The following is a 57671-nucleotide window of genomic DNA, read 5'->3' as shown; positions in this document are numbered from 1 at the left end:
TAACGGAATATGGAAAAAGCCCATCAAGCCAGCTGTAATAATCAAAGGGACAATATTTGGCAACAATGAAATAAACATGATGCCAAAGCTCCTGAACTGAGCCAAACGCAATAACGAAATGAGTATAATGGCCAGCGCAATGCTTTCTACCAAATGCTTTAGCAGGTAATCGGTTCCCTTAGAGAAAATAATGCTCGAACCCGTAAGCTCTACGTTGAAACGCTTTGGTGGCAGTATGGAATCGATCCTTGGTTTCAGCTCCAGCAATAAGGCATCCAAACGTTTAGAACCAACATCGGCCATTTGAAAGCTGATACGGGCCGTTTGCTTGTTCTTGTCAACAAAATTGGTGAGCATATCCATATTGCCCTTGTTCTTGCCATTGCCCGAATTGGCCGCATAAATCAGGATAAAGTTCTTTTCGATATCGCTTGGCAAGCGGTAAAATGCGGAATCGCCATTATAAAAGGCCTGTGAGGCATATTTAAGTCCGGTATTTAAAGAAATAGAACGCGAAAATTCGGGATAGGCCGCTACCATGCGTTCCATCTCGTCTATTTTGTTGAGCGATGAAATGCTCAATACGCCGTTTTTCCGTTTAGTGTCTACGCTGATTTCCAAAGGCAGAATCCCTTCAAAATTCTTCTCGAAAAACTTGAGGTCCGTTAAAATCTGCGAGTTCTTGGGCAGGTCGTCTACCACGTAACCATTCACATTGATCCTATATACGCCAATTAAAGAAATGATGCTTAAAACAATAGTCAGGATGTAAATCAGGCTTCTTTTGTGTTGCACCAAGGTATCTGTTTTGGCCAATAAACGGTCTAAGAAATTCGGTTCGTGGGTTGCATTTGCTTTTCCCTTTGGGATAGGCAGGTAGCTGAAGATTACAGGGATTAAGCAAAGACAAATGAGCCAGGTAAACATCACGTTAAGTGCGGCTACGCTGCCAAACTGCATCAAGAGCTCGCTTCCGGTAAAGTATAAAACACCAAAACCTATGGCAGCGGTTACATTGGCAATCAAAGTGGTTACGGCAATCCTTTCTATCGTAACCGCCCATGCTTTTTGCTTGTCGCCATGCTTTTTGAGTTCGTTATGGTATTTATTGAGGAGCAGGATACTGTTCGGGATACCGATAATTACCATCAATGGCGGAATTAATCCGGTTAAAATGGTAATCTCATAGCCAAATAGCACCAAGGTGCCGATGCTCCAGATTACGCCCATGATTACAACCAATATCGGGAAGAATACGGCATAAAAGCTCCTAAAGAAAATCAATAAAATCAGTGCCGAAACCAAGATAGAAAGGCCTAAGAAAAGCACAAATTCGTTAGAGACCAGTTTGCTGGTAGCTGTTCTGATGTAAGGCAATCCTGATAAGTGGACTTGTATGCCTGTGCTTTTGCTGAAAGCTTCGGCCTTCGCTTCAATCTCTTTGAGAACAGGGTTTCGGGCAGCAGAATTTAATATTTTTTGGTCGAAGGTAATGGCCATCAAAGTGGCATTGGTCTTCTTATTCAGTAGTAGACCATCGTAAAAAGGCATGCCTTGCAATCGGGCTTTTAGCGAATCCATTTCGGCATCGCTTTTAACCAAGCCGCCTGGAATAGGCTCTACCGCAAATTTCTGGTTAATGGTGTCTTTTCTTAATTCAAAGAGCTTGCCTATGGATAAGGCGCCTTTAATGCCTTTGAGGTGCTGGATGTCTGTAGAAAGCTGTGCCCATTTATTATAGTTTTCCTTTTTATAGATATCCGCACTTTGGATACCGAGCACCATAATGCTGCCGTCTTCTCCAAACTGCTTTTTAAAGGCGTTATACTTGATAAAAACGGAATCGGTAAGTGGCAAAATCTTGCTCCCTGCATAAGAAAGCTTGAGGTTGCGGGCATGCCAAGCCATAAAAACTGTTGCGGCTATAAAAAAAAGGGTAAGGAAGATTCGGTTTTGAAGTATAGCTCTGGAGAGTTTAGCCCACATAATCAACTGCTTTTTAAAAAAGTAAAGAAACTAATAAAAATGGCGTATTGCAAAAACCAAGCCTATTTTTTATGCTACATTAACATGAAACATGAGTAATTGTTTGTTAGCCGATTAAACGGTGCTTAGCATATGCTAAATTTGATGTAATTTAGAAGCAGATGAACAGATTGCTAAAGAGTTTTGGGTATGCCTTTAAAGGATTGGCTTATGCTTTTCGTAGCCAGCTGAATTTTAAAATCCATTGTTTGGCTACGGTTGTGGTAATCGGGCTTGGCCTTTTTGTAGGACTAAATCGTACCGAGTGGCTGTGGATTTCAATGGCCATTGCCTTGGTGCTGTCGAGCGAGTTGATCAATACGGCGATTGAGACCTTGGTTGATCTGGTTTCGCCAGAATGGAATGCCAAAGCCGGAAAGGTTAAAGACCTGGCGGCCGCTGCGGTATTGGTTATGGCTTTGTTGGCGGTAGCCATTGCCTTGTTTATCTTTGTGCCCAAGCTGAGCTGAAATGTTGCATAAAATTAGAGGTGTCGTATTAAAAACCACGCTTTACAGCGAGAGCAGTGTAATTGCCCAGGTGTTTACCGATAAATTTGGCATCCAGTCTTACCTGATTAATGGGGTGAAAAAACCAAAGGCCAAAATACCCATGAATGTATTGCAACCGCTGCACCTGCTTGATATGGTGGTTTATCATAAGGCAAATACACAGCTCCAGCGCGTGGCGGAAGCTCGGCCTTCACCTGTTTTTCGCTCGATTCCTTATCATGTGATCAAAAATACAATCATCCAGTTTTTGAACGAGGTGTTGTATAAAAGCATCCGCCAGCAACATACCGACGAAAACCTGTTCGATTTTATTTACAATGCCGTAAGTTGGTTTGATGAACTTGAAGAACCCAGTGCGAATTTTCACCTGGCATTTTTGCTAAAGCTTTCCAAATTTTTAGGTTTTGCGCCACATAGCCAAACAAGAAGCGATCAAAAATACTTCGACCTGCAGGAAGGCGAGTTCACTTCTTTGATCCCGGTGCATCCAAATTTTATTGCAAAAACAGAGGCCGATTATTTTTTGGCGCTTTTTACTACGCCATTTGAAAAAATAAATGAAATTAAATTAAATAATGCCGTTAGGAGGTTCTTGCTTGATAAAATATTGATTTTCTATGCGTTACATACGGCTTCATTTGGACAGATTAAGTCGCATCAGGTGCTGGAGGAAGTACTTTCTTAAAAATTTTTAATTTTTTTTTGGAAAACTATAATAACGCGCTATATTTGCAATCCCAAAACGAAGGAAACTTTGCTTAAGGGAAATAAAAAAGGGAGCTTAGCTCAGCTGGTTCAGAGCACCTCGTTTACACCGAGGGGGTCGGGGGTTCGAACCCCTCAGCTCCCACCAAAAGCCTCACAGAAATGTGGGGCTTTTTTAGTTTATAGCGATTTTCTTTGTTCAGCTAAGCTCAAGCCCAGTGCTTTTTAATTCCTCTGGATACTTTTATATTTAAACATGCATTATGTTTATATCTTATTCAGTGCATCCCTAAACAAATATTATATTGGCTTCACATCAAATCTTGAGGAGCGGTTAAAAAAGCACAATTCCAATCATATAGGATTTACTGGAGGTATTGGCGATTGGCAGATTGTTTGGCAAGAAGTCCATTTGGGTAAATTGACGGCTATGAGAAGAGAGCGCCAGATTAAGAAATGGAAAAGCAGAAAAATGATTGAAAAGTTAATTGCTGAAAGCTAGCTCAGCTGGTTCAAGCATCCCGACTTCACGTCGGGAGGGTCGGGGGTTCGAACCCCTCAGCTCCCACCAAAAGAAAGCCTCACAGAAATGTGGGGCTTTTTTGTTTATAGCGATTTTCTTTGTTCAGCTAAATTCAAGCCCAGTGCTTTTTAATTCCTCTGGATACTTCTATATTTAAACATGCATTATGTTTATATCTTATTCAGTGCATCCCTAAACAAATATTATATTGGCTTCACATCAAATCTTGAGGAGCGGTTAAAAAAGCACAATTCCAATCATATAGGATTTACTGGGCGTATTGGCGATTGGCAGATTGTTTGGCAAGAAGTGCATTTGGATAAATTGACGGCTATGAGAAGAGAGCGCCAGATTAAGAAATGGAAAAGCAGAAAAATGATTGAAAAGTTAATTGCTGAAAGCTAGCTCAGCTGGTTCAAGCATCCCGACTTCACGTCGGGAGGATCGGGGGTTCGAACCCCTCAGCTCCCACCAAAAGCCTTACAGAAATGTGAGGCTTTTTTAGTTTAACGCGACTTCCTCTTCGTACGCAGGCATCTCAACGAAATAGATTCTGAATAAAGCCATAGATGACGATCAATCCTAGTTCTAATAAAGATTTCTATATTTAGCCATTGATCAACAAGCCCATAAAAATGACCAAGTTTATCGAGCCTTATAATCCCGAATGGAAAACCGAATTTGAAAGCATTCGTCGCGTAATCAAAGCAGCAATTGGCAATCTAGAAATTGATATTCGACATGTTGGAAGTACCTCGATACCAGGACTAACCGCCAAACCCATTTTAGATATCGATCTCGTTTTAACAGATAAAAGTTTGTTGGGCGAGGTCACTTCAAGGCTTGAAAAATTGGGCTATCAAGCGATGGGGGAGCAAGGAATTATTGGCCGATTTGCTTTTAAGCAAATTGCTGAGTTTATACCATTAACCGATCTAAAACGAAAATGGCAAACCCATCACCTTTACGTTTGCTATGCAGATAGTTTGGCATTAAAAAACCATTTGTTGTTTCAGCAAGCGCTTTTAGCGGATGAAAACTTAATCAAGACATATTCGCAACTGAAAGAATCAATAACGGAAGATACCCAAATTACCATAGAAGAATATTGGAAGAAGAAAACAGGTTTTATCCTGTCGGTTTTAGAAAAGATGGGGTTGAGCAAAGAAGAACTTAAAGAAATAACAGATGCCAACAGCTAAAGTGCAAGAGTTTAAAATTAGGTATCAAACAGAAAGCCTTTACATTATTATTTAGGAGCTTGCAAAATAAATACTTGTTTTATATTTGTCTATGGCCCTCATCAATCCCACCATCGATTCGTTTTATAACCAGAGCTCCGAAGAAACACGTTTACAGTTAGGCCTTGGTCCTTTAGAATTTGCACGGAACAAAGAACTCATTTCCAAGTACCTTAAAAAAAACAAATTAGCCATTGCCGATGTAGGCGGTGGTCCAGGTCATTATGCCGCATGGCTAAGTGCTTTGGGCCATGAAGTTACTTTGATAGATCCGGTACAAAAGCACATCCAGCAGGCTGAAAAAAGAGCCAAGAAATCTAAAAATCAATTTAAGTCGCTATTGGGCGAAGCCAAAAAATTGCCTTTTGCCGATAATAGCCAAGATGTGGTCATTTTGCATGGGCCATTGTACCATATCCAGGAAGAAAAAGAACGTTTACAGGCCATTAACGAAGCCAAACGCGTGCTGAAAACCGGAGGTGTTGTGTTGGGTTTTGCCATTACATTTGCCGCTTCTACTATGGCAGCCTTTCAAAGTGGTATGTTCCATCAGCCTGCTATTTTCGAAATGTGCATGGGCGAGTTGTCAAGCGGCATGCACCATCCGCCAAAAGCTTTTCCAGGCATGTTGGCCGAAGCCTACTTTCACCGCCCCTCAGGTTTGATCAGTGAGTTTGAAGCCTGTAGGCTAAAGGTGCTCAATCTGGTTGCCGTAGAAGGGGTGGTTTGGATGGACAAATCCTTTTTCGAGAGCTGGGCAACTGCCGAAAAGCGGAAAAGGCTGATGAAACTCCTGGCGCAGACCGAATCAGATCAGGAACTGCTGTGTTTGAGTCCGCACATGATGCTGGCTGCGCAGAAAATAGAAGCAAACCCTCAATAAGAAATGGAAAGGCCAAAGCTAGCTTTAACCCTAACGCCATTAGACAAAGCCATTAGTTTATTGGGCTGGCTATTGCTTGTTGCTTTATGGGTACTTACATTGTTCCATTATGCAAAACTGCCAGCAATTATTCCTACGCATTACAATGCCTTAGGTAAAATAGATGCCTATGGCAGCAAGGACACGATCTTTATTTTACCTGTTATCGGAACGGTTCTCTTTGTAGGATTGACGATTCTCAACCGCTTTCCTCATATATTTAATTATCCGACCGAAATTACTATAGCTAATGCCGAGAAACAATATATCATCGCTACGCGCATGATCCGGGTGCTCAGGCTAATGCTTGTGTTGATCTTTTTGCTCATTCAATTCAAAACGGTACAAGCTAGCGCTACAGGTTTGGGCGTTTGGTTCCTGCCCCTAACGCTGGCTTTGATCTTTATCCCTGTAGGCTATTTTGTAGTTAAAGCATTTAGGCAGAAGTAAATCTAGCAAAGCTGCCTAGTGTGAATAATACACTCTTATTGCCTAATAATTAAAAAAAACTTTCTATTTTTAGTGATGTGAACCCTCATGATTCGCCAGTCCACTGAACTATTAACAAAATCATGATCGTTTCATTGCCGATGAAAAACTACTTTAAACAAATGAGAAACAAACTATTGCCCTTGCTATGCCTGCTATCTATCGGCATGCAAGCTTTTGCGCAAGAAACCCAACAACCTTACCGACAGCAAATAGAAGGCACTAAGCTTTCTTTCGAAATGCAGCCCATCCCGGGAGGGAGCTTTGCTATGGGCAGTAAAAACGGCGCCAAAGACGAAGCCCCAATACATCAGGTTAAACTCGATCCGTTTTGGATTAGCAAATTCGAAGTAACATGGGATATTTATGAACCTTTCCTTTATAAGGATTACGAAGTAAGCAATAGCGTTGGTGCCGTTCCAGCCCAAGTTGATGCGGTAACGCGACCAACCAAACCTTATTTAGACATGACTTTTGGCATGGGCAAGCAAGGAAAACCTGCCTTGGCAATGACCCAATACAATGCCATCCAGTTTTGCAAGTGGCTGTATGCCCGAACCGGTGTGTTTTATCGCCTGCCTACCGAGGCAGAGTGGGAATACGCTTGCAGGGCAGGGAGCAAAGACGATTATTTTTTTGGCAGCGATCAAAAAAAACTTGGAGAATATGCCTGGTTTAGCGGGAATAGCGAAAAAAAGACCCATGAGGTAGGCCAGAAAAAAGCCAATGCATGGGGCTTGTACGATATGCATGGCAATGTGGCCGAATGGACCTATGACCAATATCAGCCTGATTTTTATGCTGGTTTGAGCAAAGCCGAAGCCAAAAATCCGGTAGCTGTAGCCGATAAATTATATCCTTTGGTTATTCGAGGCGGTTCGTATGAGGATGATGCCAAAGCCTTGAGATCGGCGACAAGAAGAGCTTCAGAGCCAGCATGGAAGCAGATAGATCCTCAAATTCCGAAAAGCAATTGGTGGTTTCCAGAAGCGCCATTTATCGGAATTCGATTAGTTAGGCCAGTAAATCCACCAAGCAAGGAAGAAATTGAAGCCTATTACAACAAAGCACCAATAGCAGATTATTAACCTAAATAAACCTATAAACCCTATGACTAATAACAATAAAACACAAAACGAGCGAAGAGAATTTCTAAAGGCTTCGGCGTTGGTAGCTGGTGGCGTAATGCTAAGTGGCTATACATGGGCCGGCGCGCCTTCATCAGTTGACGATACCATTAAAATTGCCCTTATTGGCTGTGGCGATCGTGGTACAGGTGCCGCTTTCCAGGCACTCAGCACAAAGTTTAACCTAAAGCTGGTGGCTATGGCCGATGCTTTCCAAGACCGTTTAGACAATAGTTATAAAGTACTTTCAGATAAGTTTAAAGAGAAGGTAGATGTACCCAAAGAACGTCAGTTTGTTGGCTTTGATGGCTATAAACAAGCCATTGCCTTAGCTGATGTGGTACTGTTGGTTACCCCTCCAGGATTTAGGCCGATCCATTTCGAAGAAGCCATTAACCAAGGCAAGCATGTATTCATGGAGAAACCTGTTGCGGTAGATTCGCCAGGGATCAGAAGAGTTTTGGCCGCTGCAGAACAGGCCAAGCAAAAGAAATTAAACGTAGTAGTTGGATTGCAGCGTCGTTACCAAACCAATTACCGCGAAACGCTTAAAAGAATTCAGGATGGAGCCATTGGCGACATCGTTTCTGGTCAGGTATATTGGAACAGCGGCGGCGTTTGGGTAAAACAGCGTCAGCCCAACCAAACCGAAATGGAATACCAGATGCGCAACTGGTATTATTTCAACTGGTTATGTGGCGATCATATTGTTGAACAGCATGTACACAACATAGACATTGCCAACTGGGTTAAAAATGCTTATCCGGTTTCGGTGCAGGGAACTGGCAGCAGGGCCTGGAGAACAGGTAAAAACTATGGAGAGATTTATGACAACCACGCCGTAGAATTAACCTATGCAGATGGCTCTGTCATTTACAGCCAATGCCGTCACTTTGAAGGAATCAGTAACCGTGTGGACGAAACTTTCCAAGGTACCAAAGGCCGTGTTTATCTTTCGGCTGGCAATAACGGGATTTTGTGGGATCATAAAGGCAAAGAGATTTTTAGCCATCCAACCAAAGGTAATGCCAATCCGTACCAAACCGAACACGACGAGTTGTTTGCGGCCATTTCTAAAAACGAATATAAATTCTGGGATGCAGAGAGAGCGGCGAAAAGTTGCTTTACTTCTATCATCGGCCGTTATGCCACTTACTCTGGCGAGGTGATTAAATGGGATGAAGCTTTAAAAGCAGAAAACAGCCTGTTGCCAAGCCAATTTGCATGGGATGCCCAGCCTAAGGTGCTGCCAGATGCAAACGGACTTTACCCTATTCCAACGCCGGGTAAAACAAAAGTACTTTCTTAATGAAATTTTTGCTGCTGCCCCTAACTTGTTTAGGGGCATTTTTTATTTTTGCGTTTCCCAAGCCTACCCTTCGCGAGTTCAAAATTACTGGAGAAGCACAGGGCACAACCTATGCCGTAAGCTATTATGCCGCTGATAGCGTAGTGAGCAAACAGCAACTAGATAGCATTTTAAAGGTGATAGATCTTTCAATGTCTTTGTACAAGCCCAATTCAAAGATCAGTCAGTTTAATCAAGCGGCTAATGGCCTCCAACTAGATGCCCATTTTCTGAAAGTGGTAAAAAGATCTTTTGAAATCTATAATGATACCCAAGGTATTTTTGATATTACGGTTGAACCTTTTGTAAACTACTGGACCAAAGCCAGACACGAACCAAACAGTGCCGATTCTGCAAGCATCAAGCAGTTGTTGCCTAACATAGGGATGGATAAGCTGGAACTAAAAGGCAACTACTTGGCCAAACAAAAAGCGGGCATTCATTTAGATGTAAACGGAATTGCGCAAGGCTATTCAGTAGATGTAGTAGCCGACTTTCTAGCTAACCATCAAATTGCCACCTATGTAGTAGAAATAGGGGGCGAGATCAGGCTAAAAGGTCCTAAGCCCGATGGCAAACCCATGCGCATAGGCATTGAAGGTCCAGACAGTAACAATCTAAATACGCCCACCATTAAGCATGTTTTAGCGGCCAATCAAGGGGCAATCACCACTTCGGGCAATTACCGCAGGTATTTGGAAACCAAAAGAATGTCGTATTTGATCAATCCAAAAACTGGCTTTCCGCTAAACGGCGAAATCGTCAGCGTAACTGTATATGCCAAAGACGCCATCACCGCTGATGGATATGACAATGCCCTTATGGCCATGAAAGTAGGTGAAGCACTCGATTTTGTAAATAAACACGAAGCTTTAGAAGCTTATTTCATCTATAAAACCCCAGACGGGAAACTTGCAGATACCGCAAGCACAGGGTTTAAAAAAATGCTAGTCAATTAGATTTCCCCTCCCTTGGAGGGGTGCCCGAAGGGTGGGGTGGTTATGCATTTAATCTAAAATCGATCTATTCGACACCCCGGTCTGCGACCACCCCTCTAAAAGAGGGGAATTATACTTTATCCTAAAAAATAAAAAAGCCCGACAATTTAATGCCGGGCCTTTACTTAACCTCTATTCTAATTGGTGTTCTTCACAACACTTTGTTTGATTATTTTGTCAGAGTTGCAGCTTCGTTTTTCCAGTTGCCAAAAGCCTTGGTCGCCATGGCTTTTGCAGTTGCTACGTCAATGTCGCCAGCAATGGTAATGAAAGTATGCGCAGGATTGAAATGATCAGCATAAAAAGCCTTTACTTCATCTAAGCTAACATTGGCTAAATCAGCATTATCTTCGATGCCCTCAAAAGCCTGTTTGCTCAGCTCGGGATTGGTTATGTTTGCCGAAACAAATTGTAAAGCTTCTTCAAATTCGGCAACATTGGTTGCTGTATTGGCTTCTGCTAGGGCAAGACTTACCTTAGGTGCATTTTCGTTGCTGTTTGTAGTATTGTTTTGGAAGGTATTTGCTTTGCTGTTTAAAAAGCTGTCGAACACTTTGGCCGCATTGTGTTTTGCCATGGGGCGTGGGTGTTCAATAGTTAAACGAGAATAGATTTTGCCCATTCCGGCATTTTGTGCCACAATAACGGTTACCCCGTTTTTAAGTTTGAAAGATACTGGAGCTTTCATGCTTTGGGCAAAAACTGTATTAAAGGTAAAAAGACTAAGGATGAAGATTGCGGTTTTGATAGTGAATTTCATGATGTTGTAATTTATAGATTGATTAACTGCTGTTTAAATTATTTTCTTTTAATTAACAGTACAAAGGTAGGTCGAGTAGCCTATCCCACTGAAGAGCCAATAGTTAGAAAGGCAATAATGTTCGACGAATCGCCTTGATTGAGCTTTGAAATAAAATTGAATGTTTATCCAAAGAATGCTATTCTTTGCTTTGATGTACAGTGGGTTACAGAGTTTTATTCACGAATAGTCAATCATTAAAAACCTCTATTTAAGGATTAAAAGGGTTTTTTCTCGGCTAAAATTGTAAAAAAAACAAAGCCCGCATCTGAAGCTGAGCTACAGGTGCGGGCTATTTAATTGGGTTAATTAAATTTCTTTTAAAATAACGGGTTATTTAGCTAATGCAGCTGTTTCCGTTTTCCAGTTGCCAAAAGCTTTGTTCACCATCAGCTTGGCAGCAGCGGAATCAATATCACCAGCAATGGTAATAAAAGTATCGCTTGCCTTAAAGTGTTTGGCATAAAAGCTTTTTACATCGTTTAAGGTAATGGCTTCCAAATCGGCTTTGTTGCCTTTAAGCTGTGCCTTCATTTCTTCAAAGGCTTGCTGGCTTAACTCTGGGTTTAAAATATTGTCGGCCACAAATTGTAGGGTCGGTCCAAAGTCGGCAATATTGGTCGTGGTGTTGGCTTCGTCAACAGATAAGCTCACCTGTGGTACAATCGTATTGTCTTTGTCAACATTTTGATTAAAAGCGTTTGCTTTTCCATTTAAAAAGCTTTCGAAAATCTGTGCTACGTTTCTTTGTGCCTCCGTGCTCGTGTTTTCGATGGTTAGGCGAGCGTAAACTTTGCCGAGGCCAACATTTTGCGCTACGATAACGGTTAGCCCGTTTTTAAGTTTGAAGCTTACAGGCTCTTTCATGCGCTGTGCGAAGGCCGCATTAAAAGCAAATAAGCTAAGGATGAGAATAGAGATCTTTGCTGTAAATTTCATGGAGTATAAATTGTGCTAAGTAATTTTAAAATTTTACGGTCATAAAGGTAGCTTATATCTCTATATGTCTGAACAAAAAATAGTTAGATGGGCGTAAATAATCGACGAATGAGTTCAAAATGTCGTTAAAAACATATAAAAAGGCTGTTTTTAAAATGAACAGATTGAACAAAATTATAGTGATAGGCCTTGAACATATTAATTATTTTAGTGTAGCGTGTAGGGATAAACTATGTTATGATGAACTGCCTAATAATTGATGATAATGAAATTGCCCGGCTAACCCTGCGCCAGCTGGCCATGCTCGATCCATCGTTGAACATTGTTAACGAATGCAGCGATGCGGCAATAGCCTATGGTGCAATTCAGGCCAGCCAGATAGATCTTTTGTTGCTGGATATCGAGATGCCCGGCATGAGTGGAATCGAATTGGCCAAAAGCCTTGTTCAAAAGCAAACCATGATCATTTTTACCACCTCAAAAAAGGATTATGCCGCTGAGGCCTTTGAACTGAACGTGGTCGATTTTATCATCAAACCCATCGCTCCTGCTAGGTTTTTGCAGGCCATCGAAAAAGCAAAAGATACGTTTAAAAATAAAAGCGCCAAGGGCAAAGAACCGATTGACGAATTTATGTTTATCAGGGACTCGAATACGGTGAGGCGCATCAAAATTGATGACATCCTTTACCTCGAAGCCAAAGGCGATTATGTTAAAGTTACCGTTAAGGATAAAACCTATACCGTACATTCATCGCTAAAAGGCATCGAAGACAAGCTGCCTGCCCACGTATTTTTAAGGGTGCACCGATCTTATATCATCAATGTTGGTAAAATAGATACCATTGAAGGTGGCACCTTGATCATTGGCCAAAATTTGGTTCCGGTATCGGATGCCTATAAAAACCTGCTCAACAAACGAATGCAAATTATATAATGGAACTGGAACAGCAAGAAAAATATCGCCTGTTAGACCTGAGTTATATTAAAGAAATAGGCAAAGGCGACTTGGAATATGAACGTAATGTAGCTAAGCTTTTTTTAACCATTGTTCCCGAAAATCTTTCCAGTTTAGAAAGAGACATGGAAGACGGCAATTATGCCAATGCAAAAAGTACCTTGCACCATATGCAGTCGAGCATCTCTATAATGGGTTTTTATCCTAAATTGGAGAAGTACATGGAGCCTACCGTATATTCAAATATTCAGCCTAAGCAGTTTCAAAAAAACGTGCAAATGATCCTCGCCATCTGCAAAGAAGCACTCGTAGAGGCCAATCGTTTCCTCCATTCGCTCGAATAACGTTAAATGTTGTTATTTTTCTAGGTCTGAATTGTTCAAACACCTATTTTTATTGAATGGTAATTGCTATAGAGAATGAACATATCAAAGCAACTTTTGCTACAAAGGGGGCGGAGCTGCAGCGTGTAACCGGCGTTCATAGTGGAACAGAGTATTTATGGAGCGGCGATGCCCAATATTGGGGCAAGTTTAGTCCGGTACTTTTTCCTGTCGTTGGCGCACTTAAAGACAATACCTATTTTTATGAGGGCCAATCTTATACCTTGCCCAGACATGGCTTTGCACGCGATATGGAATTCGATTACCTGCTGGCAAATGAACATGAAATTCTTTTTACATTAAGGCATAGCGAAGAGACCCTTAAAATATATCCTTTTGAATTTCGGCTGAACCTGCGCTACAGAATTTACGGAGCCAGCCTCTGCTGTACCTACGAAGTGCATAATCCAGCTACCAAAGAACTGCTCTTTTCGGTAGGTGGGCATCCCGCTTTTGCCGCACCTTTAAACGGCGAGGGCTGCTATAGCGATTATTATTTAGAGTTCAACAAAGACGAAGAACTGGTTTACCACCATATCGTTGATAACCTGATCTCCGACCAGACTTCAACCCTTCCGCTTAAAGATGGAAAGCTACATTTGAAACACGATCTCTTTTACGATGATGCCTTGGTGTTTAAGCAGCTTAAAAGCGATGAAATATCCCTAATGAACAACAGGAATTACAATGGCCTTAGTTTCAAATTCGAAGGCTTCCCGTTTTTCGGTGTTTGGGCAGCTAAAGATGCCAATTTTGTATGTCTGGAACCTTGGTGTGGCATAGCCGATGCCATGTATAGCGGGCAGCAGCTTGCAGACAAGGAAGGGATAGAACGCCTCCGCACCCAAGGCAATTGGGAACGCACCTGGAAGGTCACTTTCTTTTAAAGTACTGTTGTTAAAAAATTAATCTCATTCTTTTTTGATTCAGCTTGGGAGCGCGTACATTTGGGCACCTATTCCTATTTATACCTATGGATTCAAGAAGAGATTTTATTAAAAAGGCAAGTCTATTGTCTGGGGCTCTTGGCCTGTCTAACGTTATTCCCATGTCTATTCAGAAGGCAATGGCCATTAATGCCGATCCGGGAACGACCTTTTATGATGCCGAACACGTTGTTTTTTTGATGCAGGAGAACCGTTCTTTCGACCACATGTTCGGGAAAATGCGTGGCGTACGTGGCTTTAACGATCCGCATGCCAAAACCCTGCCCAACCAGAATAAAGTGTGGCTCCAAAACGACGAAAAGGGAAATACTTATGCGCCTTTTCATGTAGATATCAATAAAACCAAAATTACCTGGCAAGGTGGCTTGCCCCATTCTTGGTCAGACCAAGTAGCAGCTAGAAATAAAGGCAAGTACGATAAATGGGTACCTGTAAAATCACTCATGACCATGGGTTATTACCAGAGGGAAGACATTCCTTTTTATTATGCCATGGCCGATGCCTTTACCGTGTGCGATCACAATTTCTGTTCGTCGCTAACAGGCACTACGCCTAACCGTTTGTTCTTTTGGACCGGCACCATCCGTCCGGAGCAAAAAGCGGCGGCGGTTCCTGTGGTAAATAATTCGCAGGCCGAATCCCAAGACAATGTATTTGTAGATTGGGAAACTTTTCCTGAATTGCTGGAAGAGCATGGCGTAGATTGGAAAGTATACCAAAATGAATTGTGGACCCCAAAACTGCAAGGTGAAAATATCGACGATTGGTGTGGCAATTACGGTGATAATCCACTTGAATACGTGAAACGCCACCATGTGAAACTCTCGGCTTATTTCCGTAAAAATGGAGATCATACCAGTAATCCGCCATTAAGCGTAGCTCAGGTACTGGAAGCCTACAATAAGCTTTCGCAAAAGGAAAAGAACCTGATTGATAAGGCTTTTGCAACCAATATTGCCAATCCAGATTACCTTAAATTGGCACCCTTTACCTTTACCAATGATCAGGGTCAGCAAGAAACTTTAAATATTCCCAAAGAAGATATTTTTGAGCAGTTTAGAAAAGACGTCGATGGCGGAAAACTGCCTACTGTTTCGTGGCTGGTGGCACCACAGCGTTTCTCAGACCATACGAGTTCGCCGCTTTATGGCGTTTGGTATGTTTCTGAAGCCATTGATATCCTCACCAAAAACCCGGAGGTTTGGAAGAAAACGATCTTCATCTTAACCTATGATGAAAATGACGGCTATTTCGACCATTTGGCCCCTTTTGTGGCACCAAAACCTAACGATGCCTCTACAGGTAAAGTAAGCGAGGGTTTGGATACTTCGGTAGATTACGAATTTAAAAAAGACAGTCCGATTGGTTTGGGCTACCGTGTGCCTATGGTCGTGGCATCGCCGTGGAGCAAAGGCGGTTATGTAAATTCTCAGGTTTTCGACCACACTTCTTCTTTAATGTTTCTCGAGAAATTTTTGGGGCATAAAACCGGAAAGAAAATCAAGAGCAGTACCATTAGTCCATGGCGCAGGGCCATTTGTGGCGATTTAACTTCTGTGTTTAGACCTTATCATGGAGAGAACCTCAATGTGCCATCGCGCCTAAAGCGAGAAAAGGTAATTACGGGAATCCAAAATGCCAAATCAAAGCCTGCCCAAGTAACGCCAACACCGCTTCCTGTAGCAGAAGTCTCGAAAATCAACAGCATGTTGCCATTCGTTAAAGGAGCTTCGCCATATGCGCCGGTACAAGAAAAAGGAACACGTTTGGCTTGTGCCTTGCCTTACCAGTCATTTGTAGATGGAAAGTTAAGTGCTAATAAAGACGAGATTGTGATCGATTTTATGGCCGATAAGACAGCCTTTGGCCAGGAAACAGAAAACAGCGGGGCGCCATTTAATGTGTACACTAAAAATAGTTACAAGGGAGATGCCGGCAGAACCTGGGCTTATGGCGTAAAAGCTGGCGACCAGTTAAGCGATACCTGGAAAATCAGCGAATTTGAAAACGGCGTTTATGACCTTTGCGTAAATGGCCCGAATGGCTTTTATAGGAGATTTAAGGGCACGGCACAAGATCCCGGCTTGATCGTTTCTTGTAGGCATGAGCTAGGCGGACTGATGAAAAAAGCAACTGGAAATTTGCAGCTGCTATTAGAAAATAAAGGTGACAAGGCAATAGAAGTGCATATTACTGACGAGGCCTATAAAATTGCCAATATGATTGTGCAGTTGCCTGCCAACAGCCAAAAAGAAGTAGCTATTAACCTAAAAAAAAGCAATGGTTGGTATGGGTTTACAATTTCAGTTAAAGGCGATCAGCAATTTGTAAGGAACTATGCCGGTCACGTAGAAACCGGAAAAGAGTCGATTAGCGATCCTTTAATGGGAGGGTTGCTTTAGAGTCAGAAGTCAGAAGTCCGAAGTCTGAAGTCAGGGGTCCGAAGTCTAATTTTCTAGCAAAAATTATCGTCATTGCGATCCCGAACACGCTTCGGGAGAAGCAATCTCCGTTGATCAATTTCCTCCGCGCATCATCCCGGACTTGATCCGGGATCTATTTCGAGCGAGATGCTGGATCGGTGTCCAGCATGACGAATTGATGGAATGCACGCAATCAATCGATACCTTATGCTCTTTGTACATTTCTTCTATTCTTTGCAGTTAAAGCCTGATTCGTTAATTTTGGCTATGCAGCCTGTTTTAAGACCCATCCAGCAAAGCGACGACGCCGATTTAGCCAAACTCATTAAAAGTGTACTGGCCGAATTTAAGGCCAACAAGCCCGGTACCGCTTATTTTGACGAAAGTACCAACCATTTATCAACCCTATTTGCAAACCCTAACTCGGCCTATTGGGTATGGGAGGAGGAAGGAAAAATTATTGGTGCTGGAGGTATTTATCCAACCGAAGGCTTGCCCACTGGTACTTGCGAATTGGTGAAGCTTTACCTTTATCCCGAAGCGAGGGGTAGGGGTTTGGGTAAAATCCTGATGCAAAAATGCTTTGAAGAAGCCAAGTCTTTGGGCTATCAAAATATTTACCTCGAAACCATGCCCGAATTAAATCAGGCGGTAAATATGTACCATGCCCTAGGCTTTAAAAGCCTGAGCTGTGCCCTCGGTAATTCTGGCCATTTTGGCTGTGATATCTGGATGGTGAGGGAGCTCTAGCTAAAGAGTCGTCATGCCGGACCTGATCCGGCATCTATTGCCGCAAAATTTCTGTAAAGAGCTTACCGCATAGGCACATCGTTTTATCTAAAGGTTTTCAGTTTGCAATTCGCAGTTTTCAATTACAAATAATGCTTATACGAAACTATGTTTCTATGTGGTGTAATTATATAAAGAGATTCTGAAACAAGTTCAGGCTGATGTACTGCGGGTTAATCCAGCAACAAATCATCTTCATCATCAGTTAAGCTCAACTGGATGTTATCGGTACCCGAAATGCCTTCTATTGAACCGCGGATATGCGCTGCATTCAACAATACCTTTTCCAATTGTTTTTCGCGGGCCTTCCATAGTTTTTCCATGGCATCGCGCTCGCGTTGGATCGATAGTTTCATGCTCATAAAACCCTCACGGATGGCTTTCCATTGTTCAGAAAATTCGTTGCTTGTTAAATAGTCGTACAACATGTGCATTTTGTCGCCTTTGTTTTCTTGAGATTTGGCAGCGCTAAATAGTTTCACGATTCCGTCTCTCAAAATATAGGAGACTGCTTTTACCTCATCGAAAGAGCAGATCCAAACCCCATCTTTTTCGCCAAAACAATCCATGCCTTTCGGGTAGGTTTGCGTAACAATTACGGCTACGTCAATGCCCATGCTCCGCATATCTTTTTTCAGTTTCTCAATCCATTCCATCGAGAAGTCTTTGGTGCGTTTGCTTTCGTAAATGATCCTTCCGCAGTCCTGTCCAAATTGGTTGCGCACATTGTGCACACAGTCGGCACCGCGAACGCCTTTGCCAACTTCTTCAATGGTATCGAAAGGGAAGGTGCTGCGCAACAGTTCTTCTAAAATCAGTTCCTGTACTTCGCCCTGCAGTTGCATAGAGCCTTGTTCGGCCTTGCGCTTCATTTCTTCGGCCAGCTTTTTCTGGTCGTCCAGCTGTTTTTCCAGTTCCTTCACCCTCAGCTGATGTTCGGTTTCTTTCAGGCTGTTTTTTTCCAGTTCCTGCTTGCGCACTTGTGCCACCAATTCTTCACGCTGTTCTTGTAGCCTGCGTTGGATATTCAGTTCTATTTCGGCTTCGCGATTTTTGATTTCCTGTTCCTTTTTTAAGAACTCTACTTCTTTATGTCGCGCCAGCTTCAACTTCTCTTCGTTTTCTTTGTTGGTCTCGTCCAGCATTTTCAGTTTGTTCTCAAAATCGGCGCTAATGGTTTTGCGCAGATTTTCAGCTACCGATGCCTGCAAACTTGCCTTCTCTTGTGCCAGTTTCTGTTCAAATGCCTGTTCCTGTTGTTTCTTTTGCAGTTCAAAAAGTTCCAGCTTTTTCTGGTATTCCTCATCTTTTTTACGCAGATGAATGGTCATTTTCTCTTTTAGATCTTGCTTGTACTCTTCTGCCATCACCTCTTCTATTTGAAAAGTATGACTACAATTCGGACATTTTATTTCTGTTGACATGCTTCGTGTTTTTGCCGTATCCGGATTTCGAACGGATTCAAAAATACGGAAATTATAAATAGGATTTAACTGGCTATTGTCTAAATTTGGGAACAAGATATCCTATATGTGGTACCAGGATCTTCAATTCTATAATCAACAGCGGGGTTTATCTCCAAGCCAAACGGAAGCTGTTTTAGCTGCTCCTATTTCGGCAGAGGAAATCGTTTTGTTGAAACAAGGCTTACAGAAAATGGGTATTACTACAGTTTTCCCTGCAGATTGGGTAGTTCCTCCTTTCGTTTTACCAGAAGAGTTCAGGCAGCTGTTGCGTTATTCAAATGGTGGCGGGATTATTCATGGCGAGAGGGAATTCGGTTATTTTTCATTGGCAGAAATACGCGAGTATTACCTCCATTATCACTTCCCTCAATACACGCCTTATTTTCTGCCCATTGCTTTTAACGGAGGGGGCATATTTTATGCGTATGATTATCGGCAGCAGCCACAGCCGATAATTGCCGTCGCGTCAGGTAATCTGGCAGCAGACGATATTGCGGTACTGGGCTTTTCCCTGAAAGAAGTACTGGCATCTCCCTTTGATATAGCAGATGAGCTTTATCCTGCATCATTTGGTTCGGGGCAACAGGATGACGAACAGCTATTCAAAAAGCAGGAGCTCCAGAGACAGCTCAAACAATTACAGCGGCAAAAAGAAGAAGGATTGATTTCTTTAAAAGACTATCTGCTTACTAAAAAAGAGCTGGAAACAGTGTTGAAGCAACTTGGTTGATTTTTTGGTATGAAGGATCGTTTTCCCCTTAAGGTCTTGCTGATGCTCTTTGTATTCGGATCTCGAGCGGATTCAAAAATACGGAAATTATAGATAGGATTTTACTTGCTATTGTCTAAATTTGGGAACAATCCAGCCCTATGTTCCGCCAAATATTTAATGCCTACAAAACGTCCTTTACGGGTTTAAGCCGAGAGACCTGGCTCCTAAGCCTGGTTATTTTGGTTAACCGATGCGGTTATATGGCGGTGCCTTTTATGGGCCTTTATGTAACCCAGTCTTTGCACAGGCCAGCTTCTGATGCGGGCATTATTATTTCCATTTTTGGCGTAGGTTCTATTTTGGGCGCAACGGCGGGAGGCAAGCTGACCGATATGTTTGGCTTTAGGCCGGTGCAGATTTTGTCGTCGCTAATTGGTGGCTCTTTTTTCTTGCTGTTTGCTCAGATCAGGCATTTTGAAACGCTCTGCGTATTGGCATTGGTGATCAGCTTTTTTGCCGAAGCCTTTCGTCCGGCAAACTTTACGGCTATTGCAGCCTATGCCGCACCTGGAAAAGAAACCCGCTCTTATTCGCTCAACCGCCTGGCTACCAATATTGGTTGGGCCTTTGGCGTAAGTATGGGCGGTATTATCGCTTCTTTCGATTACCCTTTGCTGTTTATGGTAGATGGAGTAGTGAGTATCCTAGTTGCCATCAGTATCTTTTTCTTTTTGCCAACGGTAAAAGGCTTTAGAAAAGCAGTACAGGAAAAAATGAAAGGAGTGGTTGTGCGCAAGCCTTGGCAGGATGTATTGTTCATTAAATTTATCTTGCTGACTACCATTTTTGCTACCTGTTTCTTTTTGATGTTTCGGGTAGTGCCTGTTTTTTATAAAGAAGTTTGGCATTTAAACGAATCACGGATCGGTTTGATTTTGGGCCTCAATGGAATCATCATTGCCCTGCTCGAAATGGTAATGATCAGCAAGATAGAAAACAAGCGCTCGCCTGTATTTTATATCGTAACCGGCGTGTTGATAGTGGGTTGCTCTTTTGCCGTACTCATGCTGCCTAAATTTCTGCCCGTGGTGCTGGCTTTGCTCAGTATTGTATGCTTTACGTTTGGCGAAATGTTTGCGCTGCCTTTCATCAATACTTTTGTGATTAAGCGGAGCAACGAATTTAATCGCGGGCAATATGCTGCGGGCTATACCATCAGCTGGTCGGCGGCGCAGGTAATTGGACCAACCAGTGGTTTTTACCTGGCAGAGAAATTTGGCTATAATCCCCTTTGGATTGGTATTACCGTGCTGTTGTTGTGCTGTGCCTATGGCTACAGCCGCTTAAAAATTAGGGAAGAAGAGCCTCAGGCCGTAAGCCATTCGGCACCGTAAAAAATCTTTAAAAAAGTGTGTGTTGCAACAAACAATCCATTTAATTATTTGTTGTTGCAACATGAAGAAACGGATACACATTTTAGAAGATGATAAAGATATAGGCTACATCATCGAATTTTTGCTCAAAGACGAAGGTTACGACTTGCAACTCTCTTCAACTTTTAAAGAAATGAAGAGTAAACTGAAGGATTCTATTCCAGATCTTTTTATTCTCGATGTGATGTTGCCTGATGGCAATGGCATAGAAATCTGCCACGATTTGAAGAACGACGAATTTACCAAACACATTCCGGTTATCGTAATGTCGGCGAATGTAAGGAGCAAGCAAATGAGCGAAATGGCTTCGCCCGACGATTACATCAGCAAACCATTCGATTTGGATGATATTGAAAACAGGATCAAAAAACTGATCGCTTAAATTATTCCAGAACTTACTGTATAACTGCCATAGCAATTGGTTTATTTTTAGCCAATGAGCCGCGCGCGTTCTGCAGTAAGTTCTTTTTTGCATCCTATCGTCCATCCCCATCTCTCTTCCTAGTGGAGCCCAGTGGCCTGTTGCCTATTGTAAAGAAAATAAGGTTTTAACTGTTCCCACAAGTTGGCATTGCCTGATTGGTTTTGGAGCGCCAAATGGTGGTGCTATTCAAGTTATCCCCGATAGCAGCGCCGGCCTTAAAATGTGTATGGTTGGAGTTAGGTTTATTAATGAGATTTGTCATCAGAACGGAGTGAAGGATCTGTTCTCGAGATAGATTCCTCGTTGTACTCGGAATGACAAATGGAGAGCAATTAACTAAATCCGCCTATTGGCCAGTACTACAATGAAGGAATGAGTCGATGAACCTACGGTGCTCTACGCTCAGCACCATACGCTAATTTGTGCTTCTCACACATTCCACAGCTCAAGATAATTTGCTATTTTGCCCGCCTAAATTTACACATGGCCGAAGAAAGTATTTATTACGTCAGCAAGGTATTTGAAAAAGTTCCTTTCCCCTTAATTGGTACCCGCGATACCCAATTTGACGATTGCACCTTCAAGAACTGCGATTTAACCGAGGTCAATTTTAAGGGATGCAATTTCATCAACTGTACTTTCGAAAACTGTAACCTGAGCATGGCCAAGTTTGGACATATCGGTATAGACAAGGTACAATTTAGTCATTGCAAAATGGTGGGCGCTGATTTTTCCAATGCCAAAGATTTCCTGTTCAATGCCAATTTCGACAATTGTATTTTAGACTATGTTGCTTTCATGAGGAAGAAAAATCGCAAGAGCCGTTTTGAGAAATGCTCTTTAAAAGGAACCGATTTTTCTGAAGCAGATTTAACCGGCGCCAAATTCGACCGTTGCGATTTTAGTGGTGCCGTGTTTATGCGAACCGTATTAAATGAGGCCAATTTTGTAACTTCCTACAACTTTACCATTGATCCGGAGAAAAACCCGATGCGCAAAGCCAGGTTCGCCACTAATGGGTTGGCAGGCCTGCTCGTTAATTACGGCATCATTGTTGAAGAAAGCTGACAAAACTTAAATAATAAAAGACACATCAACTCGTTTTCCACCTTTAATACCATTTATAATGAATAAAAACTTTTTAAGAAAAATCCTATCGCTATCCTTAATAGCATCCATCCCTTTCATAGCCAATGCCCAACAAAAGGAAAACTGGCAAAACCTCGACCTCAAAACAGACAGTATTTTTGGTATCAGTACCGAAAAAGCCTACAAAGAATTGTTGAAAGGCAAAAAATCTACTCCGGTAATTGTTGCGGTGTTAGATGGTGGGGTTGACCTGAACCACGAAGATTTAAAAAGAGTAATCTGGACCAACAAAAAAGAAATCGCCGGCAACGGAAAAGACGATGACAAAAACGGTTATGCCGATGATGTACATGGCTGGAATTTCTTGGGTGGTGCAAAAGGTTCTGTCGAGCATGAAGCTTTAGAGCTGACCCGTTTGGTGCGTAGAGACATGGCGCGTTTCGGCAATGTTACCGCGGCTACAGTAGCTCCACAAGATAAAGAAGCCTATGAAACTTTTATCAAGAACAGAACAGAACTGGAAAAAGGCTTGGCTACGGCAAAAAGCAACTTGGCCGGAATTAGCGGTTTCAAAAATGCCTTGGATGCCGTAGTGAAAAAAATTGGCATGGAAAATCCAACAGTAGAAGATTTCAAGAACTTTAATGCGCAGACCCAAATTGAAGGACGTATTAAAGAAGCGATTATCGATAACCTGAAAGACAGCGATTTCAAAACCTTTTATGATAGCCAGATTGCCGAAGGCTATAAATATTATTATGGTCAGGTGAACTATAACTACAATTTAGAATACGATCCGCGCTCAATTGTTGGCGATGACCCTAACAACAGCAAAGAACGTTTCTATGGCAATAGCGATATCAAAGGTCCTGATGCTTTGCACGGTTCGCACGTTGCGGGGATTATCGGAGCCGACCGTACCAATACCATCGGTATCAAAGGCGTGGCCGATAATGTATTGATCATGGGTGTACGCAATACGCCAGATGGCGACGAGCGCGACAAAGATGTGGCCAATGCCATCCGCTATGCAGCAGATAATGGCGCCAAAATTATCAATATGAGCTTTGGCAAGTCTTATTCATGGGATAAGGCCGTAGTTGACGAAGCCGTAAAATATGCGGTAAGCAAAGACGTATTGTTGATCCATGCAGCGGGTAACGATAACCAGAATGTGGATGTAGAAAACAATTTCCCGACCAACAAATACCTAGATGGCGGCGTAGCCAGCTCATGGCTTACCGTAGGTGCTTCTGGCCCATTAGATGGCGATCAGCTGAAAGCCCCTTTCTCTAACTATGGCAAAACTTCGGTTGATGTTTTTGCACCTGGTGTTCGTATCAAATCTACCGTTCCAGATGACAACAAATATTTGGAAGAAGATGGTACCAGTATGGCTGCGCCAGTAGTAAGTGGCTTGGCTGCATTGATCCGTTCCTACTATCCAAAACTAACTGCGGTTCAGGTAAAAGAAATCATCATGAAATCGGTAGTAAAAGTAAACCATAATGTAAGCAACATGAATGGTGCCGATACGGTAAGCGTCCCTTTTTCAGATTTATGCGTAACTGGCGGTATCGTAAATGCCTACAATGCTTTAAAATTGGCAGCTACTTATAAATAAGCTCAGCTAAAATATTTTAGAAGCCCCGATAATTTATTTTATCGGGGCTTTTTTTGCGCCGTACTTCATAAAAAAGATAGCTTAAAAAAGATTTAGATCAGGGATAGGTTATGGAAAAGAAAGACTATGGGCATCTATCCCAAAATAATAGTTACAAAATGTTAAATTTCTTTGTTCCGATTTTTTATCTCTTTATATTAGAGACAACACAACACAAATGAAAAGTTATGAAACGCTCTACCCAAAACCGCTCTCCTGGCATTGGTCGAATTTTTATTGACCATATCCCAAACTAAGTTTAAATCATCCCCATAATTTCTACTAATACATTGTCTATGATCAGCTGTTACATCATTGGGGAGCTATCCACATGTAAAATTATCAAAGGATTTGTAGAAGATTCTCATCTGTTATCGCTCAAGGGCATCGCAAGTGACCTACATGGAAGTTCAACGACTATCGGTTCTATCAGGCCGGATATCATTTTTGTAGATGCTTCTTTAATCGAAAAAAACAAAGCGGCCTTAACCTCGATCAGTCAGTTTACAGCCGTCATATTTATTTCTTCCACGCCAGAAGAAGCCTACAAAGCTTTTGAGGTATTGGGCTTTGATTACCTGTTGTTGCCGCTCACACTAGAGCGATTTGAAATGAGCATCAACAAATTCATCAACCTTTCCCTGGTTCATAAAAGACCGGGTCGCATTACCGAATCGTTCTTTATCCGTACAGATGCCAAAGGGCAAAAGGAACTGCTGGTTAAATGCAATGAAATCTGTTATATAGAAGCCTTTAAAAACTACGTGATCTTACATATGGTAGACGGTAGGGAACTCTCTTGCCACAATACCATGAAAGAGGTGGAAGACAGCCTGTTGGCCAGCCACTTTATCCGGGTGCACAAATCCTTTATGATCAACTATGAAAAGGTAACCGCCATAGAAGGAAATACGGTATTTTTGAATGGAAACGAAAAGAACAAAATACTGATCGGAAGCACTTATAGAAAGGCATTTTTCGATTTTAAAAGCCAAAAAGTAATCAAAAAGCAGAAAAATTATTTTCAGTCATTAGATTATTCTACTTTAGTAAGCCTTTTGGCTTTTTATACCGGATTACTGAATTGCTTCGATCTAACAGACTTTATTAACCTGTCTTATTTTAATTTGTAGCTGAATGAACAGATTACTTTCGCTTTTATGTTTGGCTGTGCTGTTTTGCCCTGCTTGTAAAGAGTTTATAGAACCTTCATTAGATAAGGAGAAAATAGCCTTGTTGGCGCCTTCAGATAATATTGAAACCACGAGTTACCAGCAAACTTTTTGGTGGCAAACACATGAAGATGCGTTGCAGTATCGATTGCAGATCGTATCGCCCAGGTTTGATAATATCGAAAAACTGGTGCTCGATACCGTAGTAAGAACAGATAAGTTTACCTATACCCTAGATCCGGGAAAATACCAATGGCGGGTAAGGGCCGAAAACGGAAGCAGTCAAACGCCTTATGTTACACAAAGTTTTACGGTATTTCCTGCTTCGCTCAAAGATCAGGCTGTGCAACTGGTGGCGCCCGCAAATGCGCTGTATGTGGCAAGTGCCGATGTTAAATACGATTGGCTAAAGTTGTTTGGCACCACACAGTACCGTTTGCAGGTCGACAAGAATAACTTTGCCGACGAAAATAACCTCACTTTAAATGTTCTTACAGATAACCTTACCTATACCAGTACCTTGCCTGCAGAGGCTAATTACCAGTGGCGGGTAAGGGCCGAAAATACAACAGAAAATTCCAAATGGTCAGTAGTTAGAAGCTTGGTCTATGACGTTACTGCTCCTGCCAAAGTGGTTTTGACGGCTCCAGGAAATAAGCAAACAGTAACAAAACCTGTAAGGCTAACTTGGGACGCATTAACAGATGCCGATAAATACGAAATCTATGTGTACAAGGCCGATGGAACGGTCATCTATAACAACTCTTATCCTCAGCTGCTAAGCACCAATAGCCATACCTTTAATTTGGGTAATTCTGGCGAAACGGTGGCCTGGAAAGTAAGGGCAGTAGATAAGGCAGGGAACAAAGGCGTATTTAGCGAACTCTTCACTTTTACCTTGCAGTAATGAAAAGCAAAAAGTTCACTTATGTACTCATGGCATGCGTGGCTGCGGTTTGGGGAATTATCTTCTACCGGATCTATATTGCTATTAACGAAGAGGAAGCGCCAATAGCGTCTGGGCCGGCTGTTAAGGCTGCCTACTTTAAAATGGTTAACCATGAAGAAGATCGGGTGGCATTGGATCTCAATTACCGCAATCCTTTTTCGGGTGGATCAGCATTATTTATAGAGGAAAAAGAAACAGTTGTAGCACCAGTTAAAACCATGCCGCAAGCGCCTTTTATGCCTAAGCCACAGGTAAATTGGGCCGGGGTACTTTACAGTGGATACATTAATAATCCGACAACTAAACAGAAGCTTGCTATTTTAGCTGTAAATGGCAAAGAGCTGATGCTTTCTGAAGGCCAGAGTAGCAATGGACTAAAACTGCTTAAGCATGCTGGAGATTCGGTGAAAGTACAATACCAAGGCGAGACCAAATACATTAGAATAAAATAAGATCATGCAACGCTATCTATTTATACTGCTATTCCTGGGGCTAAGTATCCAATTAAAGGCACAGCGCTACCAAAGCCTGCTCGAAACAGCTGTTTATAAGCATACCATTAATTATACCGACCATAAAGTGGTTTTTCAGGCACAGCCTGAGGGCAAGGAGTTGAGGTTTACCGACACAGACAAGAAGTATTATTGGTTTAGCAACAACCAGATCAAAACTACCCAGGGAGGTTTTAGTGGCAAGCTGTTGCATGGCTTGTATAGCGACTTTTACCTGAACAACAATTTAAAAGAGCAGGGCTATTTCCGTTTGGGCCTCAAAGAAGGCGAATGGAAAAGCTGGAGCGAAGAAGGTGTGTTAGTAGAAAGTGCCATGTACAATGATGGTGAGGCCAATGGTCGTTTTTACAAGTATGATAAGCAGGGACAGCTCTTGGAAGAGGGAAGCTACAAGCATGGTAAAGTTAATGGCAAGTTGAAGAAGTATGTGAGCGCCGATAGCGTTGTGGTAAGCCATTATAAAGATGGGATGCTGCAACCCTTAAAAACAAAGTCAAGCTGGTTGGGTAGGCTCTTTAAAAAGAAAGCGACTGCTCCCAAAAGTCCTGCTGTGCCGCCTGTTAAGAAATAAGAATGTCTTCATGATTGAGCTCATTCCCAAAAATCATGAAGGATAACGCTAACAAAAAATAAATCATGAAGAATAAAATCTTATTAGCCCTCTCGCTATTGGCTGGCCCGGTGGCTGTGGCTCAGAATACTTTCCCTACCAATGGGAACGTAGGTATTGGAACCTTGAGTCCCTTACAAAAACTCACGATTAAATCAGGAGGTGCATTAACTGGAAGTTCTTCAACTGATTATGATTTTAGTATTACTGATGGAGCTGATTTTCAACTTCAACTTCTAGGCCTTGTTAATACGGTTGGGAACTATGGTTTGCTTCAGGTAATAAAAGGAGGGGTTGGACCTGGCAATTTGGTATTACAAAGCCAAGGAGGCAATGTGGGTATTGGAACAACAACACCAAGGGCCAAATTAGATGTGATGGGGAATATGTTGTTGCAATCGGCATTAAATAATTCATCACCAAGACCTTCATTAACCACTCAGCCTCTAGGAGGAGAGATAAGATCTTATAGTCAACTTGGATATGGCGCTGATGATGGATTGTTAAGACTGAGTGCTGGGGCTGGAAATGCAGCAAATGTTATGTCATATATTGATATCAGTTCATACTCTACTATTCCGGACATGAACCAAAATATCGTTTTCGGTACAGCAGGTGAAGAAAAAATGCGTATTAGTCAAAATGGTAATATAGGTATAGGCACAGCTTCACCTCAAACCGGACTTCAACTGGGTAACAAGGGCCCTGATATCGAAAAAAAACAAATTAGTATACCCGGAGTATATAATTTTGAAACGGTTAAATTGGGGCAAATTGGAAATGGTAATAGTGCGCTCGAGTTTGTGAACCATTTGGATGTAACCACTGCATATGGCATAAGATTAACTACAAATGTCGACAACGGAAGTTCTGGGCTTCAATTTCAATATGCAGGTTCAGCATCAAATTATGAAACTTTGAATTACCAAACAGGGATGTTTTTGGGACTTACTGGCAACGTAGGTATCGGTACCATCACACCCAACGAAAAGCTTTCTGTAAACGGAAAGATCCGTGCCAAGGAAATCAAGGTAGAAGCCACCAACTGGCCTGACTATGTTTTTGCCGAAGGCTATAAGGTCGGAACGTTGCAAGAATTGGAACGTTACATTAAAGCCAATAAGCACCTGCCCGATATGCCGAGCGCCAAAGAGGCTGAGGCCAACGGCCTAGAATTGGGCGAAATAGTAAAGCTTCAACAAAAGAAGATAGAAGAACTGACTCTTCATTTGATTGAGAAGGATAAGGAACTGCAAAGCTCGAACAAGAGACTGAAAAATGTTGAAGCCAAACAGCAAGAACTGGAAATCCTGTTGAAAAGACTAGCTGGAAATAAATAAACTAGATATGAAAGTTAAAATCTTATTAGCCCTCTCGCTATTGGCTGGACCAATGGCTATGGCGCAAATTACTACTGATCCTACAACCGGTAACGTAGGTATTGGAACAACAACCCCACAAGCTAAATTAGATGTAAATGGAGCGGCAATTATTAATGGGCCGGGTGCTACTTTAACTTTGAAAAAAAGTACAAATAATATTCCTGGAATAGTTTTTCAAGGGTTGAATCAGTTTTCTGTACTTGAAGGTGGTGATGATTACTTGAGCGCCTATGTTGGTGGGTTGAAGCGTTTTTCCATCTTATCAAATGGCTACGTAGGTATTGGTACGGCAAACCCATCAGAAAAGTTTGGGGTTTATGGTATAATCAATTCAGCACCGGGCGTATTGGCTTTAGAAACTTCAAGAAATGACGCTGCCTTTGTAGAAGTGGGCTCAATAAGAGCAAAAAATTCAGATGGTGAAGTAGCGAGAATCGGTTTGTTAAGAGGAAGTGGAACTTATACCGGTGCAATGAACTTTATGGTTAGGCCAACAAACGATGGCCCACTGAAAGAGGCCATTAGAATTGATCAAGATGGCAATATTGGTATCGGAACTACAACACCTACTACCAAGCTTGAGCTTAGTACAAGTACAGATTACGATCAGCTTAGTCTTGTGAAAAATACTATTGAAGGAGATAAGGGCGCAGGAATTCTTTTTAAAAATCTTGTTAATAATGGAACCCTTAGAGAAATAGCAGGAATTCAAGCTAAGTTATTAGATGGAGGAACTGGAACAGTAACGAGTTCTTTAAGCCTGTATACTACGAGTAACGAAACAAAAATTGAAGCCTTAACAATAAGGCATCAAGGTAACGTAGGCATCGGAACTACAACACCCAACGAAAAGCTTTCGGTGAACGGAAAAATCCGTGCCAAAGAAATCAAGGTAGAAGCCACCAACTGGCCCGACTATGTTTTTGAAGAGGGTTACAAGGTTGGAAAGTTGGAAGAATTGGAACGTTACATCAAGGCTAATAAACATTTGCCCGATATGCCAAGCGCCAAAGAGGCTGAAGCTAACGGCATAGAACTGGGCGAGATGAACAAGTTGCTGTTAAAGAAAGTAGAAGAACTCACTCTACATTTGATTGAAAAGGATAAGGAACTACAAAGCTCAAACAAGAGACTGCAAAATGTTGAAGCCAAACAGCAGGAATTAGAGGCTTTATTAAAAAGACTAACCGGAAATAAATAATCTAAATATGAAAAACAAAATCTTATTAGCCCTCTCGCTATTGGCTGGCCCAGTGGCTATGGCTCAGAATACTTTCCCTACCAATGGGAACGTAGGTATTGGAACATTAACGCCAGTGATGCCTCTTGATGTTAATGGTAGTGTTAACATAGGTAATTTAATAGATAGAAATTATTTAAGAATATCTTCAAATCTCTTTCCAGAAATTAGGTATAATACTCCTACCGATAATGAGATAATAAGACTGGGTGTTTGTGTTGGTGACCAGGCATTCCCAGTAAATGATGGTGATTTTTACATATATACCAGTCAAGAGAATTCAATGCCTTTAGTAGTAAAGAAAAATGGAAATGTAAATCTGGTTCCCTGGGGAGGTATGGCGGGTATTGGGATTCGAAATCCGCAGTATAAATTAAATGTGGCTCAGGATATAACCATGAATGATGATATAAATGTAGCACAGTTTGGTATTTCTGGAAGCACTGATGATGCTAAACGTCTGATATTTGGATATGATGTGAATGGGGCGGGCTTTGGTTATATAAAATCAGGTTGGTATCAACACCAGTGGACAAATCTTTCTCTTCAGCCAAATGGTGGCAATGTTGGCATCGGAACCACCACCCCCAACGAAAAACTTTCTGTAAACGGTAAGATCCGTGCCAAAGAAATAAAAGTAGAAACTGCGAATTGGCCTGACTATGTTTTTGAAGAGGGCTACAATGTTGGAAAGTTGGAAGAATTGGAACGTTACATCAAAGCCAACAAACATCTGCCTGATATGCCAAGTGCCAAAGAGGCGGAAACGAATGGAGTAGAGTTGGGAGAGATGAATAAGAGGTTGTTGAAGAAAGTAGAAGAATTAACGCTATACCTTTTAGAAAAAGACAAGCAAATCAAACAATTGGAAACAAGAATGTCAAACCTAGAAAAACAGAAAAAATGAAAAGAAAATCTAAATTAACGCTGATTACGATTTTGTTGTTAAGCGTAGCATTTAAAAGCAAAGCTCAACATGTTGTAATTACACCTTCTAACCGATCCACCACTTCGTTAGAAAAAAACATGTTGTTCAACGCAACAAACTTCTATACGGTTACCCAAAGCGGAAGTATAAGTATGGGCCTTGATAACTTCTTCGATGGAGCTTTTGTTCCTCAATATTCGGGAGCATTAAATGAGGCGGATCCTTATGTAATAACTATAGATGGTTTACCCAATGCCCATGTACAAACTGGAGCTTGGATTGGATGGACCACTAGATATTATGAGCCGATTAAGTTTAAAATAGAAGTTTTCAATATTTATGATTATGGAGTTCCCGGGTATCCGGCACCAAATACTTGGGTTACTGTTGCAGAAGAAGATAACTATAATAAATACGAGTACATGGTACCCGTATCTCAAGTGGCTGCTGGGAAAATCAGGTTTACTTTTTATAAAGGCACTGGTCCTTCAAATTCTATTGGTATTTCAGAACTGTTTTTTATCCATCCGGAAGCTGCGAAAGCTTACGATAATTTAATGGTACAATATTCGACCAATGGTTATGTCGGTATTGGTACTACAACTCCCAAAGAAAAACTTTCGGTAAACGGAAAAATCCGCGCCAAAGAAATCAAGGTGGAGACTGCCAACTGGCCAGACTATGTTTTTGCAGAGGATTACCAAATTGGAAAGTTGGAAGAATTGGAACGTTATATCAAGACTAATAAACATTTGCCCGAAATGCCGAGTGCCAAAGAGGCTGAAACAAATGGAGTAGAGTTGGGAGAGATGAACAAGCTGTTATTGAAGAAGCAAGAAGAGCTCGTACTCCATTTAATAGAACAAAACAAGCGTTTAGAAAGTCAACAAAAAGAAATTGATGAACTGAAAAAGCTGGTTGCTAAAATTTTAAATAAATAAAGACATGAAAAAAATAATACTGTCAATAATACTGGCGCTTTTTTATTTGACCTCAAATGCCCAAACCCCAACGCAAATAGTCAATTATCCAACTACTACTTATGTATATGCAGGAAGTTTAGTATATGATAACAGCTCTAGTTCGAATTCGCAAAAAATAGTAATTAAAATACTGGGAGGGTCTTGGTTTTCTGACTCTAATGGGGAAACAACTTATTATATTTCAAATAGGGAAGGTTTAAATGTTCAGCAAGTTAGTTTAGGTGTCTATTCTCCGAGTAAATTTTCTTTGAAAGCATATAAAAATGGAACTAATATTGATTTCTATATATTGCCAAATCCAAGCGATTACACTTCGTTTGCAATAACCTCTTTTACTTTTGGGCACGGTATGACTGCACAATTTGTTAATATTACAACTCAGTCTGCAACACCGACAGGCACAGAAATAACTTCTTCAGTCCAAATTGCTCCATTAATGATGACTGATACAGCCGGCAATATTGGATTGGGAACCGCAACTCCCAAAGAAAAACTTTCTGTAAACGGAAAAATCCGTGCCAGAGAAATCAAGGTAGAAACCGCTAATTGGCCCGACTATGTTTTTGAAGACGGTTATCAAGTTGGAACGCTGGAAGAATTGGAACGATATATCAAGACTAATAAACATTTGCCAGATATGCCAAGTGCCAAAGAGGCTGAAGCAGATGGAGTAGAGTTGGGAGAAATGAACAAGTTATTATTAAAAAAATTAGAGGAACTGACTTTGCATTTGATTGAAAAGGATAAAGAACTGACTAAAAATAAAGAAGTAGTCAAATCACAAAGCGAAAAGCTTCAAAGTTTAGAAGAAAGACAAGAAAAGTTAGAAGCTATATTGAAAAAAATGATTGGAAATAAATAACCTAAACATGAAAAACAAAATCTTATTAGCCCTCCTGCTATTAGCTGGGACAACGGCTATGGCACAAAACAATAATTATCCAACCAGTGGTAATCCAACGATTTATGATTATTCTCCTATTATTAAACTTCAAAGAAATACAAATATTGGAGGCTATGTGCAAGGTATTCAAACGTTGATACAAGATGGAACTCCAAATTGGTTTTTTGGAAATTTAAGTGACGGACAGTGGAGTGTAAGCAAAGGAGATTATAGCCAGCCTAAGTTCACTGTGTTTTATGATGGCAAGGTTAGTGTTGGTCCGTTAGATGCAAGAAGTGCGCTAGATGTTTCTCAGTTTATTCCAAATGGAGCGTTGGGAGCCGTATTTGGTCGTTTGCAAGAAGGTGATAATACAAATACAGGAACATTTTTAGGAGTTAAGGGATATGGAACCAATGTAATCGATGGTAAAAGTTTTTCTATAGTTCATAATTTTTATGGGGAAACAAATAGTTCCATTAATTTCCATAGAGGCAAGAGTACCACAGGAGGTTTCATTAGCTTTAACACAGATTCTGATATCGAAAGATTGCGAATAGCCGAGAATGGCAATGTCTTGATCGGTAAAACAACCCAAACCAATACCGGCTATAAACTCGATATCAACGGAAAAGCCCGTGCCAACGAAATCGTGGTCAACACTACGGGAGCAGACTTTGTATTTGAAAACAATTATAAATTACGTCCTTTAGCCGAAGTCGAAACTTTTGTAAAGCAAAACAAGCACCTGCCCGAAATCCCAACGGCTAAAGCCATGCAGGAAGAAGGTGTAGGTGTAAGCGAGTTGCAAACCAAGTTGTTGCAAAAAGTTGAAGAGCTCACTTTGTATTTGATAGAGAAAGATAAGCAACTTGAGAAACAGAAGGCAATAAATAAGAGTTACGAAGAGCGCTTGCTCAAGTTAGAGAGAACGAACAATAAAAGATAGATCAAATAAAAAATAAGCTATAAAAATTAGAGAAAGCTATGAAGAAAATAAAACTATCCTTGCTTTTGGCCCTTTTTTCGGCAACAGCATTTGCACAGATCCATACAGATCCTTCAGGGAATGTTGGGATTGGAACGACTACTCCTGCTGAAAAACTAGATATAAATGGAAACATTAAATGGAGCGGCAATAATGTAGGTAATCCCAGGGCTTTGAAAATTGGTTGGAGTGGTGGTAATTATGGAGGGATTGGTTATAATGTTGATTTTACAGGCACAACAGGATTTTTTAATAGGCCTCTAAATGACCAAAGTTCCTATTTAGAATTTGCAAGTGGTGGCTTTAAATTTTATGGAAATGCAAATGCTCATAATGCGAATAATGTTAATTTGGGAAATGGGGCAGAAGATTTGCATCTTTTTGCAACAATGAATAATATTGGAAATTTTGGTATTGGAACCCCAAACCCAACAGCCCCGCTCCATACTTTTGGAGGTACAGCAATGACTTCTGGTTGGAACAGAACGTCTGTTTTAGAGGCAAATTATCCAGCACAGGTATTCAATAGCGGTTCTGTAAAATATGCAGGAATAGGATATGATAGGGGAGATGTAGGTATGGTTTTTTGGATAAATGCGGCTAATGAGAACGTAAGTGGAACTGGTACCTTTGCAATGGCTATCCGTAATGATGGAAATGTCACAATTGGCGGAACTTTGCCACAATATAATCCGGCCTATAGACTAAATGTAACTGGTAAAGTTCGCGCCAACGAAATTGTGGTCAACACTACGGGAGCCGATTTTGTATTTGAAAACAATTATAAATTACGTCCTTTAGCCGAAGTCGAAACTTTTGTAAAGCAAAACAAGCACCTGCCCGAAATCCCAACGGCTAAAACCATGCAGGAAGAAGGTATGGGTATAAGCGAGTTGCAGACCAAGTTATTGCAAAAAGTGGAAGAGCTCACTTTGTATTTGATAGAACAAAATAAGCGTATAGAGAATTATCAGGCAACACAAGAAAAACAACAAAAGGAAATCGAACAACTTAAGACAATCTTAAATAAAAAGCAATGAAAAAATTAGGACTCTTTATGGCAATTTTTGGCATTGCCTCAACAGTTTTTGCTCAAGATTCAAATATCTTAATTGGCTTGAATGATCCTGCATATGGCGTACGGATCAAAGCTAATTTTCCATATAGTAGCGGAGGCTTTTCTAGAGGTTACTATATTACTAATCAGGATAATACTGCTAATTTTTTTTCGCTTGGAGTATATGGGCAAATCGAGAATCAAATTTCAACGCCGATATACGGTTTTATTGGGAGAGAATATAATGATAACTTTATGTGTTTCTTTCCAAACGGAAATATTGGTGTAGGAATGACTACTCCAACTGCAAGATTTACAGTTGCTGGAGGTTCTCTTGCCACATCTAGTGGGGGTCTATCTATATCTTCGAGTTTAGCTACAGGTAGGCTAACGAGTGGTGTGGTGAATTCTATTCATAATTTTTATGATGCAGAAAGCTTGGAATTGAGTTCTGGCTCATCACAAAAAACAGGGATTGCGATAGAGGGTCAAACAAGCAGTTTAGGTTCTACTATTAGGATGTTTACTGGTGATACAGAAAGAATGCGCCTTACTACAGCTGGAAACCTGCTAATTGGGAAAACAAGCCAAAATAACAGTACCTATAAAATTGATATTGCTGGCAAGGCTCGCGCCAACGAAATCGTGGTCAACACGACTGGTGCAGATTTTGTGTTCGAAAACAATTACAAGCTACGTTCATTAGCAGAAGTAGAAAGCTTTGTAAAACAAAACAAGCATCTGCCCGAAATCCCAACTGCCAAAACCATGCAGGAAGAAGGTGTTGGGGTAAGCGAATTGCAGACCAAGCTATTGCAAAAGGTGGAAGAGCTAACACTTTATCTAATTGAAAAAGATAAAGAGCTTACTAAAGAAAAAGAACTCAATAAAGTACAGCAGGAAAGATTTCAAAAAATGGAAGCATCGCAGGCTAGATTGGAAGCATTGCTAAAAAAAATAACTGGAAATAAATAAAATAACCTATGAAAAGAATTAAACTCTCCTTGCTGTTAACCCTTTTTTCGGCAACAGCATTTGCGCAGGTGCACACGGATCCTGTAACTGGTAATGTTGGTATTGGAACAACAACACCCAATCAAAAATTAAGTGTTTTGGGAAATATTTCCGCAAGTGCGGGTTCAAATGAAGGTCCTGGGCTTACCCTAGAAAATCCGAATAAAACTGGGAACAGCCAAGCTCACCGTTGGATACTTTACAATATGACAGGCCCTTATGGAGATGCGCTCCAATTTTGGAATTACGATCAAGGGAACACAATGTATGCGCCTAGATTTAGTTTAGCAGATAATGGTAATGTAGGAATAGGTAATGCTAGTCCAGGTGAGAAATTAACCATATCAGGTGAGCATTATAATACTAAAATCGGCTTGCATTATGCGCATCCTGATCCAACAAAACAAGCAGATCTTTTAATTTGGGCAAGTGAGCCAAATGTAAGCTTTACAGGTGTAGGAATTGGAAATAATATTACTAACACTAGTGGCATTGGTCGTTTGAATTTAAATAGAGGAGCCTCATATATACGTTTGCTCGACGAAGAGATACGGCTTAATTTAATTAGATCCACTGGAGAAGATATTACAGCGCTTGCCATTATAGCAAATGGAAATGTACTATTAGGCAAAACCACTCAAAGTAACGGGACCTATAAGTTAGATATTAACGGAAAAGTCCGAGCCAACGAGATTGTGGTCAACACGACTGGTGCCGATTTTGTATTCGAAAACAATTATAAATTACGTCCTTTAGCCGAAGTCGAAACTTTTGTAAAGCAAAACAAGCACCTGCCCGAAATCCCAACGGCTAAAACCATGCAGGAAGAAGGTGTGGGTGTAAGCGAGTTGCAGACCAAGTTGTTGCAAAAAGTAGAAGAATTAACTTTGTATATCATTCAGCAACAAAAAGAAATCGACGAGTTGAAGAAGAAATTGAATAAGTAAATCAATTAGCAGTTGACAGTTTTCAGTTGATGCCAGGGAATTACCCATAGACTAATAGACGATTTTGAACTAGCTTTGTCATTCAGAGCGAAGCGAAGAATCCATTTAAAAAGAACTTGAAATTAGATTCCTCACATTGTTCGGAATGACAAAATGTAAAATAAGCCAATGACCAATAAATTAACAAAATGGTAAAAGCCGGTGCCCTATATTTTGCTATTGTCATTGCATTTTTTATTGCAATTGTGTCGGCATCGTTAATTATGCTGGCCGCGCATTACCGCAATAGCTATTTAAAGGAAATCCGTTACAACCGCCTGTTGAATAACCTCAATTCGGGCATCGAATACACCTTGGCGAATAAAAATGCAACAGAAGGCACACAGTTGATCGATCTTTTTGCAGATGAGTTGGATAGTTTAGAATTGACCAAAAAAGATTGGGGTGTTTTTGATTTGGCCCTATTGAAAAGCTTTGTATTACAGGATACCTTAAAGCGCGCTTTTTTGATCGGCAACCTTACTGATTCAACTACTTTATATTTGAGCGACGAAGACCGGCCTTTGTCTATCAGTGGGCATACACGGATAACCGGAAATGTAGAATTGCCAAAAGCAGGCATCCGACAATCATATGCCGAAGGCAAGCCTTACGATGGAGGCAAGGACCTTATCTTGAGTGGTAAAACCAGTAACAGCACACGTACTTTAAAGCCTTTGGATGAAAAGCTCCTCAACAAGCTAAAAAGCATTTTTACCAATAAAGAACAGCAATTTCCTTTGTTAAAAGCGAACGAACTACGGGTCTCCTTTTTAGATTCTACGCAGCAATTCCAGCTGCCTCAAATAGCTACTCTCTCTGACGTAAAGCTCGGAGGAAACATCATTTTGGTTTCCGATTCCCTGGTTACCATTTCGGCATCGGCACAGCTTAACGGCATTCAGGTTTACGCTCCTATCATTAAAGTAGAGCAGGGCTTTAAAGGAAATTGCCAATTATTTGCAATCGATTCGATCTTGGTGGCAAATGAGGTGGAATTTAAATATCCTTCGGTAATGGGCGTAATGCGTGCCAAAAAATCTGTGGTACAGCCACAAATTGTGCTGGGCGACAATGTGAAATTCGACGGAATTATTTTTAGTCACGAAGACAAACGCAGTCAGTTGCAAACCCTGATTGCCTTGGGGAAAGATACGCGCGTACAGGGAGAAATTTATAGTACGGGATTGTTGAAGGTAGAGAAAGGGAGCAAGGTAAATGGCAAGGTTTCTTGCAATAGGTTTTTAATGAAAACGCCACTTACCTTGTATGAGAATTTCTTGATCGATGTTACTTTTAACCGAAAAGCAAGAAACCGATATTACCTTAGTTCGAAATTGTTCAAAGGGCAACAGCAAAATCAGATTCTGAAATGGCTAAACTGATCAACAAAAAACTAGAAGCCTCCACACTAATCGAGGTGTTGATTGCCATGGTCATCATCATGGTTGTTTTTACAATTGCCATTCAGGTGTTTAGCAATGTGATGAGCACGGGTGTTTCTTTTAAAAAGCTGCAAGTCCAAAATACTTTGCAATTGTTGAGCCAGGAAGTGAAAAGAAAGGGATACTTGGAGGAAACAGCATTAAAATTAGATAGCGTGAACTATCAGTTGAGCACAGAACCTAGCGATGTTGCAGGGATAGCGAAGCTAGAAATCAAAGCGAACCTCAATGGAACCAATTTGGGAAGTATCAAATGTTTATTTAAAGAGCAAGCAAAGCATGAAGATTAAGGCCTATACTTTACTCGAAGTGACCATCGCCATGTTGCTCTCGGCCATTTGCATTACCATTTGCTATTCGGCCTATGATATTATTGGGAAGTACTATGCCAGTTTTCAGCAGAAGAACCAAACTGCTGATGTAGTCCTTTCACTAAGGCATGTATTGGAAAGGGATTTCCTGAAAAGCAATACCTTGCTCAAAAACGAAGAAGGAATAGAGCTGCAACTGGATAGTTCAAAAATCTATTATATCTTTAGCCCAGATGTGGTACTTAGAAAGCTAAACGAAGCACATACCGATACCTTTAAATTAAAATCGAGCGAAGTTGGTTTCTTTTTTGAAGGCCGTGAAGTGTTAGAACCTGATACCATTGATGAGCTGCGGTTCAAGATGATTTTGGACCAGCGAACTACAGTGCCCATCCAGTTGAATAAAACCTATAGCGCAGCAAACCTTTTTAATTAATCTGAATTTTGTATCTTAAACTTCTAACTTAACACACTTTGCTTGACTAGCACAATACCTCCGTTTAGCAAAAAACCGACCTTGTCCAGTGCGGAATGTACTAATTTGCCTAAGCAGTACACGCAGTAGCGCTGGGCGCAGTCGGCGACTTTTTCTCCATTTTGGTCGCTCAAAATGGAGTGCCATTGCCCGGCATGAGGGCGGGAAAGGTTGTGGAATGGCCATGTTGCACATTTCATCATTTTTGAACATTCAAAAGACTAAAAATTTAAGTTAACTAATGCCGTCTATCAATATTTCCAATTTTCAACAACAAAAAAAAGCACCCCAGAAAGAGTCTGGTTCAGGGCTTTTTGAATTGTTGAACAAGGATATTTCTTTTGGAGATGGACAGTTGCCTGATAAAAAGAAAGAAGCTTTTTACAATGAATTGGGTACCTTGATCAGATCAGGGATTGATATTAAAACCTCATTGGAATTAACCGCCAGTTCCATTACCAATGCCAAAGATGTTGCCTTGTTCGCCGCGATCCAGAAAGAAGTGGTGGCAGGTAATTCTTTATCCGAAACGCTGAAGAACAATGAGAAATTTAGCAGTTACGAATACTATAGCGTACGCATAGGCGAAGAGACCGGTCGCTTGGCAGAAGTACTAACCGAATTGGGCAAGTATTTCAAAAGCAAGATCAGCCAAAGGCGAAAAATTGTAGGGGCTATTACCTATCCCTTATTAGTGCTGAGCACTTCTTTCGCAGCCATCTTTTTTATGATCAAATTTGTGGTGCCTATGTTCGCCGATGTGTTTAAGCGCTTTGGAGGCAAATTGCCCTATATCACTTCACTAATTGTGAGTTTTTCAGATTGGTTTGATCGATATATTTACCTGATCTTGTTGCTGATTGCCGGCGTGATTGCTTTCTATTTGTTCAGCAAAAAAACACCATGGTTTAAGAAATGGTCGTCCTTAACCTTGTTGCGAGTTCCCATTGTTGGCGACATCCTCAAAAAAATATACCTGGCCCGTTTTGCCAATACCATGCGACTGCTTACCGGAACCAATACGCCTTTGTTACAGGCCTTAGGCATGGTTAAACAGATGATTACTTTTTACCCAATCGAGCAATCGCTTACCCTGGCCGAAAAAGATATTTTAATGGGCAGCAGTTTATCCGCCACCTTAGCCAAACACGATTTCTATCCAGTCAAGTTTATCCAAATGATCAAGATTGCCGAAGAAGTAAACAAATTGGAATATTTCTTTGAACAGCTATCCAATCAGTATACTGAAGAAGTGGAGTATAAAACCAATGCCATTAGTGGTTTATTAGAGCCTTTGATCATTATCTTTTTAGGCCTGGCCGTAGGTGTCATCCTCATTGCCATGTATTTGCCGATGTTCCAGATGAGTAATAGTTTTTAAGAGGTAATTGGTTCATTAGTTCATTGGTGAATTTTTCATCTCTCTACTCGTCATGCTGGACGCGATCCAGCATCTATCTCAAGAAAAGACCTCAGATCAGGTTTATGATGACAAATGGAAGGAATTTTTTATTTGTGGTTTTGGCGAGCCCAATCTGAAATCGTAACGCTAAAATCACCCTGTCTTCTCCCAGATTCCTTCGAGTCTTCTTCGAGAAAACTGCGTTTTTAGGCCTGTTTATCGAACAAGAGTCGAAGAAGACCCGAAGAAACCCCTATTTAGACTGACATTAGCAGACCATTCAAGACATTATCGGACATTTAATTATCCCCTTCCATCTTACCTTTTCCATCTTCCATTCCGCATCCCTTCCACTTTCCATTTTACCTTTTCCCTCTTCCATGTCATTTCACGCAGAATCCTTCCAAAAACCCCTCTAAAATCAGACAAAAAAGTCCTAATTCTGGAATCGTAATATCCTGCCCAAACGCACGTTCATCCTGAGATTCGATGCGTTCGTCCTGCGAAAACTACTGTTGGGGAAAAAGTTTTTTTTATTCGTTTTTTGTTTACATCTTGGTGGCAGATAAGTAACCCATTTCTATAGATCGAAATTTATAGAAATCTAGAACGCAATCAAAAGCAATGAAACATCTATTCTACTTTTTAATGCTCTACAGTTTGGGAGCCTATGCCCAAACCTCAACCTCTTCAACCATTCCCAAGCTCAATGTAGTGCCTGCTTCTGCTGAGGCAGCGAGCTTAGCGAGGTATGGCGAAACTCCGGTGTCTCTCTATACCGGGGTGCCCAATATCAGCATCCCTATCTACACCATCGATCTGAAAGGGATTAAGGTGCCCATTTCCCTGAGTTACCACGCTGGTGGTATAAAGGTAGATGAGATTGCCAGCAATGTAGGTCTTGGCTGGTCTCTAAATTTTGGTGGATCGATTACGGCCAGTGTAAATGGTATCCCTGATAAAGAACCAGGAGGATGGCTCAGTACACCTAGTTTTTATCACTTGCCTCAGACCGGTAGTCTGCAAACCCAGTGGGGTGCGTTAGATCCTTACTTATCAGATCCAAAATACGATTTTATGATGCAGGTTGCTGAAGACCATTATGATACGCAACCTGATCTTTATAATGTAAATATCAATGGTAAGTCGTTCAAGTATTTTTATAGCCAAGACGGCACCATTTATACAATGCCTTATCAAAATGTTAGGATCTGGGAAGGGAATGAAATTACAGACGAACAAGACAATGTATTTCAATTTGTTGGTGCAGATTGGACGGTGACCAATTATCAATATTTTGGTGGACTTTCTGCAGAAGGCTCCCCTCCAAGCTACCAAAGTAGTTCAATGTATCCTGGTAAAATAAGCACTCCTTTTCAGGAAGAGATCAATTATACTTACGAAACCTATTCTTATAGCTTTAAAAACCAGGCTTCCGAAACCAGGTATAGCAGGTATCCAGATCAGTTTGGTTGTGCCAGTATAATGCCAACAAATACACTAACTGAAAGTACCAGTCATGTCGCTGCTTCGAGGATAAAAAAGATTACGGCAACCAATGGTGTAGAAATCAATTTTTATTATAACCAAAGCCGAACAGATTTAACAGGAGCAGCTGCGCTTACCTCAATCATTATCAAAAATGTGAACACCAATAAGGTGATTGCAACATACACGTTTACCTATAGCTACTACGTTTCTCTAGTTGGGTCAACGGATCAGGATGCCTATCGTTTAAAGCTGGAAAGTGTACAAAAAGCAGGAGAAAATCCTTATTATTTTCAATATAATGAAAGTCAACTGCCTGTACGTTTGAGTAAATCTCAGGATCATTGGGGCTTTTTTAATAATTCTGGAAATTCGACATTATTGCCGATGAATGCAGCTATTGGCTTTACTTCTGGAGGCAATCGTGAGCCATCTACTTATACTGCGCAGAATGGGATTTTAACAAAAGTAACCTATCCAACTGGAGGTAATTCAGAGTTTGAATATGAATCCAATACTGTTCCAAGCTATACATTGCCTACAGGTGGTGATGTACTTCATGGCGCATACGCCTACGAATCAATAGACTCAACTGTAGTTGTGCCATTTACGGTTGGTGCTACTGCGCATAATTTTAAGGTTAAATATAAGGGCCCTTATGGTGGGGATCCTGAAACAGGGCTAATTTGTGATAACTGTGATGTTCAAGTTTTAGATGCCAATCAGCAATTGGTATATAGGTTTGTAGGGGAGTCGGCAGGAGGCTTAGGAAATTTTATGGCGCCATTGAATGCTGGAAATTATTTTCTTTGTATACCTTATGTTGGTTTAAGCAATACGGGATATATCGAAGTTTATTGGTATGAATATGAGCAAACACCCCCTACAAGTACAAGCAAAGTAGTTGGCGGGCTAAGGATAAAAAGGATCACCGATAATCCGCTTATCGGAGTCAGTAAAAAAACATATTATAATTACGATCTATCTAACGCTCCAGGTGTATCTAGCGGGATAAGTGGCTTTGCTCCTAAATACGATTATATTCATAATAAAGAAGGTTTAAATGATGATTCTCAAACCTATTATGATTGCCTCTTTTATGCGCAATCAACTTCAAGCCTTAGCCCAATCGGACGAATACAAGGAGGACCTGTAGCCTATACTGAAGTAAGCGTATATGTTGAAGACCAGTACAAAGGCTATACGTTGAATCGTTTTTCTCATGCTGGGGATGTATCTGGAAGCTGGGAATATCCTTTTGGAGCTGTAATCAGTAACGATTGGGTAGATGGACTGCCTCTTGAAACCAAAGAATTTGCATGGAATGAGGTATTGGCAAAATACATGCCGGTTAAAAAAACGGTAAATGATTATAAAACTACTTATGGACTAAGCTCTAGTTACCCACATGAGTATATAGTAAGGGGTGCAAAGGTAGCATTGTATAAGCCAGCTATTCCGCAACGCTTTCCACAAAGTGGTCCAGCACCAAGAGGCCCTGAGTTTGCAGTAAACTACTATAACTTGTATTCATCATGGAGCTTCCCGATGGGCAAGACGGAAATAGTATACGACCAGGCGGATACAACAAAGACGGTTTCTACAAGCTACAAATATTTCTACGACAACCCTAACCATATCCAATTGACCAGGCAGCTGTCGAGCAAAAGCACCGGGGAGCAGACATTGGTTTCGCTCCGTTACCCCAAAGACATCACGCCGCTTTCGCCCTATTACTCAAACCCAGTTGTAGAGAAAAGGATCTATGTAAAAGACGGCGCATCAACAAAGCTGATAGGTGGCGAGCTTACCACCTACAGGAACCAGGCGGGCAGTCTTCCTGAGCACTACTACGGCCTGGAGCTCGCACAGCCCGTGGATTCTGCATCGTTTCCGGCATACACAGGAAGCAGTATTGGAAATGCCTATCAAAAAAGGCTGAGCTATGGCTACGATGCCAATTATAACCTGGTATCGTTGGTTAACGATCAGGTAAAGAAACAAGGCTTTAAATGGGGCTACGGCAACAGCCTGGTTATAGCGGCTGCCAACAATGCGCTCGACAGCGAGTTCTTTTATGAGGGCTTCGAAGAAACGGGCCTAACAGGCAATGCCCATACAGGGAATAAAACCAGCAATGGTGCCTATACGGTAAACTGGACAAAGCCCAACAGCCGCGAGTATGTGATCAGCTACTGGTATTTCGACGGGGTGTGGAAGCAGAAAACCGAACCTTATACAGGCACCGGCATGGCGCTGTCTTCGGGTACGGCCTATGACGATGTGGGCGTCTTTCCCGCAGATGCGCAGCTGACGAGCTATACCCACGATCCGTTAATCGGCATCACCAGCCAGACAGATGCCAAGGGGTTGACAACCTATTTCGAGTACGATCCTTACGGACGCCTGCTGTACGTGAGGGACCAGAACAGGAACATCATCAAGAGCTACGACTACCACTTTAAGAACTAAGGCCCCATGAAAAGAACCAAACTATTCCTTTTGGCTTCGCTGTTCCTCTGCGGAACGGCCATGGCCCAGCAACATATTACGCTATCGGGCTATTCCGGGCAGCCACAGATCAGTGCGAGCGGAAGCGTTACGCTGACCGATGGTTTCCAGGTGCCCTACGGCAACAATGTCCGCATCTTTACCGGTGCCAGCTTCCAGCTCTGCAGCCCGTTGGCATCTTCGCCAAGCGCCAACCAGAACTACATCCTCTCAAGGGTTTTTAAAATAGCAGGTGTAAACACCGGCAACATCAACGGCTCGCGTACCGCATGCGAGGAAAACCAGACGGTCCAGTACATCGACGGACTGGGCAGGCCTTTGCAAATGGTAACGGTTCAGGGCAGCCCTTCCTTTGCCGATGTGGTGCAGCCTATCGCTTATGACGCATTGGGACGCGAATCGGTAAAATACCAGCCCTACACCGTGGCAGGCAACGGGGGAGCCTACAGGGCGGGCGCCATAGCCGAACAGCTGGGCTTCTATACCGGCCAGCCGACTGGTTCTAGTATCAAACAGACGGCACAGCCCTTTTCGCAGACTCTGTTCGAGGCCAGCCCGCTGAACAGGGTGCTGGAACAGGGCGCGCCTGGCGCACCTTGGCAGCCCTATAGTTCCTCAATAGCCAATTCTGGCCATACCATGAAACCGGTCTATGCCGTCAACGACGCAACGGATGCGGTGAGGCTATGGGCGGTCAACTCCTCTGGCGCCTCTACGGTGGCTGACTATGGGCCTGGCAAGCTATACAAAAGCGTTTCGAGAGACGAGAACTGGACCGGCGGAAAGGCGGGGACAACAGAGGAGTTCAAGGACCTTGAAGGCAGGGTGGTGCTCAAAAAGGTATGGGAAACGGAAAGCATAGCCTTGTCTACCCAATACCTCTATGACGATATGGGCAACCTCCGCTACGTATTGCCGCCTGCGGTAACGGCAACAAGTTTTACCGAGGCCGATGCCACGTTCAAAAACTATAGCTACGGCTACCATTACGACGGCAGAAGGAGGGTAATAGAGAAGAAGATCCCCGGCAAGGGCTGGGAGCACCTGGTGTACAACAAGCTGGACCAGGTGGTGCTGACGCAGGACTCGGTGCAGCGTACCAACAGCAAATGGCTTTTTACCAAGTACGATCCATTGGGAAGAGTAGTGATAACCGGGGTAATGAGCAGTGCGTCTAACAGGGCGACATTGCAGGGAACTGCAGATGTACAACCCCAGTTATGGGAACATCGGATCAGCGATGCGGCCACGGACTACAGCAACAATGCCATTCCCACCGAAGGGGTAGATAGGTTCCTGATCATTAATTACTACGACGACTATGCTTTTCGGGACATGCGGACGATCTTTCCGCCAAGCGGAACGGCAAGTACGATGACCAAGGGACTGCTTACGGGCACCAGGACCTGGCGTGGCGATGACGGGGTGGATTCTGAATGGTCCCTGGCCTATTACGACGACGAGGGGAGAATAAAAGAAACCGTGGCCCAGAACCATCTGGGCGGTACGGACAGGGTGGTAAATATCTATAGCTTTGCCGGAGAGCTGATAACCAGCACGAGGACGCATACATCCAGCCAAGGGGGAACGCAAACCGTAATCGTCAATCGCTATGAATACGACCACATGGGGCGCAGACTGGCCACCATGGAAGAAATCAACGGGCAGGGCGAAGTGGTGTTGGCAAAGCTCGATTACAACGAACTGGGCCAGCTGAAGCAGAAAAATCTTCACAGCATAGATGGCACTACCTTTCTGCAGAACACCAAGCTTGCCTACAACGAGCGGGGCTGGATGAAAAACAGTACGTCGGATCAGTTCAGCATGGAGCTGAAATACGAAGATGGTACAATCCCACAGTTCAATGGGAATATCGCCAACCAATTGTGGGGAGCAGGTGCCTCTCTGTCGAACGCCTATGCCTATGGCTACGACAGACTTAACCGCTTAACCAGTGGAACAAGCACGGGCATAGCGATGTCTGAAGTGTTGACTTATGATATAATGGGCAATATCAATACGTTGAATAGAGATAATTCTGGAGCAAAGCAGTATAACTATAACGGCAACCAATTAACCTCTGTTACAGGAATTACGGGCACTTATACCTACGACGGCAACGGCAATGCAACGACCGATGGCAGAAACGGTGTAACATTAAACTACAACTACCTGAACCTGCCAATAAGTGCCTCAAAAAGTGGACTGGGTTTGAGCTATGTTTACGATGCCACCGGAGCTAAATTGAGAAAAACAAGTATTGCCACTTCTACTGCAACTACAGACTATATAGACGGCATCCAGTATAACAACGGCGTAATCGACATCGTCCAGACGGAAACAGGCCTTGCACGTAATAGTGGAGGAAGCTATAGTTATGAGTATAACCTGACAGACCATTTGGGTAATGTGAGGTATACTTTTAACAGGCATCCCGTTACCGGTTTATTACAACCTATACAAGCAGATGACTACTATGCTTTCGGCTTAAGAAAAATTGCAAATCCGGGGGTAAACAAATATCTTTATAATGGCAAGGAATTGCAGGAGGAATTAGAACAATATGACTACGGTGCTAGATTCTATGATCCTGTAATTGCAAGATGGAACGTGGTGGATCCTTTGGCAGAGAAGATGAGGAGGCATTCGCCATACAACTATGCTTTTAACAATCCAATAAGGTTTGTAGATCCGGACGGAAAATTGCCTGACCCAGTTGTCTCAGCATTCATGACTTTTGTAAGAGGAGTAGTGATAGTTGCTCAACAAAAAGCTCAGAAAATAATGAAGCATGTTGGAACCACGGCTTTAAAAATGGAAAAACCACAGAAGACAACTACAGGACAAGATGTTGGTAGATTAACAGTGGGCATAGAAGCTAAGGATAAACACGAAAAAGCAAAGATTGAAGCAGGACTTAGTACAGCTCTTAATTCTGATAAAGGCCTTGTTACAAGTGGTGGATTTTCAGGTGAGATCAAGGGCGTTGTAAAAGCAGATCTGTCAGGAAAATTTTATTCAGATCCAATGACTGGAAAAACTGTGTTTGAGGGGGAGACTGATCTCAAGATAGGTAAATCAGTAGAAGATAGAATAGAGAAAATAACGAAACCAAGTGAGGAAATTACAATTAGTGGGAATGGTGTTTCCGTTACAGGTAACCCACAAGAAACCGCACGTGTTACTTCTGATGGTCTCGATGGGTTCATGAAATACTTAAAGGCTGAAATAGATAATATTAAAAAAGTAATCAAAGGTGAAAAAAGATAGAATTTTAAATGCCATTTCCAGTACTTACTTGTTGATAAGCGGTGCTATAAGCTTGTTTTTTCTAGTAATTATTTTAATCCAAAATGAAAATATTAGTGTTGTTTCGTGGTTTTCACTTCTTATTTCCACTATTATCGTTTTGGTAATGATCGTTAATAATTATAAAATTCTTAAAAAATTGTCTAGCATAACTAAAGTTAATATCTTGATTAACCTTTTAGTTAATTTATTTCAAGTAATAAATGTTTCTTTTAATGGGTTTCAATTTAAATATAATCAAGGCCTAGAGGTAGTGTTTTATACAAATCTAGAAAATGCGACTAGAAAAGTAAGTTGTGGGGTTTATTTTTCTAATTTTAATTATTTCTTTAGTGTTAAGTTCTTAGAAACTAACTATTCTGTAATTGGCATTAACTTATTGACATTATTCTTATTTATATTCTATTGTTATCAATACAAAAAATCTTTTGACGCAAGAGATATGAAAGCTACTATTGATTAGGACATAAGCAAATAACTGTGCCTTGCTGATGCAAGTATATTACTTACCCCCATCTGGAGCAAGTCTTCGTGGGTTTGGCTACGAGGGGTGGATGACTTGTGCCTCTAAATTCTGTTCCATAATAGTTTTATATTTAAGCATGAGCACCAAGTATAAATTTGATGATCCGGAGGGGGTTTACTTTGTTTCTTTTGCTGTTGTTGGTTGGATCGATGTTTTTTACAGGACTGCTCACGTTAAATTATTACTTGACTATTGCTCGCGTTGAGGACACTTATCAAAAATAGCTTTAGCACATTTAAAACCTCAAACTATACAGTTGATTTTATTTTTCCCTATTTTAGCTTGAAAATATATTCTAAAATGAATTCACTGCTCCATAAAAAAGTTAAGGCCTACACACTCACCGAGATTTTGGTGGTACTGGTGATTATTGGGATCCTGGTTTTATTGGCTTTGCCCAATTTGATGCCCTTAATTACCAAGGCTAAAACTACCGAAGCCAAGTTACAATTGGAGCATTTGGCAAAATTGGAGCAAAGCTATTTTTACGAACACTCAAGGTATTCGAATGATTTGGCCGAATTGGGTTTTATCCAAGAGAAGCTTTCTACGGATGGGAAAGACGGCAAGGCAAATTATAAGATCGAAGTGGTTTCGGCCAATAACAATAGTTTTGTGGCCAAGGCTACGGCCGTGGCCGATTTTGATGGCGATGGGACTTTTAACGTTTGGCAAATCGATCAGGATAAAAACCTGAAGGAAGTTACGCCGGATTAATGCAGTTTGTCATCCAAAGCAGAACTTGTCATCCAGAACGTAGTGAAGGATCTGTGTAGAAAGAATTCTCGAAATAGATTCCTCGTGGCCTCGGAATGACAAATAGTAAGGAAGAATCTACAATATGGTTTTGTCATCCAGAACGCAGTGAAGGAGCTGTGTAGAACGAATTCTCGAAGTAGATTCCTCATGAACTCGGAATGACAAAAAGGTGAAGAGAATGACAAATTGGGTGAAACGACAAGAAGGATTAGGATAAAAAGATAGGATAACAAAATAAACTAAACGTTAATGCTCATCATTAAGTGCTGTGTTTTCATCATCCTGCTTTTTATTGCCTGGCAAGATTTTAAGTTTAGAGCGGTATATTGGTGGCTCTTTGCATTGTTGATGGTCGGTTTGTCGGCTTTAACCTATGTTGAAACATCAGGTAGTTTAATTAAAGAGCACTTGGTATACAACTGTAGTTTTTTAGGCGTACAATTGCTGTTCTTAACGCTTTATTTTTCTTTGAAGCAAAGAAGACTAGTCAATATATTTGCCGATTATTTTGGGTTGGGCGATCTGCTGTTTTTGCTGAGCATCACGGTTTATTTGTCCTTTCTCAATTACCTGTTCTTTTACCTGTTCAGTTTGTTTGTCATCATCTTGGTTAGTTTAGGAAGCAGAGCTTTGAACAAAAAATCAAACCCTAAAATCCCCTTGGCCGGAGAACAAGCTATCCTATTGCTGGTATTTATGCTGGCAGATATATGGAGTATTAAAATAGACCTGACAACAGATTTGTGGTTAACTGCTTATTTAATGTAGCGCTCTTTTAACTATGCGTTATGTCTGGCCAAAGTAGAAGCTGTTCGTTTGCTTAAGAACCGGCCTTGTCCAGTGCGGTATACACTAATTACCCATAGCACTTATTTTGTAGCGCTGGGCGTAGTCGGCGACTTTATTAATGGTAGTATAGTTGTTTTTATAGGCATTAATGAGCTCGTCAAGTCTTGGTTTCCTCCATTTTTGGTCGTTCAAACTGCGAAGCACTCTTGAGAAGCAATGAAAGGCAATAAACAACCCCGAAAAAATGGAGTGCCATTGCCCGGCATAAGGGCAGAAAAGGTTTTGGGGTGGGAAAGAAGGAAATTTTATGTTAAAGAAACACCACTAAAACTGTTATTTTAGAAGAATGAAATCAGCTGCAGATACCTTACACCTCATTAACAAAGCCATCGCCTTGCAATACCGAGTGGTACCCAAAGGGATGGAAGACCAATATTTGGCCTTGTTTTGCGATGAAGAAGATAGTCAATCGGCTTTGCTGGATGAACTGCAGATCATTCTTGATAAACCGATCAAGCTCAATCCAATTACAAAGGCAGAAATCAGTCGCTTATTGTCTACCCATTACCTGAGCGATACGGATACGCAAGAAAAAGAACTTTCCGCCATTTCGGCCAACGACGATTTCCTAACTACCTTAATCGAAGAAGCCCGAAAGCTTAAAAGCAGTGATATTCATATCGAAACCTTCGAAAAGAAATCCCGTGTGCGTGTACGGATTGATGGAATGATGATCGAACGCTACCAGGTCAGCAGAGAAGATTATCCTGCTTTGGTGAACAAGATCAAAATCATGGCCAACTTGGATATCGCCGAAAAGCGTTTGCCACAAGATGGCCGAATCCATTACAAGTCCGTCCAAAAAGGTTCTTTTGATATTCGTGTTTCGGTATTACCCACCTTACATGGCGAAAAGATTGTGTTGCGTTTGCTCAACAACTCCAGTACCGATATCGATCTGAATACCTTAGGCCTCAGCGATTTTGACATGGATAATTACCTGCAGGGCATCCAAAGGCCCAATGGAATTATCCTTATTAGCGGACCAACAGGTTCGGGTAAAACCACCACGCTTTATGCCACGCTCAAGCTATTGAACAAAACCACCCGAAATGTCCTCACCATCGAAGATCCGATCGAGTATACGCTAGAGGGAATCAATCAGGTACAGCTCAAAGAAAGCATCGGCTTGGGTTTTGCCTCTGCATTGCGTACTTTTTTAAGGCAAGATCCGGATGTAATTATGGTGGGAGAGATCCGTGATCCTGAAACCGCCAATATGGCCATCCGTGCGGCCTTAACAGGCCACTTGGTATTATCTACCATCCATACCAACTCGGCCTGGGGCACAGTCTCGCGCTTGATGGATATGGGCATTCCGAGTTTCTTGGTGGCCAATACCTTAAATACGACCGTTGCCCAGCGTTTGGTGCGCTTGCTCTGTCCACATTGCAAAGAAGAAACCGATTTTGACAATAAAGCCTATCCCAAGCAATTTAAGGCGCCTATGGTATTGGATAAGCAATTTGTAGCCAAAGGCTGTAGCGAATGTTATTACACTGGCTACAAGGGGCGGAAGGCTGTTTATGAAGTTATTCCTGTTGATGCTGAATTAGCTTTTGAAATCAAACAAGGGAATATGTATATTGAACCACTTTTAAAAACCAAACAGATCAAAACACTTTCAGAAAATGCATTCGAGTTGTTTGCTCAGGGGCAGACCTCGCTCGAAGAAATTTTCCCACTATTGCTATCTATCTAAATGAAATATATCCGCTACGCCCTCTTTCGCCTTTTCATCCTCTTTGCGCTTATAGCTATAGGCTTAAAAAGCCATGCGCAAGATGCCAAGACCGAGCGTTTGGCCCAGATAGAGAATCGGTTAAAGGCAGCTTCGGTAATGGTGCCCGGACTTAACCAAAAAGTACAGCTATCCATGTCGGGTGCCAATGCGTCAGAATTTTTACGTGCCTTGGCGCAGGCCAATAACCTCAACATCAATGTAGACCCGCAGGTTAATTTTAAGGTCTATTACAATTTTACCAACGAAACGGCCTTGAATGTACTGCTTTTTGTGGCCAAAGAGTATGACTTGGATATCAACCTGATTGGCTCGATCATGTCGATTAGCAAAGTGGCACCTGCTAGAACAGTGGTGCCGATAAAAGAGATCAAGGTAACCTATAATAGCGCAACCGATAACCTGGGTTTCGACCTCAACAATGATACCCTGAGTTTGGTAGCCAAGAAAATCGGGCAGCTTTCTCAGAAAAACGTGGTAGTACCTGTTAACTTGTTGAGCAAGAAGGTAACCGCTTTTATCGCATCGGCTCCATTTGAAAGCGCATTGGAAAAAATGGCCTATGCCAATGATTTAAAGCTGAATAAAACCAACGATAACGTTTATATCTTTCAGCCACTGGGCGATGGAGAAGAGCTTTACATTAACGAAGATAAATCTCCAGCCGTAAAAAGAAACAACAAGCCCAGCACGCAGGGTGGAGGAGGAACGCCAGCCAATTATAACGTCTCTGGCAGAAGAGACGCAAATGGTGGCAAATTGATCAACATAGACGCCTTGAATACGCCAATTCTCGACCTGATCAAGTCGGCCTCTACAGAAGCCGGAATTAATTATTTTATTTATTCGGATATCAAAGGAAACATCACCACACGCCTAAATAATATAAGTTTCGATAATTTCCTAACCGCTTTACTGCAAGGCACGGAATATACCTATAAAAAAGAAGATGGAATTTATCTCATTGGCGATAGGAGAATAGAAGGCCTGCGTTCAACTCAACTGGTAAAGCTGCAACATCGCTCTTTAGATACCATTCAGATGATGATCCCCACAGAGTGGAAGAGAGGCGTCGAAATCAAAGAATTTAGAGAGCAAAATATGATATTGCTTTCTGGATCGGCACCACAAATCAGAGAGATTGAAAACTTTATCAAGCAGATAGACCGCACCGTACCAATGGTATTGATCGAGGTAACTTTGGTTGATGTAAGAAAAGGCAATACCGTTAAAACAGGAATTAGTGCAGGCGTATCCGACAGTGTTAAAACAGGAGGGACTATCCTGCCTGGAATAGATTATACTTTTGGGGCCAACTCCATCAACAGCTTCTTGTCCAAGTTAGGCAGTAATAATTCCGTCAATTTGGGGCGGGTAACCCCTAATTTTTATGTAAAACTGAGTGCATTAGAAAGCAATTCCAATGTTGAAATCCGTTCGGTGCCCAAGCTGTCTACACTCAACGGCCATTCGGCAAACCTAAGTATTGGGAGTACGAGATATTATAGCCAGCGTACACAGAATATCGTGCCTTCGCTCAATGCCCAAACCGTGGTTACCGAAGAATACAAAGAAGTAAATGCAAATTTGGAAATAGGTATTAAACCTATAGTTTCGGGGGATGATCAGGTAACTTTGAATATCAAGGTGAATATCTCCGATTTTATAGGCAACCCACCACAAAATCAACCCCCACCAAAATCTACCAGTACTTTTACCTCTATCATTAGGGCTAAAAATGAAGACATGATTGTATTGGGTGGTTTAGAACGGACGGAAAATTCGGAATCAGGTTCCGGTGTACCTTTGTTGTCTCGCATTCCAATTTTAAAGTGGTTGTTCAGCAGCAGGGAGAAAACAAGGGCCAAAGTAGTAACCCTAGTCTTTATTAAACCTACCATTCTTTATTAACATGCTTTTCGATGGTTTAAATACGGTTTTAGGGGTGGAACTGCATGGCTTTGCCGACAATAGCTATAGCTGTCGTTTTTGCCAGCTGACCAAAAAGAACGACGAACTCCATATCGAAAGCAAGAAAGTAATCGATGGGCCGTTAAACAAGGTGCTCGAAAGCTTGCCTAAGAACATTCCAGTGGCATTAACATTAACTGGAAAAGGTATCATCCATAAAAATATTCAGGTAGCTCCAGATACTTTATCCGAGCAAGTGGTGCAACAGGCGTTTCCATCTGTTGAGGCGAAGGATTTTTATATACAGACCTATATCCATGGAACCAATGCGCTTGGCAGTATCATCAGAAAGCAAGGAGTGGATGAATTGCTCGATAAGCTCAAGCGAGCCGGATTAAAAGTATACATGCTGAGCTTAGGTGGTATCGTAACAGCACCTATTTGGCCGCAACTGAATATTTATAGTGCCGAAATGCAGTTTGCTGGCCATGGGTTTGTGCTAACGGCTGAACGCCACTTCATGAGCTACAATGCCGATCCCAACTTAAAAAATGATTTTCAGGTCAAAATAGAACAAGAGCTTATTCCAGAAGAGAATCTATTGGCCTATGCATCTGCTTTTCAGCTGATTTTGCAACAGAAACTGGCACCGATTATAGCCAATGTGGAAAGCATAAATACAGCATTTTCCGATTTTATAGGCAACGGCACACTGAAAAAGAAAGCGCTAATTTTTCTTTTTGCGCTTTTTGGATTGTTGCTGCTCAGTTTTGGTCTCTTTTCCTATTATAACCAGGAAAATGCCAAGCTTGCACAACAGGTAGGGGCGCAAACCGCTAATGCAGACCAAACCGATTTGTTGAAGAAGAATATCGCCAGTAACGAATACCTTTTAAAACAACTGAACTGGAACGGAGGCTACAATTATGGCTTTCTGCTCAATGAAATTGGCCGAAGCATGCCTAGGCAGTTGAGTTTGCATGAAGTGGCCATTAATGATTTTAAAACCGAGGCAGAGAAAGCAGAAAGGCAACCGAGCATAAAGATTATTGGCTCAACGGGTAACCTCACTGCCGTAAACAACTGGATTTTTGTGCTCAAGGAAATGTCATGGGTGAAATCGGCCAAACTGCTCAAGTACCAGGAAGATCAAGAATCAACTGATTACCAATTTAGTCTAATTGTTACCTATTAGCCATGTGGAAGAACTTAGATCATCAGAAAAAGAATTGGGTACTCATCGCTGGAATGGTGATATTGCTTTATGTTGCCTATGCATTTTCTTTGAAACACACTTTTGAAGCAATGCGATTGAATAGTCAGCTCAAGAAGGAACAGAATGCAGCCCAATCAGAAGATAGCACTTTTCCGCAGGTGAGCAGAAAAAATGCCTTCTACATCAATGCCTTAAAAGCCTACAAGGTTAAAAAGGAAGATCGTGAAAATCGCTTATGGCAAACGGTTTCGGGAATGGCTTCGGTACAAAACGTACAGGTTAATTTTAGCACCAATACACAGAGCGTAACCGATACTACAGCTTTGCAACAGGGCATGGTAGTGCAACAGTTTACCTTTAAGAGCAATTATTTTAACCTGGTTAAATTATTGGATACCTTGAGCAAAAGCACTGGCATTGGAAAGATATCAGAAATAAAACTGAGCGACAAAAAAGACCTCAACGGAAAAGAAAAAGCCGAACAATTGAGTTTACAACTTACTTTAAGCGCTTTAGAAAAATAATAAAGTTGACGGATTAGTCATTAGTTGATTGTTATAATTGCTATATTGTTGAATTGAAAACTCCAACTTGCCTCTTCCATTTTACCTTTTACATCTTCCATGATAAGACTTCTTATCTTCTATTCTTCGCGAAATCTTGGATCCTTTGCGGTTAACTGAAAACTGTCAACTTATCGAAAGAGATTGCGTCATCACGTTGTTCTTCGCAATGACGATATTGTCTTTTCGCCGCTTGACTTTTATTCATTGTGGTTAACTGAAAACTGCTAACTGAAAATTGAATTTCACGCAGAATCACTACTAAAACAGCCCAAAATTCAGACATAAAAGTCCTGATTTCGGAATCGTAATATCCGGCCCAAACGCACGTTCGTCCTGAGATTCGATGTGTTCATCCTGCAATTAGTACTGTTGGGGAAAATATTTTTTTTTGTCTCAAATTTGACTTAGCTTAATCGCAGATAACGGACTCAAAATTTAACTAAATTAACGTTCTACACATGAAGACAAATCGTTGGGGCAGATTGTTCATCTGCGCTTTTAGCTGTGCTTTTTTTAACCTAAGTGCAAATGCACAAAATCTGCTAGATATGCAAAGCTGGACCATAGGAACAAGTGGTTCAGGGCAGTTCCAGCCAAACGGACAGGCAACTGAAAATACCCGCTTTTGGGGCGAGGGACCACAAGGGCAAAGAGCCATTTTATGGGAAGCCAAACCAGAAGGTGCGAGTAATGATGACGGTGGATTTAACCATCTCTATTTTGCTATCGATCATACCAAGATGTATCGCTTTTCGATTTGGATCAAGAAGACAAACTCTGCCGATGGTACGAGTTATTTTGGCACTAACAATGTGACCAATCTTAACGACAGTGCCAATGATAATCCTTATTTCTGGTATGGAGACTTGCCAGAGCTGAATAAATGGTATCTGGTTGTCGGTTATGTGCATGGAAGCGGGGATGCTTCTACTACAAGTTACGGTGCTATTTATGATGGCACAACAGGAATAAAAGTGCTGAACGCGACTGATTTTAAGTTTGCCCCCGGCACAGTAAATACAAATATCCGCTCTTACCTCTATTATGATCCCAATACCAATGATCGCCAATATTTTTATGCCCCTAGAGTGGAAGCTGTTGATGGAAATGAACCTACGATTAATGCCTTGTTAGGCCTCTCCAGCGTAACGCCAACACAAGGCTATTTTTCTGGTAATGTAGGTATAAAAACACAGACGCCCGGTGCTTATGAGTTAGCCGTAAATGGTAAAATCCGCGCACGTGAAATCAAAGTAGAAACAGCCAATTGGCCTGATTATGTTTTTGAAGAAGGTTACCAAATTGAAACGTTGGAAGAATTGGAACGTTACATCAAAACCAACAAGCATTTGCCTGAAATGCCGAGTGCAAAAGAGGTAGAATCTAATGGGGTAAATTTGGGAGAGACATTGAAGTTGCAGCAACAGAAGATAGAAGAATTAACCCTGCATCTTATTGAAAAACATAAAGAATTGACTAAACATAAAGAAATAATCAAATCACAAGATAAAAGGCTTCAAAACTTGCAAGAAAGACAAGAAAAGTTAGAAGCCTTATTGAGAAAACTAACTGAAAAAACTAACTGATATGAAAAAGATACTTGGATTACTTTTAATAGTAGCCCCTTTGCTTGGTCTGGCACAGGATTTACAAACTGTTACTCAAAATGGAAATACAACTACATTAGGCATAAATGTAGCTGGACCTTCGTCTATTTTTGGTTTAAATTTTAATCTGCCTAATTCTTACACCAAACAAATCGTACCCACCGGATATAATTTTTGGTTAAGCACTGGAGCGGAAGATGGCAAATTAATGATGCCATACAATAGCGCAGAGAACGTGAGGTTTGAAAATTTAGGTTTAGTGATCGATAAGAACGTGGGAATTGGTACAGCTAGTCCTGCTTATAAATTAGATGTAAATGGAATTATAAGTGCTAGAGATGGGATAGTAAGTTCCCTGTCATCTACTACAGGTGGTTTTTTAGGTATCGATAATCCATCAAAGCAAACTGCGGGACTAGCCGCAAGTTGGCGGATTTATAATATGACTGGAGCTTATGGCAATAGCTTGCAATTTTGGGCTTATGACGGGTTGGGTTGTAGTAATGCTAATGGGCTCTGTAACAATAGGTTTACTTTATTGGATAACGGTAATGTAGGCATCGGCACTACCACTCCAAACGAGAAATTAGCCGTAAACGGAAAAATCCGCGCCAAGGAAATCAAAGTAGAAACAGCCAACTGGCCAGATTATGTTTTTGAAGAAGGTTATCAAATTGGAAAGTTGGGTGAGTTGGAACGTTACATCAAAGCCAATAAACGTTTGCCCGAAATGCCAAGTGCAAAAGAGGTGGAAGCTAATGGTTTGCAATTAGGAGAAATGTTAAAGCTACAGCAGAAAAAGATAGAAGAATTGACATTGCATTTGATTGAAAAAGATAAACAGTTAATAGAGCAAGCCAAAAAGAACAAAATCTATGAAGACCGCTTACTTGCATTGGAAAAAGTTATAAAATCTCTAAAATAATTTAAGTTACAA

At 41.4% G+C, this 57671-nt stretch carries 52 protein-coding genes and 1 tRNA gene (1 of these 53 running past the window's edge); 49 read left to right on the top strand and 4 right to left on the bottom strand.

Annotation, left to right across the window (positions count from 1 at the left end; translation table 11 throughout):
- Window positions 1-1908 carry the 5' portion of an efflux RND transporter permease subunit gene (locus AC570H_RS14885; protein ID WP_497356169.1) on the bottom strand. The gene continues 381 nt to the left of window position 1, outside the view, so 1908 of the gene's 2289 nt are visible here — the first part of the coding sequence; it begins with the start codon at window positions 1906-1908; its stop codon lies beyond the left edge, outside the window.
- 239 nt (window positions 1909-2147) lie between these two features.
- Here AC570H_RS14885 and AC570H_RS14880 point away from each other — a divergent pair, with 239 nt between their 5' ends.
- The 11 genes from AC570H_RS14880 to AC570H_RS14830 all read left to right on the top strand — a co-directional run bounded on the left by AC570H_RS14880 (window position 2148) and on the right by AC570H_RS14830 (window position 9851).
- Complete coding sequence (locus tag AC570H_RS14880; RefSeq protein WP_497356167.1) at window positions 2148-2495, top strand: diacylglycerol kinase family protein; 348 nt, start codon at window positions 2148-2150, stop codon at window positions 2493-2495.
- 1 nt (window position 2496) lies between these two features.
- Entirely contained in the window at window positions 2497-3222 is a 726-nt protein-coding gene (gene recO, locus AC570H_RS14875; protein WP_497356165.1) for a DNA repair protein RecO, read from the top strand.
- 90 nt (window positions 3223-3312) lie between these two features.
- Window positions 3313-3390: transfer RNA gene (locus AC570H_RS14870), tRNA-Val, on the top strand.
- A 108-nt stretch (window positions 3391-3498) separates the two neighbouring features.
- Window positions 3499-3744, top strand: a complete 246-nt coding sequence (locus tag AC570H_RS14865) for a GIY-YIG nuclease family protein (protein WP_497356163.1) — start codon at window positions 3499-3501, stop codon at window positions 3742-3744.
- A gap of 180 nt (window positions 3745-3924) precedes the next feature.
- Window positions 3925-4170 carry a GIY-YIG nuclease family protein gene (locus AC570H_RS14860; protein WP_497356161.1) on the top strand — a complete coding sequence of 82 codons (246 nt, stop codon included), beginning with the start codon at window positions 3925-3927 and terminating at the stop codon, window positions 4168-4170.
- Window positions 4171-4400: 230 nt separating this feature from the next.
- The gene (locus AC570H_RS14855; RefSeq protein ID WP_497356159.1) at window positions 4401-4967 is read left to right on the top strand and encodes a GrpB family protein; all 567 of its coding nucleotides are present in this window, start codon (window positions 4401-4403) and stop codon (window positions 4965-4967) included.
- 91 nt (window positions 4968-5058) lie between these two features.
- Window positions 5059-5889, top strand: coding sequence for a class I SAM-dependent methyltransferase (locus tag AC570H_RS14850; protein WP_497356157.1), 831 nt, complete (start codon window positions 5059-5061; stop codon window positions 5887-5889).
- Between the two features lie 3 nt (window positions 5890-5892).
- Entirely contained in the window at window positions 5893-6378 is a 486-nt protein-coding gene (locus tag AC570H_RS14845) for a DUF1648 domain-containing protein (RefSeq protein WP_497356155.1), read from the top strand.
- A gap of 161 nt (window positions 6379-6539) precedes the next feature.
- Window positions 6540-7505 carry a formylglycine-generating enzyme family protein gene (locus tag AC570H_RS14840; protein ID WP_497356154.1) on the top strand — a complete coding sequence of 322 codons (966 nt, stop codon included), beginning with the start codon at window positions 6540-6542 and terminating at the stop codon, window positions 7503-7505.
- A 22-nt stretch (window positions 7506-7527) separates the two neighbouring features.
- Window positions 7528-8853 carry a Gfo/Idh/MocA family protein gene (locus tag AC570H_RS14835; protein ID WP_497356152.1) on the top strand — a complete coding sequence of 442 codons (1326 nt, stop codon included), beginning with the start codon at window positions 7528-7530 and terminating at the stop codon, window positions 8851-8853.
- On the top strand, window positions 8853-9851 hold the full coding sequence (locus tag AC570H_RS14830; protein WP_497356150.1) for an FAD:protein FMN transferase: 999 nt from the start codon (window positions 8853-8855) through the stop codon (window positions 9849-9851). The genes AC570H_RS14835 and AC570H_RS14830 overlap by 1 nt, the downstream gene beginning before the upstream one ends.
- A 208-nt stretch (window positions 9852-10059) precedes the next feature.
- On the opposite strand, the gene AC570H_RS14825 is transcribed toward AC570H_RS14830, so the two are convergent.
- Together AC570H_RS14825 and AC570H_RS14820 are read right to left on the bottom strand one after the other, a co-directional pair.
- Window positions 10060-10650: an insulinase family protein gene (locus AC570H_RS14825; RefSeq protein WP_497356148.1), complete on the bottom strand. Its 591-nt coding sequence runs from the start codon at window positions 10648-10650 to the stop codon at window positions 10060-10062.
- A 372-nt stretch (window positions 10651-11022) separates the two neighbouring features.
- Entirely contained in the window at window positions 11023-11628 is a 606-nt protein-coding gene (locus AC570H_RS14820) for an insulinase family protein (RefSeq protein WP_497356146.1), read from the bottom strand.
- Window positions 11629-11865: 237 nt separating this feature from the next.
- Between AC570H_RS14820 and AC570H_RS14815 the strand changes: the two genes are divergently transcribed.
- The 5 genes from AC570H_RS14815 (at window position 11866) to AC570H_RS14795 (ending at window position 17088) form a co-directional block, all read left to right on the top strand.
- Window positions 11866-12564 carry a LytR/AlgR family response regulator transcription factor gene (locus tag AC570H_RS14815; RefSeq protein WP_497356144.1) on the top strand — a complete coding sequence of 233 codons (699 nt, stop codon included), beginning with the start codon at window positions 11866-11868 and terminating at the stop codon, window positions 12562-12564.
- Window positions 12564-12929: a hypothetical protein gene (locus tag AC570H_RS14810; RefSeq protein WP_497356143.1), complete on the top strand. Its 366-nt coding sequence runs from the start codon at window positions 12564-12566 to the stop codon at window positions 12927-12929. The genes AC570H_RS14815 and AC570H_RS14810 overlap by 1 nt, the downstream gene beginning before the upstream one ends.
- A 56-nt stretch (window positions 12930-12985) precedes the next feature.
- Window positions 12986-13855, top strand: a complete 870-nt coding sequence (locus tag AC570H_RS14805; RefSeq protein ID WP_497356141.1) for an aldose 1-epimerase family protein — start codon at window positions 12986-12988, stop codon at window positions 13853-13855.
- 86 nt (window positions 13856-13941) lie between these two features.
- Window positions 13942-16317: a phosphocholine-specific phospholipase C gene (locus AC570H_RS14800; RefSeq protein WP_497356139.1), complete on the top strand. Its 2376-nt coding sequence runs from the start codon at window positions 13942-13944 to the stop codon at window positions 16315-16317.
- Window positions 16318-16545: 228 nt separating this feature from the next.
- Window positions 16546-17088: a GNAT family N-acetyltransferase gene (locus tag AC570H_RS14795; protein WP_497356137.1), complete on the top strand. Its 543-nt coding sequence runs from the start codon at window positions 16546-16548 to the stop codon at window positions 17086-17088.
- Between the two features lie 212 nt (window positions 17089-17300).
- On the opposite strand, the gene AC570H_RS14790 is transcribed toward AC570H_RS14795, so the two are convergent.
- The gene (locus tag AC570H_RS14790) at window positions 17301-18551 is read right to left on the bottom strand and encodes a DUF2130 domain-containing protein (RefSeq protein WP_497356135.1); all 1251 of its coding nucleotides are present in this window, start codon (window positions 18549-18551) and stop codon (window positions 17301-17303) included.
- Window positions 18552-18657: 106 nt separating this feature from the next.
- Between AC570H_RS14790 and AC570H_RS14785 the strand changes: the two genes are divergently transcribed.
- The 33 genes from AC570H_RS14785 (at window position 18658) to AC570H_RS14625 (ending at window position 57659) form a co-directional block, all read left to right on the top strand.
- Window positions 18658-19323 carry an SMI1/KNR4 family protein gene (locus AC570H_RS14785; protein WP_497356133.1) on the top strand — a complete coding sequence of 222 codons (666 nt, stop codon included), beginning with the start codon at window positions 18658-18660 and terminating at the stop codon, window positions 19321-19323.
- A gap of 140 nt (window positions 19324-19463) precedes the next feature.
- On the top strand, window positions 19464-20699 hold the full coding sequence (locus tag AC570H_RS14780) for an MFS transporter (RefSeq protein ID WP_497356131.1): 1236 nt from the start codon (window positions 19464-19466) through the stop codon (window positions 20697-20699).
- Between the two features lie 61 nt (window positions 20700-20760).
- A complete protein-coding gene (locus tag AC570H_RS14775) occupies window positions 20761-21120 on the top strand; it encodes a response regulator transcription factor (RefSeq protein ID WP_497356129.1) in 360 nt (119 codons plus the stop codon).
- A 525-nt stretch (window positions 21121-21645) separates the two neighbouring features.
- Entirely contained in the window at window positions 21646-22230 is a 585-nt protein-coding gene (locus AC570H_RS14770) for a pentapeptide repeat-containing protein (protein WP_497356127.1), read from the top strand.
- Between the two features lie 58 nt (window positions 22231-22288).
- Window positions 22289-23875, top strand: coding sequence for a S8 family peptidase (locus tag AC570H_RS14765; protein ID WP_497356125.1), 1587 nt, complete (start codon window positions 22289-22291; stop codon window positions 23873-23875).
- A 335-nt stretch (window positions 23876-24210) separates the two neighbouring features.
- Window positions 24211-25047 carry a LytR/AlgR family response regulator transcription factor gene (locus AC570H_RS14760; RefSeq protein WP_497356123.1) on the top strand — a complete coding sequence of 279 codons (837 nt, stop codon included), beginning with the start codon at window positions 24211-24213 and terminating at the stop codon, window positions 25045-25047.
- Window positions 25048-25051: 4 nt separating this feature from the next.
- Window positions 25052-25993, top strand: coding sequence for a hypothetical protein (locus AC570H_RS14755; RefSeq protein ID WP_497356122.1), 942 nt, complete (start codon window positions 25052-25054; stop codon window positions 25991-25993).
- A complete protein-coding gene (locus AC570H_RS14750; RefSeq protein WP_497356120.1) occupies window positions 25993-26487 on the top strand; it encodes a hypothetical protein in 495 nt (164 codons plus the stop codon). The genes AC570H_RS14755 and AC570H_RS14750 overlap by 1 nt, the downstream gene beginning before the upstream one ends.
- A 4-nt stretch (window positions 26488-26491) precedes the next feature.
- Window positions 26492-27118 carry a toxin-antitoxin system YwqK family antitoxin gene (locus AC570H_RS14745; protein ID WP_497356118.1) on the top strand — a complete coding sequence of 209 codons (627 nt, stop codon included), beginning with the start codon at window positions 26492-26494 and terminating at the stop codon, window positions 27116-27118.
- A 65-nt stretch (window positions 27119-27183) separates the two neighbouring features.
- Window positions 27184-28497: a hypothetical protein gene (locus AC570H_RS14740; RefSeq protein ID WP_497356116.1), complete on the top strand. Its 1314-nt coding sequence runs from the start codon at window positions 27184-27186 to the stop codon at window positions 28495-28497.
- A gap of 7 nt (window positions 28498-28504) precedes the next feature.
- Window positions 28505-29740 (top strand): vacuolar protein sorting family 37 protein, encoded by a 1236-nt coding sequence (locus AC570H_RS14735; RefSeq protein ID WP_497356114.1) that lies wholly within the window; start codon window positions 28505-28507, stop codon window positions 29738-29740.
- 7 nt (window positions 29741-29747) lie between these two features.
- Window positions 29748-30686, top strand: a complete 939-nt coding sequence (locus AC570H_RS14730) for a hypothetical protein (protein ID WP_497356112.1) — start codon at window positions 29748-29750, stop codon at window positions 30684-30686.
- Window positions 30683-31648 (top strand): hypothetical protein, encoded by a 966-nt coding sequence (locus tag AC570H_RS14725; protein WP_497356110.1) that lies wholly within the window; start codon window positions 30683-30685, stop codon window positions 31646-31648. Before AC570H_RS14730 ends, AC570H_RS14725 begins: the two co-directional genes overlap by 4 nt.
- A 4-nt stretch (window positions 31649-31652) precedes the next feature.
- Window positions 31653-32552 (top strand): hypothetical protein, encoded by a 900-nt coding sequence (locus AC570H_RS14720; protein WP_497356108.1) that lies wholly within the window; start codon window positions 31653-31655, stop codon window positions 32550-32552.
- 7 nt (window positions 32553-32559) lie between these two features.
- A complete protein-coding gene (locus AC570H_RS14715) occupies window positions 32560-33522 on the top strand; it encodes a hypothetical protein (RefSeq protein WP_497356106.1) in 963 nt (320 codons plus the stop codon).
- Window positions 33523-33560: 38 nt separating this feature from the next.
- Entirely contained in the window at window positions 33561-34601 is a 1041-nt protein-coding gene (locus tag AC570H_RS14710; protein ID WP_497356104.1) for a hypothetical protein, read from the top strand.
- Window positions 34598-35593: a hypothetical protein gene (locus AC570H_RS14705; protein WP_497356102.1), complete on the top strand. Its 996-nt coding sequence runs from the start codon at window positions 34598-34600 to the stop codon at window positions 35591-35593. The genes AC570H_RS14710 and AC570H_RS14705 overlap by 4 nt, the downstream gene beginning before the upstream one ends.
- Window positions 35594-35601: 8 nt before the next feature.
- Entirely contained in the window at window positions 35602-36579 is a 978-nt protein-coding gene (locus tag AC570H_RS14700) for a hypothetical protein (protein ID WP_497356100.1), read from the top strand.
- 188 nt (window positions 36580-36767) lie between these two features.
- Window positions 36768-38003, top strand: a complete 1236-nt coding sequence (locus AC570H_RS14695) for a bactofilin family protein (protein WP_497356098.1) — start codon at window positions 36768-36770, stop codon at window positions 38001-38003.
- Window positions 37991-38353, top strand: coding sequence for a PilW family protein (locus AC570H_RS14690; RefSeq protein ID WP_497356096.1), 363 nt, complete (start codon window positions 37991-37993; stop codon window positions 38351-38353). The genes AC570H_RS14695 and AC570H_RS14690 overlap by 13 nt, the downstream gene beginning before the upstream one ends.
- Window positions 38343-38810, top strand: a complete 468-nt coding sequence (locus AC570H_RS14685) for a PulJ/GspJ family protein (protein WP_497356094.1) — start codon at window positions 38343-38345, stop codon at window positions 38808-38810. Before AC570H_RS14690 ends, AC570H_RS14685 begins: the two co-directional genes overlap by 11 nt.
- A 280-nt stretch (window positions 38811-39090) precedes the next feature.
- A complete protein-coding gene (locus tag AC570H_RS14680) occupies window positions 39091-40230 on the top strand; it encodes a type II secretion system F family protein (protein ID WP_497356092.1) in 1140 nt (379 codons plus the stop codon).
- A 645-nt stretch (window positions 40231-40875) separates the two neighbouring features.
- On the top strand, window positions 40876-44211 hold the full coding sequence (locus tag AC570H_RS14675; RefSeq protein WP_497356090.1) for an RHS repeat domain-containing protein: 3336 nt from the start codon (window positions 40876-40878) through the stop codon (window positions 44209-44211).
- Window positions 44212-44217: 6 nt separating this feature from the next.
- The gene (locus AC570H_RS14670) at window positions 44218-47520 is read left to right on the top strand and encodes a DUF6443 domain-containing protein (RefSeq protein ID WP_497356088.1); all 3303 of its coding nucleotides are present in this window, start codon (window positions 44218-44220) and stop codon (window positions 47518-47520) included.
- Window positions 47507-48022, top strand: coding sequence for a hypothetical protein (locus AC570H_RS14665; protein ID WP_497356086.1), 516 nt, complete (start codon window positions 47507-47509; stop codon window positions 48020-48022). The genes AC570H_RS14670 and AC570H_RS14665 overlap by 14 nt, the downstream gene beginning before the upstream one ends.
- 363 nt (window positions 48023-48385) lie before the next feature.
- The gene (locus tag AC570H_RS14660; RefSeq protein WP_497356084.1) at window positions 48386-48802 is read left to right on the top strand and encodes a type IV pilin protein; all 417 of its coding nucleotides are present in this window, start codon (window positions 48386-48388) and stop codon (window positions 48800-48802) included.
- A gap of 291 nt (window positions 48803-49093) precedes the next feature.
- Complete coding sequence (locus tag AC570H_RS14655; RefSeq protein ID WP_497356082.1) at window positions 49094-49612, top strand: hypothetical protein; 519 nt, start codon at window positions 49094-49096, stop codon at window positions 49610-49612.
- Window positions 49613-49979: 367 nt separating this feature from the next.
- Window positions 49980-51395, top strand: a complete 1416-nt coding sequence (locus tag AC570H_RS14650) for a GspE/PulE family protein (protein ID WP_497356080.1) — start codon at window positions 49980-49982, stop codon at window positions 51393-51395.
- Window positions 51396-53345, top strand: coding sequence for a secretin GspD/PilQ domain-containing protein (locus tag AC570H_RS14645; protein ID WP_497356078.1), 1950 nt, complete (start codon window positions 51396-51398; stop codon window positions 53343-53345). It abuts the gene before it with no gap.
- Window position 53346: 1 nt separating this feature from the next.
- Complete coding sequence (locus AC570H_RS14640; RefSeq protein ID WP_497356076.1) at window positions 53347-54540, top strand: type IV pilus biogenesis protein PilM; 1194 nt, start codon at window positions 53347-53349, stop codon at window positions 54538-54540.
- 2 nt (window positions 54541-54542) lie between these two features.
- Window positions 54543-55085: a hypothetical protein gene (locus tag AC570H_RS14635; protein ID WP_497356074.1), complete on the top strand. Its 543-nt coding sequence runs from the start codon at window positions 54543-54545 to the stop codon at window positions 55083-55085.
- Window positions 55086-55585: 500 nt separating this feature from the next.
- On the top strand, window positions 55586-56713 hold the full coding sequence (locus AC570H_RS14630) for a hypothetical protein (RefSeq protein WP_497356072.1): 1128 nt from the start codon (window positions 55586-55588) through the stop codon (window positions 56711-56713).
- Window position 56714: 1 nt separating this feature from the next.
- Window positions 56715-57659 (top strand): hypothetical protein, encoded by a 945-nt coding sequence (locus AC570H_RS14625; protein ID WP_497356070.1) that lies wholly within the window; start codon window positions 56715-56717, stop codon window positions 57657-57659.
- The last annotated feature ends 12 nt before the right edge of the window (window positions 57660-57671 follow it).

The sequence above is a fragment of the Pedobacter sp. B4419 genome, assembly GCF_059693725.1.
This window is presented reverse-complemented; position numbering and strand designations above follow the sequence as displayed.

What these genes read in the sequence shown, in the direction of transcription:
- AC570H_RS14880 (WP_497356167.1), top strand. Translation starts at nt 2,148, where the DNA reads ATGAACAGATTGCTAAAGAGTTTTGGGTATGCCTTTAAAGGATTGGCT.
- recO (WP_497356165.1), top strand. Translation starts at nt 2,497, where the DNA reads ATGTTGCATAAAATTAGAGGTGTCGTATTAAAAACCACGCTTTACAGC.
- AC570H_RS14865 (WP_497356163.1), top strand. Translation starts at nt 3,499, where the DNA reads ATGCATTATGTTTATATCTTATTCAGTGCATCCCTAAACAAATATTAT.
- AC570H_RS14860 (WP_497356161.1), top strand. Translation starts at nt 3,925, where the DNA reads ATGCATTATGTTTATATCTTATTCAGTGCATCCCTAAACAAATATTAT.
- AC570H_RS14855 (WP_497356159.1), top strand. Translation starts at nt 4,401, where the DNA reads ATGACCAAGTTTATCGAGCCTTATAATCCCGAATGGAAAACCGAATTT.
- AC570H_RS14850 (WP_497356157.1), top strand. Translation starts at nt 5,059, where the DNA reads ATGGCCCTCATCAATCCCACCATCGATTCGTTTTATAACCAGAGCTCC.
- AC570H_RS14845 (WP_497356155.1), top strand. Translation starts at nt 5,893, where the DNA reads ATGGAAAGGCCAAAGCTAGCTTTAACCCTAACGCCATTAGACAAAGCC.
- AC570H_RS14840 (WP_497356154.1), top strand. Translation starts at nt 6,540, where the DNA reads ATGAGAAACAAACTATTGCCCTTGCTATGCCTGCTATCTATCGGCATG.
- AC570H_RS14835 (WP_497356152.1), top strand. Translation starts at nt 7,528, where the DNA reads ATGACTAATAACAATAAAACACAAAACGAGCGAAGAGAATTTCTAAAG.
- AC570H_RS14830 (WP_497356150.1), top strand. Translation starts at nt 8,853, where the DNA reads ATGAAATTTTTGCTGCTGCCCCTAACTTGTTTAGGGGCATTTTTTATT.
- AC570H_RS14825 (WP_497356148.1), bottom strand. Translation starts at nt 10,650, where the DNA reads ATGAAATTCACTATCAAAACCGCAATCTTCATCCTTAGTCTTTTTACC.
- AC570H_RS14820 (WP_497356146.1), bottom strand. Translation starts at nt 11,628, where the DNA reads ATGAAATTTACAGCAAAGATCTCTATTCTCATCCTTAGCTTATTTGCT.
- AC570H_RS14815 (WP_497356144.1), top strand. Translation starts at nt 11,866, where the DNA reads ATGATGAACTGCCTAATAATTGATGATAATGAAATTGCCCGGCTAACC.
- AC570H_RS14810 (WP_497356143.1), top strand. Translation starts at nt 12,564, where the DNA reads ATGGAACTGGAACAGCAAGAAAAATATCGCCTGTTAGACCTGAGTTAT.
- AC570H_RS14805 (WP_497356141.1), top strand. Translation starts at nt 12,986, where the DNA reads ATGGTAATTGCTATAGAGAATGAACATATCAAAGCAACTTTTGCTACA.
- AC570H_RS14800 (WP_497356139.1), top strand. Translation starts at nt 13,942, where the DNA reads ATGGATTCAAGAAGAGATTTTATTAAAAAGGCAAGTCTATTGTCTGGG.
- AC570H_RS14795 (WP_497356137.1), top strand. Translation starts at nt 16,546, where the DNA reads ATGCTCTTTGTACATTTCTTCTATTCTTTGCAGTTAAAGCCTGATTCG.
- AC570H_RS14790 (WP_497356135.1), bottom strand. Translation starts at nt 18,551, where the DNA reads ATGTCAACAGAAATAAAATGTCCGAATTGTAGTCATACTTTTCAAATA.
- AC570H_RS14785 (WP_497356133.1), top strand. Translation starts at nt 18,658, where the DNA reads ATGTGGTACCAGGATCTTCAATTCTATAATCAACAGCGGGGTTTATCT.
- AC570H_RS14780 (WP_497356131.1), top strand. Translation starts at nt 19,464, where the DNA reads ATGTTCCGCCAAATATTTAATGCCTACAAAACGTCCTTTACGGGTTTA.
- AC570H_RS14775 (WP_497356129.1), top strand. Translation starts at nt 20,761, where the DNA reads ATGAAGAAACGGATACACATTTTAGAAGATGATAAAGATATAGGCTAC.
- AC570H_RS14770 (WP_497356127.1), top strand. Translation starts at nt 21,646, where the DNA reads ATGGCCGAAGAAAGTATTTATTACGTCAGCAAGGTATTTGAAAAAGTT.
- AC570H_RS14765 (WP_497356125.1), top strand. Translation starts at nt 22,289, where the DNA reads ATGAATAAAAACTTTTTAAGAAAAATCCTATCGCTATCCTTAATAGCA.
- AC570H_RS14760 (WP_497356123.1), top strand. Translation starts at nt 24,211, where the DNA reads ATGATCAGCTGTTACATCATTGGGGAGCTATCCACATGTAAAATTATC.
- AC570H_RS14755 (WP_497356122.1), top strand. Translation starts at nt 25,052, where the DNA reads ATGAACAGATTACTTTCGCTTTTATGTTTGGCTGTGCTGTTTTGCCCT.
- AC570H_RS14750 (WP_497356120.1), top strand. Translation starts at nt 25,993, where the DNA reads ATGAAAAGCAAAAAGTTCACTTATGTACTCATGGCATGCGTGGCTGCG.
- AC570H_RS14745 (WP_497356118.1), top strand. Translation starts at nt 26,492, where the DNA reads ATGCAACGCTATCTATTTATACTGCTATTCCTGGGGCTAAGTATCCAA.
- AC570H_RS14740 (WP_497356116.1), top strand. Translation starts at nt 27,184, where the DNA reads ATGAAGAATAAAATCTTATTAGCCCTCTCGCTATTGGCTGGCCCGGTG.
- AC570H_RS14735 (WP_497356114.1), top strand. Translation starts at nt 28,505, where the DNA reads ATGAAAGTTAAAATCTTATTAGCCCTCTCGCTATTGGCTGGACCAATG.
- AC570H_RS14730 (WP_497356112.1), top strand. Translation starts at nt 29,748, where the DNA reads ATGAAAAACAAAATCTTATTAGCCCTCTCGCTATTGGCTGGCCCAGTG.
- AC570H_RS14725 (WP_497356110.1), top strand. Translation starts at nt 30,683, where the DNA reads ATGAAAAGAAAATCTAAATTAACGCTGATTACGATTTTGTTGTTAAGC.
- AC570H_RS14720 (WP_497356108.1), top strand. Translation starts at nt 31,653, where the DNA reads ATGAAAAAAATAATACTGTCAATAATACTGGCGCTTTTTTATTTGACC.
- AC570H_RS14715 (WP_497356106.1), top strand. Translation starts at nt 32,560, where the DNA reads ATGAAAAACAAAATCTTATTAGCCCTCCTGCTATTAGCTGGGACAACG.
- AC570H_RS14710 (WP_497356104.1), top strand. Translation starts at nt 33,561, where the DNA reads ATGAAGAAAATAAAACTATCCTTGCTTTTGGCCCTTTTTTCGGCAACA.
- AC570H_RS14705 (WP_497356102.1), top strand. Translation starts at nt 34,598, where the DNA reads ATGAAAAAATTAGGACTCTTTATGGCAATTTTTGGCATTGCCTCAACA.
- AC570H_RS14700 (WP_497356100.1), top strand. Translation starts at nt 35,602, where the DNA reads ATGAAAAGAATTAAACTCTCCTTGCTGTTAACCCTTTTTTCGGCAACA.
- AC570H_RS14695 (WP_497356098.1), top strand. Translation starts at nt 36,768, where the DNA reads ATGGTAAAAGCCGGTGCCCTATATTTTGCTATTGTCATTGCATTTTTT.
- AC570H_RS14690 (WP_497356096.1), top strand. Translation starts at nt 37,991, where the DNA reads ATGGCTAAACTGATCAACAAAAAACTAGAAGCCTCCACACTAATCGAG.
- AC570H_RS14685 (WP_497356094.1), top strand. Translation starts at nt 38,343, where the DNA reads ATGAAGATTAAGGCCTATACTTTACTCGAAGTGACCATCGCCATGTTG.
- AC570H_RS14680 (WP_497356092.1), top strand. Translation starts at nt 39,091, where the DNA reads ATGCCGTCTATCAATATTTCCAATTTTCAACAACAAAAAAAAGCACCC.
- AC570H_RS14675 (WP_497356090.1), top strand. Translation starts at nt 40,876, where the DNA reads ATGAAACATCTATTCTACTTTTTAATGCTCTACAGTTTGGGAGCCTAT.
- AC570H_RS14670 (WP_497356088.1), top strand. Translation starts at nt 44,218, where the DNA reads ATGAAAAGAACCAAACTATTCCTTTTGGCTTCGCTGTTCCTCTGCGGA.
- AC570H_RS14660 (WP_497356084.1), top strand. Translation starts at nt 48,386, where the DNA reads ATGAATTCACTGCTCCATAAAAAAGTTAAGGCCTACACACTCACCGAG.
- AC570H_RS14655 (WP_497356082.1), top strand. Translation starts at nt 49,094, where the DNA reads ATGCTCATCATTAAGTGCTGTGTTTTCATCATCCTGCTTTTTATTGCC.
- AC570H_RS14650 (WP_497356080.1), top strand. Translation starts at nt 49,980, where the DNA reads ATGAAATCAGCTGCAGATACCTTACACCTCATTAACAAAGCCATCGCC.
- AC570H_RS14645 (WP_497356078.1), top strand. Translation starts at nt 51,396, where the DNA reads ATGAAATATATCCGCTACGCCCTCTTTCGCCTTTTCATCCTCTTTGCG.
- AC570H_RS14640 (WP_497356076.1), top strand. Translation starts at nt 53,347, where the DNA reads ATGCTTTTCGATGGTTTAAATACGGTTTTAGGGGTGGAACTGCATGGC.
- AC570H_RS14635 (WP_497356074.1), top strand. Translation starts at nt 54,543, where the DNA reads ATGTGGAAGAACTTAGATCATCAGAAAAAGAATTGGGTACTCATCGCT.
- AC570H_RS14630 (WP_497356072.1), top strand. Translation starts at nt 55,586, where the DNA reads ATGAAGACAAATCGTTGGGGCAGATTGTTCATCTGCGCTTTTAGCTGT.
- AC570H_RS14625 (WP_497356070.1), top strand. Translation starts at nt 56,715, where the DNA reads ATGAAAAAGATACTTGGATTACTTTTAATAGTAGCCCCTTTGCTTGGT.